We start from the raw sequence: 54,786 nt of genomic DNA on the forward strand, positions 1-54,786 counted from the left end.
TCGGCGATCCGCACGATGCTGATGGAGCGGGTCCACATCGCCGCCGAGCACGGCGGCCGGGGCTGCCTGGCGGTCAATGCCGCCTGCGAGCGCCTACCGGGGGACGCGTCGATCCGGCGCACCGTACGGGACATGCAGGATGTCAGCCGGGACGCGCTCGCCGAGGTGCTGCGGGTCGCGGCGGAACGGGGTGAGATCGCGGCGCGGCACGACCCGCAGAGCCTCGCCGCCTTCTTCGTCACCTTCCTCAACGGGCTGCTGGTCTCCTCGAAGATCACACCGGACCCCGAAGCCCTCGCACCCGTCGTGGAGGTCGCGCTGACCGCCCTCGACTGATTTTTTCATGTCCGCAATCTGTATCGCACGATCCAGATAAGGGCCGGGCCCCGCACCCGCGGAATCCGCCGCTCCATCCCTGCTCCATCGAAACGCTCCACCTCTGCTCCATCGAAACGCTCCATCGACACTTCGGAGGACCCGTGCCCATCGCACCCACCCCGAGTACGCCCGCCCTCGGCGGCAGCCGCTGGAACACCTTCCCCGCGGCCGGCACCGCCCTGACCGCCCGTGAGTTCTTCACGGCCACGGAGCCGCTGCTCCAGGGCGTCATCGATGACAACGCCCTCACCGCCGCCGACGGCGAGGTGCTGGAGGCCCAGATCCGCGCGACCCTCGCCCTCGGGAGCCGGGAGACCTCCCTGCCGCTGGCCGTCGGACCGGGCAGCGCCCCGGCCGCTCGCGAACTGGGCGCGCAGGCCGAGGAGATCGGCCATGAGCTCGCCTCCTGGGCCGCCGCGGCCCTGGAGCGCCTGCTCGCCGACCGGATCGCGCTGCCCGCCGGCCCGCTGGTCGTCCGCAGCCACTGCTACGGCCACCTGCTCACCCCTCCCGCGACCGACCTGCTCCTCGGCCGCCGTGGCGGACCCGTCACGATGCAGCTCTACAACGAGTGGCTGCACCAGGTCGTCCTGCTGCGCGATGCCCTGCTGCCCTTCACCAACTGGCAGGACGTCCCGCTGCTGATCACTCCGACCGGGCTGCGGCACATCGAACCGGCCCGGGACGCGTTCCTCACCGAACTCCTGGTCCGCCGGATCCGGCACGCCAGCATCGTGGCCTTCGCCCGCCACGCCGTCACCGGCACCTCCGGCAGCTCCGGCTCGTCCGGCACCCTCGGCGCCCCCAACCCCTCCGGCCCGGCCGGCTACGGCTTCGAGGCGAGCGGCGGCACCGTCCTGCCGGCCGTCCTCGACCAGCCGCCCCTGACCGCCCCCCGGTACCTGCTGACCTGGCGTCCCGACCCGGCCGCCGACGAAACCGTCACGCACGTCGCCGAGTTGCGGGACTACTACGCCGCGCCGCGCACCCTCGTCGAGCACCTGCCGCCCGCCACCGCCGCACCGGGTCCGCTCACCGGCCGCGTCGTCGCCGGGCCGGTCGCCGGCGGGGCCCGCACCGCCGCCATCGAGCTCACCCACGACGGCGCCACCGCCCGCGTCGACCTCGGCCAGGCCCTGCGTGGCCACCGCTTCGCCCACCGGCCGGACGGCGCCACGGGCGACGTGCCCGCCGACGCACCGGTCGCCGACCCGCCCGCCGCCGCGGACGTGTGGACGGCCCTGCGCGCATCGGGGCTGGTGTGGACGCAGGCGGGTGACGCCGTCCTGGACGCCACCGGCCAGGGCGACCTCGTCGTCCTGGCCCTGCTCGGCCGGCTCTACCCGGAGAACGTCACCCTGCACCCCGCCGACCGCCCCGTCACCCACCCCGCCGAGCGGGCAACCGCCTCCGGCAACGGCCCGAGCCGGCTGGTGGTCCGAATAGATCCGCCGCAGGCCGACTGACGCCCGCGCCACGAGAGGAAGCACCGCCCCTCGGTAACCGACGCCCGGCCACCGAGGGGCGGGTACGGGTCAGCCGGCCCGGTAGCGGGTGGCGAGTTCGGGGCTCTGCGCGCCGAACGCCGCCAGCTCGGCCCGGAAGACGGCATCGAGCAGGCTCGCGTCCTCGACACCGGGCGCGCAGACGACCTCGCCGAGTTGCAGGCCGCGCAGGGCCGCGGTGACGACGTCCTCGGCACTCATCCTGGGTACGGCGCTGAGATCGAGGCCCTGGCGCTCGTGGAACTCGGTGGCCACCACCCCCGGACAGACGACCTCGACCTGGACGCCGGTGCCTTCGAGCTCGGCGGACAGGGTCTGGCTCATCGCGACCAGGTGGGCCAGGGCACCGGCGTAGACGGCGCGGCGGGGCAGCTGGGACTGCGGGGCGGGTCCGCTGAAGGCGATCATGCCGGCCACGTTGATGATCGCGCCCCGGCCGCGTTCCTGCATGCCCGCGACGGCGGCACGGGTGAGCAGGGTGGGGGCGAGAACCTTGACGTCGACCAGTTCGCGGGCCAGATCCGCAGGCAGGTCGGCGAGCGGCATGTAGTGGGCGACTCCCGCGTTGTTGACCAGCAGTGTCAGCGGTTCGGCCGCGCAGATCCGCGCCACGGTGTCGATGCCCTCGCCGGTGGAGAGGTCGGCGGCCACGGATCGCACCTCGACCCCGGTGTGGGCGGCGGCGAACTCCTCCAGCCGCTCCCGGCGCCGGCCGACCAGCACCAGGTCGTAGCCGTCGCCGGCCAGCCGCTCGGCGAATGCCCTGCCGATTCCGGAGGTGGCGCCGGTGACGAGTGCGAGGTTGCTCATGGGCGTCGTTCCCTGTCGGTAGTCGGCCGAGGCGGCCGGAGTGCGGGTCTCGCGGCGTCACGAGGGTGCTGTCCGTGGCTGATCGATCGTCAGTGGGTCGGGGGCCCGTACCGGGTGGCTACTGCGGTGATCGCGATGAGGACGGTCGCCGTGACCGCGATCGTGGCCCAGGCGGGGAGCAGCGGTCCTGCGGGGAGGACTGCGGACACCAGGTCGAAGAAGAGCTCGAACCAGCTCGCCCGGTACCCGTGTCCGGCCGGGGCCGGCATCCCGGTGGAGTCGTTCACCGCTCCAGGGTGGTGATCGTGCCCCGGCCACGGGGTGCGGCACGCCGTGGCCGGGGCGAGACCCCACCGGTCAGCCGTGTGACCCCGCGGTCACCACGGTCACCACGGGATGGAGCCCTCCTCCTCGAAGAACCCTCCGGTGGGGCCGTCGGGGGCGATGGTGGCCATCCGGACGATGATCTTGGCGCACTGCTCGGCCGACACGGTGCCGCGGGGGTTGAAATCGGTGGCGGCGGCCCCCGGGTGGACGGCGTTGATCCGCATGTCCGGGAAGGCGTTGGCGTACTGGACGGTGATCATGTTGACCGCGCTCTTGGACGAGCAGTAGGCCACCATCGGGAAGGTCGCCTCAAGGCCGGCGGGGTCACTGCACCGGGTGAGGGAGCCGCCGCTGCTGCTGACGTTCACGATGACGGGCTGGTCGGCGGCCTCCAGCAGCGGCAGGAAGGCGTGGGTGACGCGGACGAGGCCGAAGACGTTGGTGGCGTAGACGGTCTCCATGTCGTCGGCGGTGATCTCGGCAGGCGGGTTCCACCTGCCCGGGACGCCGGCGTTGTTGACCAGGACGTCGAGCCGGCCGGCCTCCTCGCGGATCAGCCGCGCGGCGGCCTGGACGGACTCCTCGCTGGTGACGTCGAGCTGCACCGCGCGGGCGCCGATCCGCTCGGCGGTTTCCCGGCCCCGTTCCAGGTCGCGCGCACCGAGGTAGACGGTGTGTCCGGCCCCGGCCAGCTGGCGGGCGGCCTCCAGGCCGATCCCGCGGGCGGCTCCGGTGATGAGTGTGGTCGTCATGGCGTGCTGTGAAGGCGTCGGGCCCTCGTGATCCGGGGCTCCTCGCGCCTTCACCTCCTTTCCGGGTGGGTGGGACCGCACGGTCGCGCCGTGCGCGTTCCTACGGTGTGCTCAGGGCTGTGAGCCGTTGCCTGCTCTCCTCGTCGGCGGCGGGCATGACCGCGAGGAACTGGTCGCGTTCCTGGGCGACGGTGAGGACCTGCCAGTCCAGCCGGACCTCGCCGACGACCGGGTGCAGGATGCGCTTGCTCCCGAAGCTCCTGCCGGAGACCCGGTACGTGGTCCACCAGTGCTGGAAGTCGGAGTCCCCGGCGCTCAGCTCGGCGACCAGTTCGGCGAGCCTGGGGTCGCTGGGGTAGCGGCCGGCGTCCATCCGCAGGTAGGCGACGCACTCACCCGCCGACAGGTCCCAGTCCGGCACGCGCTCGCGCGTCCGCGGGTCGAGGAACGTCAGCCACAGGTAGTTGCGGTGCTCCTCGGGGACCGCGGCGAAGTCGAGCAGCAGCTCGGCCGCGAGGTCGTTCCAGGCCAGGATGTCCATGAACCGGCCCAGGACCACGGCGGGCGTGGTCCGCAGATCGGCCAGTACGGCCAGCACCGCGGCGGGCACGACCTGGTGCTGTGAACGCCGCTGTCTGCGGGCCGGGGCCAGGTCGGCCAGCTGGCGCAGGTAGTCACGCTGGTCGTCGTCCAGCAGCAGGGCGCGGGCCAGCGCGTCCAGGACACTGCCGGACGGTGCGGGCAGCCGGCCCTGTTCGAGGCGGGTGTAGTAGTCCACGCTGATCCCGGCCCGCCCGGCCACCTCCTCCCGGCGCAGCCCGGCCACCTTGCGCGACCGTTCGTACGCGGGAAGTCCGGCCTGTCGGGGGGAGACCTCCGCGCGCCGGGCACGCAGGAACGTGGCGAACTCCCGGCGCTTGTCGTTGTCCGTACTCACACCGGCCACTGTGCCAGGGCGCCGCGCGAGCTGGGAGGACATGTTTTTCCCTGGAAGAACGTGTCCTCCCGGCCCCGGCCCGCGGCAGCGACCATGGGTGGAACGGCCTGCGGCAGGACGGTTTCAGGCGCGACGGACGCCCCCACGCCTGCCGGGGTGGCCAGCGGGTCCACCAGCGGCCCGGAGTGCGGTCAGGGCATGGGAACGGCTTCCAGGCAGGGGTGGATGGTTCCGTACTCGGCCGGCGCGGCGAGGACTTCCGCGATGGTGCCCCGGATCTGGACGCGGAACAGGCCGGTGGCGTCCTCGTAGACGGGCTCGCGCGCGGGGCCCAGTTGGTCGGTGAGGTGCACGATGACGGTGTGCGCTGCGGCGTGGGCGCCGGGCGCGCCGGGCAGGGCGATGGCGTAGCGGCGGACGGGGTCCATGGTTCTCGGCTTGCGGTGGTGCGGGGTGGCCCGCGAGCGGTCAGGGGTCTGCGTTCTCGGTGTGCGGGGGGCCGGCGGGGCGTTCGGTGGCGGCGGGGGTGAAGAGGCCGGTCGTCTCGGTGATCGCGAGCAGGCGCTCGACCTGGGTGCTGGCCGCGGTGATCGCGAGGGTGCGGTCGGTACGGTGCGCGGTGCTGCGCAGGCCCAGCAGGAGGTTGAGGCCGGAGCTGTCGCAGAAGGGGACGCCGGACAGGTCGACGTCGAGCCCGGTGCCGCTGGCCTGCAACGCGCGTCCGAGGGTCTCGTCCAGGCCGCCGGCGACGTCGAGGTCGATCTCGCCGTGGACCGTCGCACGGACCCGGTCCCCTTCGACGGCGAGCCGGACCAGCAGGCCCTCGGCGACGTGCAGGTCTGTGGGCACGCTCCCATTGACCGGGGGCGGCGCGGGGGGTGGAGGAGTCGGGGTCGGGGCAGCGGAACGCGCCACGGGCGGCTTACCGCGCATGGTCTCTTCTCCTGCCTGTGAGCCGTGGGACGACATCTCCAGCGTCTGCCGAATCCCTTCTCACGTCAACCGATACGTGAACGGAAATTCGTCAATGGCAATGCGTGCAATCGGGTTCGGCCATGCGTGTCATCGGCGCGCCCTCGGCGTGCCCTCGGCGTGCCCTCGGCGTGCCCTCGGGTTCCTACGAGAGACCGAGCACGCCGTGCCGGCCGAGGGGCGGGTGGGCGGGCGGAGCGGTCAGCGCAGCAGGACGGCCAGCAGTTCCGCCAGCGTCGGGCCGCTGTCGGCGGGGTGGCGCAGCTGCTTGCCGTCGAGGACGCGGTAGACGTTGGAGCGTCCGACGCGGTGGTGGCTGAGATAGCCCGCCGCTTCGAGGTCGGCGATGATCCGCTGGACCGCTCGTTCGGTCAGCAGGCAGCTGGTCGCTATGTCGCGCACCCTGATGCCCGGGTCCCGGGCGATCTGCACCAGGACGCGCGCGTGATTGGTCAGGAACGTCCACTGGCGCCCGATTGCCGGCTGTTCTTCCACGCCCTCAGGATAGGACGGTCGCGTTGGCTGAGACATGAGAGGAATTCGCGTGCTCCTTCCCGCTTTTCGTGGTCGCGGCGTCGCACCGTCGTCAGCCCTCGATCGCGTTGGCGATGCGGTGGAGCACGCCGCCACTGGACGGGCGGCGCGGCGCGGTCTCGCGCATGGCCTGCATCCGCTCGCCGATCTCCTGGAGTTCCTTGCGGCCGAATGCGGCCCGGACCATCGGGAACCAGGAGCCTTCCTCCTGCTCGATGTGCCGGTCGACCGCGTCGATCAGGACGGCGGTCTTGGCGTCGTAGCCCTCGTCGCCGGGGCTCATCCGGCTCAGCTCCTCACAGAGCAGGTCGGCGACGTGGTGTTCCTGCCGGGCGCGGTCCATGTCCTCGGCGAGGCCGGGAACCTCCTGACGGATCCTGGGGTAGACCAGTTCGTCCTCCAGGTAGGTGTGGACGGTGAGCGCCTCCACGATCCGCTCGACCGTCTCGTGCCGCGCGTCGCCCCCACCGTCTCCGTCCCCGTCCCCGGCGGCGAGTTCCCGGTACTGGCGGAACAGGCGGCGGACTTCCTTGTGGTCCTCCCTCAACAGGACGATGGCATCGTTCGACATTGCTCGTCTCCTCACTCAGAGGCTTCCCCTCCCGACCCAGGCGTGTCCCCCGAGGCTCCTTCGTCAAACACCGCACTGAAACACCGCACTGAAACACCGCGCGCCTCTGCCCAGCACCGCTGACCTCCTGCTGCGGCACCGACGGCCGCTCGCGCGCGGTTTGCCGGGCCACCCACCGGGCAGCCGCCCCGCCGACACGAGCCGGGGGCCGCCGGCCCGGCCGCCCCGCGCCGTTCCCAGGACGGAGATCGCGACATGCCCATCAACCCCGAAACCCCCCAGCCCGAGCCGCCCGCCGACCCCGGACCCGGACCCGACGCCAAGAACGCCACGGACGCCACCGACGCCAAGGACGCCGCACTCGACGCCTTCCGCGCCCCCGACCCGGACGGCCCGCTCACCACCGACCAGGGTGTGCGCGTCGACGACACCGACAACTCGCTCCTCGTCGGCGACCGCGGCCCCACCCTGCTGGAGGACTTCCACCTCCGCGAGAAGCTCACCCACTTCGACCACGAGCGCATCCCCGAACGCGTGGTGCACGCCCGCGGCGCCGGCGCCTACGGCTTCTTCGAACCGTACGAGTCGCTCGCCGGGTTCACCTGCGCCGACTTCCTCCAGGAGGCCGGGCGCCGCACCCCGGTGTTCGTGCGCTTCTCGACCGTGCAGGGCCCGCGCGGCTCCGCCGACACCGTACGGGACGTCCGCGGCTTCGCCACCAAGTTCTACACCCGGCACGGGAATTACGACCTGGTGGGCAACAACATGCCGGTGTTCTTCATCCAGGACGCCGTCAAGTTCCCGGACTTCGTCCACGCGGTGAAGCCCGAACCGCAGAACGAGATCCCCACCGGCGCCTCCGCGCACGACACCTTCTGGGACTTCTGCTCGCTCCAGCCCGAGTCCACCCACATGCTGATGTGGGTGATGTCCGACCGGGCCATCCCGCGCAGCTACCGGATGATGCAGGGCTTCGGTGTGCACACCTTCCGCCTGGTGAACCGGGACGGGCGCGGCACGTTCGTCAAGTTCCACTGGCGGCCGCGGCTCGGCGTCTGCTCCCAGGTGTGGGACGAGGCCCAGATCACCGCCGGGCGGGATCCGGACTTCCACCGCCGGGACCTGTGGGAGGCGATCGCGGCGGGGGACTTCCCCGAATGGGAGCTCGGTGTCCAACTGGTCACGGCGAAGGACGAGTTCGCCTTCCCCTTCGACCTGCTGGATCCCACGAAGCTGATCCCGGAGGAACTGGTGCCGGTGCGCCCGGTGGGGCGGATGGTCCTCGACCGCAACCCGCAGAACTTCTTCGCCGAGACCGAGCAGGTGGCCTTCCACACCGCCAACGTCGTGCCCGGGATCGACTTCACCAACGACCCGCTGCTCCAGGGCCGCAACTTCTCCTACCTGGACACCCAGCTGATCCGCCTGGGCGGCCCCAACTTCGGCCAACTGCCCGTCAACCGCCCGCTGGCCGACGTGCGGACCAACCACCGCGACGGCTACGGCCAGCAGGTCGTCCACCCGGGGACGAGTTACGCACCGAACTCGGTGGGCGGCGGCTGCCCGTTCACCATGGGCGGCGGCCACCTTCCGGAAGGGGTGTTCCAGCACTACCAGGAACGGGTCAACGGCAGGGCGATCCGGCGGCGCAGCCCCAGCTTCGCCGACCACTACAGCCAGGCCGCGCTGTTCTGGCGCAGCATGGCGGGCTGGGAGCAGCGGCACATCACCGCCGCGTTCGCGTTCGAGCTCGGCAAGGTGGGCGACGAGGAGGTACGGCGCCGGATGGTCGGCAACCTGGTGCGCGTGGACCCCGACCTGGCGGCGGAGGTCGCCCGGCGCATCGGCGTGCCCGAGCCGCAGCCGGCGCCCGAGGACCGGGCGGCGGCGAAGGGCGGCGAGGCGGCGGGCTCCCGGGTCTCCCCGGCGCTCAGCCTGGAGAATCTGCGCGGCAGCGGCATCCGTACCCGCAAGGTCGCCGTGCTGACCGCGCCCGGGGTCGACGGAGGCCAGGTACGGGCCGCGCACGAGCGGCTGGGTGCGCAGGGCGCCGTCGTGGAGACGCTGGCCGCGCACGGCGGTCACGTGGCCGCCCGTGGCGGTGCCCCTCTGCCGGTGGACCGCCCGCTGCCCACCACCGCCTCGGTGCTGTACGACGCGGTGGTGGTTCCGGACGGCGCCGGGCCCGCGCTGGCCGCCGATCCGGACGCCGTCCGCTTCCTCGCCGAGGCGCTGCGCCACGGCAAGCCGGCGGCGCTGCTCGGCTCCGGCGTCGAACTGGCCCGGGCGGGCGGTTACGACGCGCCCGGGGGCCTGGCCGGCGTCACGCTCCACGACCCGCGGGAGCCGGCGGATCCGGCCCTGTGGGACGGCTTCGCCCGGCTGGTCGAGCAGCACCGCTTCCCGGAGCGCTGACGCCGCAGCGGCGCCACGGACGTGCGGCGGCCCAGGCCGTTCGGGCCGGGGCCGCCGCCAGGGGGTGACAGGGGGGCGTGGACGGGGGCGGGGCTCAGCCGGGGGTGATCCGGCCGCGCCAGGCTCCCCCCTCCCGGCCCTGGTCCTCGATGAAGTCCTTGAAGCGCCGGAGGTCCCCCTTGACCCTGCGGTCGACCATGCCCAGCATGTCGCCGGTCTTCTCGGCCATCCCTTCCGGCTGGAAGTCGATGGCCAGGTTGACCCGGGTGTGCCGGTCGTCCAGTTCCTGGAAGGTGACGACGCCCTTCTGCTTCACGTCGCCGTCCGTCGTGCGCCAGGCGATCCGCTCGTCGGGCAGCTGGTCGATGATCTCGGTGTCGAACTCGCGGGTGACACCGCCGATGCTGGTCCGCCAGTGGTTGTGGCGCTCGTCCAGCTGGGTCACCGCGTCGACGCCCTCCATGAAGCGCGGGAACTCCTCGAACTGGGTCCACTGGTTGTACGCGGCGTGCAGCGGCACGTCGACGTCGACCGTCTTCTTCACCATGCTCATCTGGGGCCTCCTCGCGTGTGCGGTGGCCGAGCCCTTCCCGGCCGCCCGCGCGCCTGCCCGCTGCGCCGCGCCCTAACCCACCCGCGTGCCGCAGCACCGGCCGCCCCGGCCTGGCGCCGGCGCTACGGCGTGCGGCGGGCCCGGACCACGGCGCGCCCGGCGAGCGCGCCGCCGTAGACGGTGTAGCCGACGCCGATCAGCCAGGACTGGACGATCAGCACCGTCCCGACCGTCCCGTAGGAGACCGCGTTGGACACCAGCAGCGGCGCGAAGACCAGCCGCGAGAAGAGCCGCAGGCCCGCCAGCGCCACCATGGTCGCGACGGCTCCGGGCAGCAGCTGCCTCGGCGGGACGCGTCCGGCGAGCAGCAGGTGCTGGAGCCACCAGAACAGCAGGAGGCCGCCGACGGTCGTGACGGCGATGCGGAAGGAGGGCTGGACGGCCGAGTGGCGCCAGGGCGCGCCGCTGGAGGCGGCCAGCACGATGTACCCGGTCAGCCCGGCCAGGCCGAGGGTCTGGCGCCAGACCGCGTGCCACGGGCCGCGGTCGAGCTCCCACACCCGCTCGTAGACGCCCTGGACGGACGCCATCAACGAGACCCCGAAGACCGCCAGCGCGGCCAGGCCGAAGCCCGTGGTCGTGCTGAGCACCTGGCCCCGGGAGGCGAAGAGCCGGTGGACGGCGTCGGCGCCCGGCCCGCTCAGGCCGAGGCCGTCGGTGATCCACTCGGAGATCCCGCTGCCGCGCGCGGGGAAGGCCGCCGCAATGACGATCAGCAGCGGCACGAGGGTCACGAAGAAGAGCGCCGCGAAGGCCATCGAGCGCTGGAGCAGTTCGATGGTGCGGCCGTGTTCCCACACGCCGACGACGGCCGCCCGCAGGACCTGCCACCAGCTGCGGGCGATCGCCGTCAACCGGCCGCGGCGGCGCACGCCGCTCAACCCAGGACGCCGCACAGCGACGGCGGCGACGGCGACGGCGACGGGGACGACGACGGCGGCGACGGGGACGACGACGGTCGGTTCACGGCCACTGGATCCTCGCTGTGTTCGACGCCCACGGACGGACCTGCCCCGTCAGGATGCCACCGCGCGGGGCGCGTCCGGCGCTCCGGCGTCGCGACCGGCGTCCGGCGCCGCCGGGTGGCCGCGCACGGACACCGCTCCTCCCGGACGCAGAACACCCGCCCGGCAGGCGCCGGGCGGGCCGTCAGCTCGCGGGCAGCCGTAGGTCACACCACACCGTCTTGCCCGGCCCCGACGGGTGCCAGCCCCAGCGCAGGGTGAGCCGGCTCAGCAGGAACAGGCCGAGGCCTCCCGGTTCGTCCGGGGGGTGCGGGGGCCGGGGCAGCGGCGGGCGCGGGCTGGCGTCGCTGACCTCGATCCGCAGCCGGCCGGTGGCGCGGATCAGGAGCAGCGTCCCGGGCTCGCCGCCGTGGCGCAGGGCGTTGCCGACGAGTTCGGAGACCAGCAGGACGGCGTCGGCGACCAGCAGCGGGTCGGCGACGTCGGCCAGGAACTCGGCGGTGAAGGCCCGGGCGTCGGCGGCCGCCCTGAGGTCGGCCTGGAGCGGCAGCCGCTGCGCCCACGGCCTCGTGGGGAACGGGCGTCCGAGGGAAGGCCGTGGTCCGGTCATGCGGTCGCGTCCTTCCCGGCCCGGTGAGGGGCCCGTGGTCGTCGGAGGATCGGCTCCGGGGGGCGTCGCGGCGCCTCAGTGGCCGAACAGGTGGCGGGTCCGGCCGCCGCGTGGGGGCTCGGCCGGTAGGCCGACGTCCCGGCCGCCCTGCTGGGCGGGGCGTTCCTCCGGCGGCGCGGGCTGCTCGCCCTCGTCGGGCGGGAGGGATCGTTCGGGCGGGTCCGGCCGCACCACCGGTTGGGACCGCTGGTGGGCCGCCCGGTGTGCGGACAGCCGGACGGGGCGTCGGGTCCGCCGGGCCCGCCGGGCCGTCAGGACCATCAGGGCCAGGCCCAGGCAGAAGAGCAGGGCGAGGGCCAGCCCGGCGAGGAAGATGCCCAGGCTGTCGAGCGCCGGCAGGCGGATGCCCAGCACCGTCGCCTGGTAGTCGGGCCCGCCGGAGAGGTTGTCCGCGATCAGCAGTCCGGCGAAGGCACCGGCCGCCGCCATCAGCAGGAGTCCTAGCAGCAACATGGGGAGTCCTCTCCGTCATTCGGTTCCGGTCGCCCCCGCAGGGCCGCGCCTACCCGGGCGGGCCCGGGCCTAACGCCGCGCTTCGCAGGCCCGCTCAGGACGAGGGGACCGGGGTTCACGCGGCAGAGGGCTACCGGCTCTGGACGGCGATCAGGCAGGTGTCGTCGTCGGTGTCGGCGGGGCTGAGCTCCAGCAGCCGGTCGAGGTAGCGCTCCAGGTCGGGGCCGGGGGCTCCGGCGACGCGGATCAGCTGGTCGACGGACTCCTCGACCGGGCGGTCCCGGCGTTCGACCAGGCCGTCGGTGTAGAGGACCAGGACGTCGCCCGGCGGCAGGTGAGCGGTGTGCTCCTCGTACCGGGCGTCGTCCAGGGCGCCGAGGAGCACGCCGTGCGGCAGCGGCAGCACGTGGGCGCCGTCCGCTCCGACCAGGATCGGGGGCAGGTGCCCGGCCCGCGCCCAGCGCAGTTCGCCGCCGGCCGGGTCGACGAGCACGCAGACGGCCGTCGCGGTGATCTGGCCGGGTTCGCGCAGGGCGACGATGTTGGCCCACTCCAGCATCCGGGCCGGGCCGGCCCCGGTGACGGCGAGAGCACGCAGCGCGTGCCGCAGGGCGACCATGCCGGTGGCCGCGCCGACGCCGTGCCCGGCGACGTCCCCGACGGTGAGCAGCACCCGCTTGTCGGGCAGCAGCAGCACGTCGTACCAGTCGCCGCCGACCCGGTCGTGCTGGGCGGCGGGGCGGTAGCGGACGGCGGCCCGCAGGCCGGCCGGGCCGAGCGGGGGCGGAGCGGCGGGCAGGATGGCCTGCTGGAGCCGCAGTGCCAGTCGCTCGCTGTCGGCGGTCTCCTGCTCGCTGTCGGCGAGGCGTGCCCGGGTGGCACCGAGTGCGACCTCCGTGCGGTGCTGGGCGGACACGTCGTGGAAGGCGCCGCGCACACCGGTGAGCCGCCCGTGGTCGTCGAGGACGGGCTCGGCGATCACCCGGGTGTACCCGTGGGTGCCGTCCTGGTGGACCAGGCGGACGACGGCGGAGGCCGTCCGGTGCCGGCGCTGGACGGTGTCCAGCAGGCGCCGGATCGCGGGCTCGTCGTCGGGGTGGGCGTGCCGGGCGAGCTGGGCCAGCGGCACCGGGTCGGTGTCGGGCGGCAGCCCGTAGATCTCGTGCAGGCCGTCGCTCCAGCGGATCCGGCCCTCGGCTGGGTGCTCCTCGAACCCGGCCACCCGGGCCAGCCGCTGGGCCTGGCGCAGCAGGGCACTCTGCTCGGCCTCACCGGCCCGCGCGGTCTCCGTCTGCCAGCCGACCAGCACGCGGCCGCCGACGGGGGCCGCCGCGAGCAGGACGGTGGTGGGAAGCGCGAGTCCGCCCTGCTGGAAGACCAGCCGGACCCGCTCGCCGGGCAACGGGACCCCGGTCTCGTGCACCCGGATCAGCCGTTCGAAGAGGCCGGTGGCGCACGCGGCCGGGTAGACCTCCAGGAGCGAGGTGCCCTCCAGCGTGTCCCGGGGGCGGCCCAGCGGATCGCGGAAGTGCGCGTTGGTCCGCAGGAGCGTGAAGTCGGCGATCTCTCCTCGGCGGACGACCGGCTCCAGCAGCAGGGCCGGGATGGGCAGGCCCTCCAGGAGCGCGGTGTCGTCGCCAGGCGGGACGGGGACGGGAGCGGGAGCGGGAGCGGGAGCGGGAGCGGGAGTGCGGACGTCGGCCAGGAGGGTCACGCAGAGGTCGGCGAGGGCGTGGAGCCGGCGGCGTTGGGGCGCGCCGAGCACGGGGGCGGGGCCGGGTGCGGGCCACAGGACCTCCAGCGCGCCCCGGCGGCGGCCCGCGTCGATCAGCGGGAGGACGGCCCGGGCCGAGCCGGCTCCCACCGACGGGCCTGCGGCCTCCGGATCGCCGGGCCACAGCTCCACGCCGCCGACCACGACGTACTGGGCCGGGGTGGGGACGCCGGGTGGCACCCGGCTCCAGGCGTCGGCCTCGGCGGCGGGCAGCCCGGCGTGCGCGGCGAGGGCGAGCACACCGCCCGGCAGCCGCAGCCACAGCGCGACGGCGTGCGCGCCGAGCGCGTCCGCCGTCTGCTCCAGGACGGCTTCGGCGGCGCCTTGCAGATCGGGGACGGCGGCCAGAGCGGGCGTCACGGGGTCGGGCGACGCAGGGTCGGCTGTGCCCGCGAGCGGTCCGGGTGCCTGGCCGGGTGCCTGGCCGGGTGCCTGCCCGGACACCCCGGCGATGTCGGCGGCCAGGGCCGCCACGGGCACGGCGGCCTCCCGGGCGAGCCCGGCGAGGCAGGCGGCGGCTTCGGCGGGAAGCAGGCCGAGGCGTTCGGCCAGGATCCCGGTGGCCAGGTCGACGACGGCGCGGGCGCGGGCGTCGGCTTGCACCCGGGCGGCGGCGCTCTGGAGCCGGCGCACGGTCTCGGCGAGGGCCCGGGCCGTGGTGTCCGAGGGCTCGTGCCCGGCGGTCATGGCGTGTCCAGCCAGTACTGCATCCGGCCGAGCAGGTGGCGGGTGTCGACGGGTTCGGTGACGTGGTCGTCGGCGCCGCCGGCGAGGCTCTTGTCCTGGTCCCCCGGCATGGCCTTGGCGGTGACGGCGATGACCGGCAGGCGGGCGAAGCGCTCCTCGGCGCGGCCGGCGGCGATCGCGGCGTAGCCGTCGAGGCCGGGCATCATCACGTCCATCAGCACGAGGTCGGTCTCGGGGTGGGTGCGCAGCAGGTCGAGTCCGGCGCGGCCGTCGGGGGCGTGCAGCACGGTCACTCCCTGCCCGGTCACTCCCTGCCCGGTGACGCCCTTGACGGTGATCTGGCCGCCCAGGTTGCCGGCGGTGCCGACCTCGCGGGCGCCCCTGGGCACCTCACCGGCGAACGCGGACAGCTGGTCGACCATGCTGTTGAAGACCGTCGCGATCTCCCCGAGCATGCCGGGCTGCTCGGGCGCGAGCCGGGTGGCGAAGTCCCCGTCGCGCACGGTGGTCAGCCCGGCGAGCAGGTGCCGCGGGGCCTGCTCGGCCGGGTCGGCGTCGGGGGCCGGCCGCTCGTCCATCCGTTCCACCGCCCGGGTCCGCCGCACGGCCGGGGTGCCCGACCGGACGCCCCGACCCCGGGGCGGCGGGCCGCCGCCCTGTTTCCACTGTGCCACCGGAGGGCGACAGGCAGGACAGGTGTCGGTCCGGCGGGGAGGGGCCCAGGGCCCGGGGCCCGCGCCCGCGCGGCCCGGGGCGGCAGGCCGCGCGTTCACTCCGGTGGCACGTCCCGCAGCGCGAAGACCTCGACGGCCCCGGTCAGTTCGAGCATCCGCAGGACCAGCGGGCGGGGGCGGGCCAGTTCGATCCGGCTGCCCTCGGCGGCCGCGCGGGCGTGGGCCCGGAGCATCGAGTTGAGCCCCGTGGAGTCGCAGAACTCCAGGTCGGCGCAGTCGAGCACGATGACGGTGAGGGGCGCGGCCAGGGCCGCGTCGAGGGCCGTGTGCAGGGCGCCGACCGAGTCGAGGTCGAGTTCGCCGTACAGCGCGAGGACGGTGCCGCCGGCCCACGGCCGGGCCCGTGCGGTGAACCCGCCCGGCCCCGGGGCACGGCCGGTCGGTGGTCGGCGGGTCATGGTGTCGGCTCCTTCCGTCACCGGCCGGCCGGTCGGTTCACGCCGTGCGCTACGCATCCGCTCGGGCGGGTGCGAGGCGCAGCCCGTGGCCGGGGGCGCCGTCCGCGCCGGGGGTGACGGTGCCGCCCGCCGGATCGCGGGTGCCGTCGAAGAGCGGCCGCTCGATCCGGACGTGGTCGGAAACCTTCGGGGACACGGTGTTCCTCCTTCGTCACGCTTCATCACGCTTCGTCCAGGACGCCCCCCCGCAGCGCGGCTATCCGCTGCGGGGGGCCGGAAACGCCCGGGAGGGAAAGAAATCAGCGTGGCGCCTCGGGTTCGGCGGCTCCCTGGTCGGTCATTCCGCCGTCGTCCGCTCTCCCGTCCTCCGCTCCCCCGTCCTCCGCTCCCCTGGGTTCGGCCGGACCTGCGGGTTCGTCCGCCCAGCCGGGGGCGTCGCGGTCCTCCAGCTGCTCGCGCAGGCTGGTGAGGGTGGCGGTGAGCAGGCGGGAGACGTGCATCTGGGAGACGCCGATGCGCTCGGCGATCTGGGACTGGGTCCAGCCGTCCCAGAAGCGCAGCTTGAGCACCGTCTGATCGCGGCACGACAGCCGGGCGAGCAGGGGGCGCACGGCGGTGCGGAAATCCGCGAGTTCGATGCCGGGGTCACAGGCCCCCATGCGGTCCAGCATGGCGCTGCCGCTCTCGTCGAGGTCCTGCTCGCGCGCAGCGTCCAGCGAGTCGGGCCGGTAGACGCGGCCTGCGACTAAGCCCTCGGCGGCCTGCTCGACGGTGATGTGGAGGTCCTCGGCGATCTCGTCGGGGTGCGGGAGGCGGCCGAGTTCCTGCTCCAGCCGGTCGGATCCGCGGGCGACGGTCAGGTACAGCTCCTGCATGCCGCGCGGGACCCGGACCGGCCAGGAGGTGTCACGGAAGAAGCGCTTGATCTCACCGGCGATGGTGGGGATGGCGTAGGTGACGAACTCGACGCCGCGGTGCGGGTCGTAGCCGTCGACCGCCTTGATCAGGCCGATCGTGCCGACCTGGAGGATATCGTCCATGTCCTCGGCGCGGTGGCGGAAGCGGGCGGCGATGAAGCGCACCAGCGGCATGTTGAGTTCGATGATCGTGCCGCGCACGTAGCTGTACGCATGCGTTTCGCGGGCGAGTGCGGCCAGGCGCTCGAACAGCGCGTCGCTGAGTTCGCGTGCCTCGTACTTGCCCATCGCGCGCAGTTGCGCGTCCGTCGGGCGGGGTGGCACGTCGGGCGGAAGGCCGGACGGCGGGGCGGCCGTCCGGTCGGTGGGGCGACCGGTTTCCAGCGTGGTGGACACGGTGGCTCTCTCCTGGGGCATCGGGGCGAACGCCCGGCGCCGCGAGCGGCTCGCGCCGAACGCGACGGGGCTGCTTTTCCGGAGGACCTGGGCCCGGTGTCGTCGGGCGACGGTCCCGGTGGCACCCGGTGAGGGTGCGGACGCGACTGGCTGCGATCCACGGCCGCGTCATGCGTTCTCTACCCGACACACGACTTCCGATTCATGTTTTGGGCGGTTTATTACCTTGCCTACGGGTACACGCGCTCGGGCAACGCCCTGCCGTCACGAAAAGGAGCGCCGCCATGCCCCGAGGATCCAGCCCCAAACGGGAGCGCCAGTACGAGCACATCAAGGAGAGCGCGCTCGACCGGGGCGAGACCGAGAAGCGGGCCGAGGAGATCGCCGCCCGCACGGTGAACAAGGAACGCGCCCGGCACGGCGAGTCGAAGACCGCGAGCCGCAGTTCGCTCCACGACATCTCCTCCGGCCGCCGCGGCGGGCAGCGCTCGCACACGGGGGCCCGGGGCCCGACCTACGACCAGCTCTACAACGAAGCCAGGCAGCGCGGCGTCAAGGGCCGTTCGAAGATGAACAAGCGCGAGCTGTCGCACGCGCTGGGCCGTTGAGGAGGGCGTCATGACGACCACGCCGGTCAGAACCACCATGCCGGTCAGAACCACCACGCCGGTCAGGATGACCATGCCGCTGATGACGACCACGCCGGTGATGATGACCGTCCCGGCTCCCCCCGGCCCGGACACCGAGCCGGTCCCCCACCCGAACCCCGCCCCGAAGCCGGGCGAGGACCCCGACCCGGCACCGCCGCCGATCCCGCCCTTCCCCACTCCCGACCCGTTCCCGGGCCCCGGTTCCGACCCCGATCCGGCACCGCCGCCCCAGCCGCACCCCGGTCAGGCCTGAGACCCCGCTCAGCCCTGGAGGGCACCAGGGTCCACCGGGGACGCGACCTCCAGCCAGACCAGCTTCCCCTCGCCCTCGGGCAGGCAGCCCCAGTCGCGCGCCAGCCGGTCCACCACCCGCAGGCCGTGGCCGCCGGGACGGCCCGGGTCCGCGAACGGGCGCAGCCGCGGCGCGGCCGGGCTGGCGTCCGAGACCTCCACCCGCAGCCGCTCGCCGTCCCAGCCCAGCCGCAGCTCCCGGGGGCCGCCGGGCGCGTGCAGGCACGCATTGGTGACCAGCTCCGACACCATCAGCAGGACGTCCTCGGCCGCCGCCAGCCGCCCGGCATCCGGCGCGGGCAGCCAGTGCCAGGCGAGCAGCGCCGCACGGCTGAAGTCCCGGGACCGCTGGACCGCGCTCTCACTGCCGACCAGCACGAGCCGCCTGGTCCGGTCGGAGCCACTCGGCCGCCGGCCGGAAGCCGTCGCCCTCCGGCCGGAGTCCTTCGGCAACGCTCCCTCCCCGGGGCTCTTCATGCCGGGTTCTCCTCACTCCACGTCGTCGCAGCCGCGCTGCGGCGGGTCCGCGGTCTTCAGAGCGGCGTCGAGGTCGGGGTGGATGCGCAGCGCCGTGTCGGCTTCCGTGATCGCGAACAGCCTCGCCACCACGGGCCCCGGACCGGCGAGTCCCAGCCGCAGGCCGGCCGCCTCGGCGTCCAGGCGTGAGCGCGGCAGCAGGTTCAGCCCGGTGGAGTCGCAGAACCGCAGGCCGGTGAGGTCGACGACGATCCGTTCCTCGCCCCCGGCCACCGGACGGGACAGCGCCGTCCACAGACCGTTCGCGCTGCCGTGGTCCAGTTCACCTCCGAGGGAGACCACCCGCGCGCGGCCCTCCCGGCGCACCGCGACGCGCAGGCCGCCGACTTGCTGCTCCCCCTCACCCCCGCCGGGCTGCTCGGCCGGCCGTGACACGGCGGGCTCCCGGTCCGTTCGCGGCGGAGTCCTGCCGTCCCGGCCGCCGTCCCGCGCGGCGGTTCGGGTCGCGCGGACGACCTGGGCCGGACGGACCGCCGCCCCGGGCAGGGCCGGGCTCACCACCCGCTCCTCATCCATGCCCCGCGTGTGCCCGCAGCCACGGTGGCTACACGTGTGCCGGCGTTCTCCACCGTCGGGCACGTCGGCCTGTTCCTGACCGCCGCGGCGGTGTACGTGGCGGGCCACGCAGCGCGCTGCTGGTCGCGCTCACGGCGCAGCTGTGGACGCGAGCGTTTCCGGCCCGCCGACCGCTTCTGGCCCGTCGATCGTTTCCGGACCCTCGATCGTTTCCGAACCCTCGGCCGTTTCCGGACCCTCGGCCGTTTCCGGACCCTCTCCCGTTTCCGGCCCGTCGGCCCGGGTAGCCGCGCGACGCCGGACGAAGCCGGCAGACGCCAGGGAGGCCGCCCGTGCGAGTGAACGGCGCGAGACCGGCCCGGCGGCGCCACCCGACCCGGGTGGTCCTGCCCCGGGCGCGCCCCGTCGTGTCCGACGGGTCCGGAGGCCGCGTGCCGGCCGGGCTGCGGACCGCCGCCGGGTACACCTGGCGGCTGCTCCTGCTCGGGGTGGCCGCCTACCTGGCCGTCTCCGTCCTCGGCCGGCTCCAGTTGCCGGTCATCGCCGTGTTCCTGGCGCTGGTCATCACCTCGGTCCTGCGGCCGCTCGTCGACCTGCTGGCACGGGCGCTGCCCCGCTCGATCGCCGTCCTGCTGGTCCTCGTGTGCGCCATCGTGGTCGTGGGCGGCGTTCTCGCCCTGGTGGGGACGACCGTCGTCGGCGAGTGGGGCCGGCTGGGCACCGAACTGCGCGGCGGCCTCGGGCGGATCGACCGCCTGCTCACCGGCGCCCCCTTCCACCTGCGGGCCGGCACCGTCACCGACCTGCGCGCGAAGCTCGGCGAGTTCGTCACCGCCCACCGCTCGGCGCTGCTCAGCACCGCGCTCAGCGGGGCGAGCCGGGTCGTCGAAATGCTCACCGGGCTGGCGCTCGCGGTGTTCTGCTCGGTGTTCTTCCTCCACTCCGGCGACCGGATGTGGTGCTGGGCGCAGCACCAGCTCCCGGCCCGGTCACGATCTGCCTGGGACCGCGCGGGGCACGCCGCGTGGCGCACCTTCGCCGGCTACACCCGGGGTGTGCTGATCGTGGCGGCGACCAACGCGGTGCTGGTCGGCGTCGCGCTGGCCGTCCTACGGGTGCCGCTAGTGCTGCCACTGATCATGCTGGAGTTCGTCGCGGCGCTCGTCCCGCTGATCGGCTCCCCCATCGCGCTGGCCGTCGCCGCGCTGGTCGCCCTGGCGGCCCGCGGCCCGGTGGTCGCGCTGCTGGTGCTCGGGCTGATCGTGGTCATCGGCCAGATCGAGGGCCATCTGCTGCACCCGCTGGTCATGGGCTGGTCCGTCCGGATCCACCCGGTGGCGGTCGCGCTGTCGGTGATCGGCGGCGCCGTGCTGGCCGGTGTCCTCGGCGCAGTGGTCGCGGTGCCGGTGGTGTCGGTCGCCTGGGCGGTGATCTGCGAACTCCGCGACCACGACCCACCACCCCGCCCGGGCCCACGAACCAGCCCCCCGACGGCACACCACGGGCAGCCGCACCGCCAACGCGACGAACGCCGACCCCCGCACCGACCCGCCCCCGGCCGCGGCACCCGGTGACCGGCCGGACCTCACGACACCTTCGCCACCTCGCCACCTCGGCGCCGCCTGCGTCTACGGGGCCGCCGTCAGCGCATCGGAATGGGCAGGGAACGCATCCGTCCGACCGTGTCGTTGGTCCACCCGGAGAGGAGCGCCCATGAAGACGCGCCAGAAGGACCGCGATGCCCCCGAACCGCAGGCGCCGTGGAACGAGGTCAGGCCGCAGCTATGGCTGGGCGGACACTTCTGGGCCGGCCCTGAAGGCGAGGCGCAGACCGCCGTTGTCGGTCGCGAATTCGACCTGGTCATCAGTCTGTTCACCCGAGCAGGCCACGGGCCGAGCCCCGGAGTCGACCATCTGATCAGTGAAATCCCCGACAGCCCACTGACTGCCGAGCAGCTCCACTCGGTCCGACAGCTGGCCGTCACTGCCGCTGCGGCCGTACGGAACGACCGAACCGTTCTCGTGCGTTGCCACTCCGGCTACAACCGCTCAGGCCTCGTCGTCGCTCAGACCCTGATCGAGCTGGGCCACGACGCCGTCACCGCCATCGCCCTCATCCGGCAGAAGCGATCGCCCTGGGCCCTGAACAACCGGACCTTCGAGCAGTACCTCAACACAGGACTGGACGTCGCCTACCTCCTGGCCGGACTCGAAGCCCGCACCTGACCAGCGCCGAAGGGTCGGATCTGCGCCGGAATTTCGCGCGGCCCGTTCCCTTCCGGGCCGGGCGTCGTTGAGCAGGTGATTGGTGTGATCCGGCCCGGACGGTCCGCGCATTGCCAGGTGACCCGCCCAGGGCTCGACCCATTGGCATGACGAGGGAGACTGACGATGAAGCTGAGTGTTCGACGCGGACTGCTGGCGGCGGCCGCCACGGTCGGTCTGATCCTGGCGGCGGCCGCGCCGCAGGCCACGGCGGCCGGCCCGCAGCACCCCGCCTCCACGACCCGTACCGAGCAGGCGGGCGGGCAGCGGGTGGCGCCGGGGGACCCGGTCCGCGACGGGAGCCCGGACTCCGCGGTCGACCGGGTCGCCGACTTCTACGGCGCCTACATCGACGCCGTCTCCGACGGCACCGACAACCTGTCGGACGGCCTGCGCGCCCACTACCTCACGGCGGACTTCCAGCAGCGACTGGCCGCCTGGGAGCAGGCCAACCACGCCGACGGCGTCCTCCGCGCCCAGGACGTGCCCACCCACTGGGAGGTGCGGTACCACGACTCCGGCGCCGGCCACCTGTTCACCACCGTCACGCTCACCTGGGGCACCGGCCCCAACGCCACGCACACCGAGCTGGCCGTGCAGAGCGACCTGAGCACCAAGCTCATCTCGGACATCGAGGACGCCCCGGCCGGATACTGACACGAGCCTGGAGCGGATGACGGAGCGGGCGGTGCAAGCGCGGGCGGCCGACGACGTCGCGTGAGACGAACCCGCCGATCCGCCTCCCGCCGACCGCCGTCCGTGGTGGGACCGGCCCCCGAGCCCGGTCCCACCACTGGCATCGCCGCATCGTCCGAGGCATACCCGCGCCGTTCTGCCGCCGGCGAAAAACCGGCCCGCCCGGGCTCGACGCTCACTACAGTCCGGTCCCATGACGACGGTTACCACGCACACGGTCGAGTACCCGGCCGACGGCCTCACGATGATCGGGCACCTCGCGCTCCCGGCCGGTACCGGCCGCCGACCCGCGGTCCTGGTCGGGCCCGAGGGGCCCGGGCTCAACGACTTCCAGCGCCGCCGGGCCGACGCCCTCGCCGAACTCGGCTACGTGGCAATGGCCTTCGACATCAACGGCGGGCGCTGGTTCACCGACCCGCAGGAGATGCTGGCGCACGTCACTCCCCTGCTCGCCGACCCCGACCGGATGCGGGGCATCGGCCACGCGGCGCTCGACGTACTGCGCGCCGAACCGCGGACCGACCCCGACCGGATCGCCGCCATCGGCTACGGCACCGGCGGCGCGATCGCACTGGAACTCGGGCGCGACGGCGTCGACCTGCGGGCGATCGGGACGGTCAACGCCCTGACCACGGGCCGACCCGGCGAGGCGGCGCGCATCCGCTGCCCGGTGTGGGCCGGGGTCGGATCGGAAGACCCGATCATGCCGCCCGCACAACGGGACGCGTTCGCCGCCGAGATGCAGGCCGCGGGCGTCGACTGGCGCCTCGTGGTCTACGGCGGCGCCTTGCACGCCTTCCACCACCCGACGGTCGGCCACACCGTGCTCCCCGGCGTCGGCCACCACCCCCGGCACGCTCAGCGCGCCTGGCGCGACATCGTCGGCCTGCTCACCGAGTGCCTGCCCGTAACGGAGTGACCCGGTCGTACCGGAGCGACCCGGTCGTACCGGAGCGACCCGGTCGGCGGACCCGACCTGCCCGGCGAGTCAAGCGTCGGGCTCTGCGATCTGACGCACCCTGTGATCGCCCTCGAACCAGCGGCTCAACAGCTGGTGAACCGGGTCCGGACTCCCCGCCCGGTCTCCACGGCCCCAGCCCCAGCCGGCTCCCCGGGCGGGCCGCGTGCCGCCGGTCATCGCCGCCAAACGGATCAGCGCCGTCTCGGCAGCGCTCGCGTCCTCCTTCCCGAGGGCCCACATGAACACCTGCGGATCCGCGGCGGCCGCCGGGACCGGGGAGAACCCGCAGCCGGCCGAGTACCACGACCCTCGGGCACGGGGGCACGGTGGAAGTGTGCTCGCCGGGCGCGCGCGGTGTCCGGCTGACACCGCTCCCGTCTCCGGCTCGGCGGCTCGGCGGTTCGGCGGTTCGGCGGTTCGGCGGTTCGAGTCAGCCGGCCCGGAGCAGGGTGCGCAGCTCGGCGGTGTCGATGATGTGGGCCCGCGAGGGGAGGACCTTCTGGAGCAGGACGTCATGGACTTCGGTGTCCGGGTCGGCGACGCCGTCGGACAGGACGTAGAGCCGGTAGTCGCGGTCGGCCGCGTCGAGGACGGTGGACAGGACGACACCGCTGGTACTGATGCCGGAGACGACCAGCGTGGTGATGCCGCGCTCGCGCAGCTGCCGGTCGAGGTCGGTGGTGGACATGCCGCCGTAGCGGGTCTTGCGCACGACGAGGTCGCCGTCCCGGGGGGCCAGGCGCTCGTGGACGGCCGTGGCAGGGTCCTCGTGGTGCATGACGCGGTGTCGGGCCAGCGGGGCGAAGGACTTGTTGGTGGCCGGGATCGCGTCCCAGTCGGCCTCGGTGAAGCCGACGCGCACGTAGGCGACGGTGGCGCCGCTGGTGCGGACGTCGGCGATCGCCGCTTCCACACGGTCGAGCAGGGCTTCCCGGCCCCCGCCCTCGGGCAGAACGGCCAGGATCGCGGGCTGGCAGTCCAGGACGAGCAGAGCGGTGTGCTCGGGGTCAAGCGCGGGGGCAGACGCAGGGGCAGTACTCACGCGAGTTCTCTCCTTACTTGGCGGCACCCGGTCGGCGCGGGGAGACGATTCGGCGGACCGACGGCCATCCCCCTCCGCACAACCGATCAGCGATCGGAAGCATCAAAGCGCGCCTCATCCTCAGGGATCAAACAACCACAGGACCGCCAAGCCACAACCACCAGTTGTACCTATAGAGTGCCGCCATGGACCTCGACACCGTTCGGACCTTTGTCGCCGCCGCCGACGCCGGGCAGTTCCAGGAGGCCGCCGCCGAGCTGGCCGTCACCCAGCAGGCCGTCTCCAAGCGCATCGCCGCGCTGGAACGCAACCTCGGCGTGCGGTTGTTCACCCGCACCGCACGCGGGGCCGAGCTCACCATCGACGGGCAGGCCTTCCTGCCCCACGCGCGCGAGCTGCTGCGCGCCGCCGAGCGCGCGGTCGAGTCCGTGCGCCCCGGCCGCCGTCCGCTGCGCGTCGACGTGATCAACCTTCGTGGCTCGGCGTCGGGCCTGATGCGCGGCTTCCACCGCGCGCACCCCGAGATCGATCTCGACGTGATGATGCTGTTCGAGATCGAGACGGCCGTCAACGCCATCCGCTCCGGTGCGATCGACGCGTCCTTCCGCGCCGTCGTCGCGCCCGGCCGACCCCTTCCCGAGGACATCGAGTCCGTCCGGGTGATCGACGAACCGCTCCAGCTCCTCACCGGTCCCGCCCACGCGCTGGCGGGCGCCCGGTCGGTGACCGTCGCCCAGCTCGCCGGGCACCGGATCTGGATGCCCGGCATCGTCCCCGGTACCGAGTGGGGCGCCTACTACGACGACCTCGTCGCCGAGTTCGGCCTCACCATCGAGGCGACCGGCCCCAACTTCGGCTCCGACGCGCTCCTCGACACCATCGCCGACACTCCGGCCCTGGCCACCTTCATGGGCGAGCACACCCGCCTCGTCTGGCCCGCCGACCACGGCCTGCGCCGCATCCCGGTGACCGACCCGACGCCCGTCTACCCGCACTCACTCCTCTGGCACCGCGACAACCCCCACCCAGCACTGGCCACCCTCCGCGCTCACCTCGCCGCCACCACGACCGGCCACGACGCCCCCGGCACCTGGACACCGGACTGGGTCCTTCCACGCTGAACGCCACCGCGCGCCCGCAATCAGCTTGGTCCTCGGCCTCCGGCCTGGGATTGACCTGGTCCCACGCGCGGACCTCGGCCCTGCCGTGGCCGGACGTGTCGCTCACCGAGGTCACAGCGCTCGACCACCTGCCTCAGCTGGACGCAGGCAGGGCAGGGCCCGGCGGAAGGGACAAGCGGTCAAACTCCAGCAGACCCGGACGACGGCCACAACCACGAACCCGGCACCTAAGTTGGTTCCCACGCGCGGCGTCGGGCGGTGCGGTGGCCGCTCGGAAGCGGGCACCGCACCGCCCGACGGCGGGGGCCGTAGGCCGTGGGTCAGCGCACGGTGACGGTGAACACGGGGGAGGCGACGTCTCCGCTGACGATGCGCAGCTCGTTCAGGCCCTTGATGCCGAGCTTCACGCCGAGCGAGTAGGAGCCGTTGTGGTTGGTGCGGACGGAGGCCGGCAGGGTGACCCACTTGCCGTGCTGCTTCTGCTGCAGGGTCACCTCGGTGCCCGCCTTGAGCCCGGTGGTGGTGCCGGTGACCCGGAACAGCTGCCAGGCCTGGACGGTCGTGACGGACGGCTTGGCGGTGATGCCGGCGTGCGCGGCGGCCTGCTGCGCCGCGGCCTGCTGCGTGGTGGACGTGGGGTAGGCGGCCGGGGCGGCCGCCATGGCGGCGGTGCCCGCCAGCCCGAGGGAGAGCACGGCGACGGTGGTCACGGCGGCCAGGCGCAGGGAGTTCCGCTTGGAGACGATCACGGGTGCACCCCTTTCAAGGGGAGGTGATTGCTCGGCCCGAAGAGCACGGTCGGCGCGATTCGGGCTCTGTCATCTGTAGGGACGCCGCGCTCCACGCTTCGGTTGTGAGCGGATCGTCACCGCCTTGTAACGGTCGGCGACGCCTCGGAGTTCCCAACACCCAAGCACACGAGCGGACTTGGCGCTTCCTGTTCTACGGACACGACAGTCGGCCCCGATGGTCCGCCGCGACGGCCCGCGAGGGCACGGCGCCTCCGGACCCGGTACGTTCGGGGGGCGCGGAAGACCGTCGAGCACCCGGACCGGTCGAACGTACGGGTCCGGAAGCGCAGGGCGGCCTGCCAGCGCGTCAGGTCGTCGGCGACGGTGACCTGGTAGTCCCGGCCGCCCTGGAGGATCAGCATCGGGCCGGCGAGTGCGGTCGCCGTGGCCACCGGGTCGTACGCGCGCAGGTCGAGCCAGTAGGCGGCGGAGAGTCCGAACGGCAGCAGCTCCGACGGTGTGTCGGGCATGAGTTCGGGGCCGGCCACCAGCGCGGCCTGCTGGGCCAGCGCCGCCACCGCATCCCCGAGGCCTCCAAGGCCACCGTCTACCGGCACATCGACCTACTCGTCGCCGGCGGAATCCTGGAGGTCGCCGAGGAACGGCGGGTGAGGGGCGCGGTAGAACGGCACTACCGGCTGCGCCAGGACCGAGCCGTGGTCGGCTCCGAGATGGTCCGCTCGCTCACCCCTGAAGATCACCGGCAGGCCTTCGCCACCGCGATGACCGCCCTGCTGGCCGAGTTCAACGCCTACCTCGACCGCGAGCAGGCCGACCCGATGGCCGACCAGGTGGGCTACCGGCAGCACGCACTCTGGCTCAGCCCGGAGGAACTGACCGAGCTGATCGGCGAGCTGCGCACGGCCATCGTGCCCAGACTGGCCAACCGGCCGAGCCCCGAGCGGGCGCAGCACCTGCTGAGTCCGATCCACTTCCCGGTGGAGGCCCCGCCGGGGTGAACCGAGCCGGGGTAGGTCGAGCCGGGGTCCGTGGCGAAAGTGCCGGCGCTGTCTGCTGTCCGGCCGCAATTCGGTAGCGGACCGAGTGGTGCTTCGGGCAGGCTCGCGTGCATGGTCTCGGTGTTGCAGAACGTGGCGATCGACTGTGCGGATGCCTACGGGCTGGCTCGGTTCTGGAGTGAGGTGCTCGGTCGTCCGCTGCACCCGGAGGACGGCCCGGGTGATCCGGAGACTGCGGTGATGCTGCCGGAGGGCCAGCTGCTGTACTTCCACCAGGTGCCGGAACCGAAGACGATCAAGAACAGGGTCCACCTGTGCCTGCGTCCGGAGACCACCCGCGAGGCGGAGGTCGAGCGGCTGCTGAACCTCGGGGCCACCCTCGTCGACGACCGCCGGGAACCCGATGGTGCCGGCTGGGCCGTCCTCGCGGACCCTGAGGGCAATGAATTCTGTGTTCTCCGCAGTGCGGCCGACCGCGCGGCGATGTCCTCCTGCGGCTCCCCCGCGCAACGGCCGGCTGCCCCGCAGTAGCTGGTCACAGCCGTTCGTTGATGGCCGGGACGATGCGCCGGTCTCCGGGCGGCGACGCGAAGTGCGGCTGCGCTCCGGCCTCGTTGAGCGGGAATACGGCGCTGAACAGACGAATTGCACGGGGTATGAAGGCCATTGGTGTCTACGACTTCGGCGGTCCGGACGTGCTGCGCGTCCTGCGGTTGCCCGAACCTCAGGCGGGCCCCGGCGAGGTCCGTATCCGGGTGCACGCGGCGGCCGTGAACCCGACCGACATCATGCTGCGGAGCGGCGGTCACGCCTCGCGCATGCCCGGGCGCCGGCCCCCGTTCGTGCCCGGCATGGACGCCGCAGGCGTGATCGACCAGCTCGGCCCCGGGGCCGACGAACGGCTTGCCGTGGGCCAACGGGTGGTCGCCATCGTGCTGTTCACCGGCGCGCACGGCGGAGCCTACGCCGAGCAGATTGTCGTACCCGCCGCCTCGGTGGTGCCGGCCCCCGAGGGGGTGGACCTCGCTGCCGCGTCCACCCTGCTCATGAACGCCATGACCGCGCGCCTCGCCCTGGACGCGCTGGCCGTACCGCCGGACGGAACCGTCGCCGTGACCGGCGCGGCCGGTGCCGTCGGCGGATACGCGGTCGAACTGGCCAAGGCCGACGGGCTGACCGTCATCGCGGACGCCGCCCCGCACGACACCGATCGGGTGCGCGGGTTCGGCGCCGACCACGTCGTCGAACGCGGACCCGAGGTCGCCGCCCGCATCCGCGCACTGGTACCCGAGGGAGTTCCCGGTCTGGTGGACGGCTCGATACAGACCACCGAGACGGTGCCCGCCATCGCCGACGGCGGAACGCTGGCCGAACGGCGGGGCTGGTCCGGCCCCGCCGAACGCGGCATCCGCGTACGCCCGGTGATGGTGACGGACGGCATCACCGACACCGAGCGGCTGAACACGCTGCGCCGCCAGGTCGAGGACGGCACCCTGACCCTGCACGTCGCCGACGTGCTGCCGGCCGAGAAGGCGGCCCAGGCCCACCGTCTGCTGGAGGCCGGCGGCCTGCGCGGCCGGCTGGTACTGGACTTCTCCTGACGGCATCGCGGGGATCGCACCCGCGGCGGCGATCACAGAACGGGCGTTGACGGGTGCGTTGACGGGTGCGTTGACGGGGGGTCCCGGCGGTTCTCACGTCCGGTTCAGCGCAGCGTGGCGGCGAGCGGTCCGACGGCTTCCAGCACGTGGCGGCGGAGCCACCGGGACGCGGGATCGTCGTCGAGTCGGCGGTGCCAGCGCAGTTCGATGTCAGCCGCCGGCATTTCCAGTGGCACCTTGTGCCACCGGAGGGGCACCTGTCGCTCGACGAGGTGCTCCACCACCACCCGGGGGCCGAGGCAGATGACGTCTCCCTCCAGCGCCATCAAGGCTGCCACGGCGAAGGAGGGCACCACCGCGACGACGCGGCGGGAGCGGCCCAGGCGGTGCAAGGCCTCGTCCAGCGGCCCGTGCGCGAGGCCCCGGCGGGAGGCGGAGATGTGCGGGTGGGCGCACAGGTCGTCCACCGTCAGCCGTGCGGCCTTTCCCAGATCGGAGTGTGCCGCCACCACGGCGACGAAGTGGTCGGAGAACAGCGTTCGCGCGCGCACGTCCGGAGGGGGCGGGTCGGCGACGCCGATGTCGAGGTCGAGCGAGCCGTCGCGTAGCCGATCGGGTTCCTTGGAGTCCTGGGCGACGAACCGCAGGCGGACCTCGGGTGCCTCGGCGGCGATCCGGTGGGTGAGGCGGGGCGCGAGGACGGGGCTGAGTCCGTCGTTGACCCGGATGGCGAAGGTACGCCGCCACGATCGCGGGTCGCTTCCCGCTGCGTCCACCCGGAGTTCGGCCGCGGCCTCCAGCAGCGCCTTGACCCTGGCGGCCGACCGCTGGGCGAACGGGGTGGGTACGAGGCCCCGGCCGGCGCGCACCAGGATCTGGTCGTTCATCGCCCGTCGCAGCCGGCCCAGGGCCCTGCTGGTGGCCGGAATGGACAGATGAAGACGCATCGCGGCCGCGGACACGCTGCCGGTGTCCATCAACGCGTCGAACACGCGCAAGAGGTTGAGGTCCAACTGGTCGGCCACGGACGCCCCCTTCGTTTGCGTCTGACGCAAACTCCCTGTGCAAAGCATGCATTAGACATCGCGTCAGGAGCGTTCGAGACTGACGTCGTGGCCACCACACCCTCCGTCCCACCCCTGAGGAGCTGCGGACATGCCGAACGACAGGCACCCTGAGAACCGGACGCCGTCCCCTACCGAAGTCACCGCATTCACCGAAGCCGACGAAGCCGCCGTATGCGCCGAAGCCGCCGAAATCGCCGTAGTCGGCTGCGGGCCGGTCGGCATGACGCTCGCGGCCCTGCTGGGCAAGGCCGGGCGCTCGGTCGTGGTGCTCGAACGCTACCCCGGCCTGTACGGCCTCCCGCGGGCCGCCAGCTTCGACGGCGAGATCATGCGCGCGCTCCAAGGGCTCGGACTCGTCGACGAACTGGCGCCCACCCTGCGCACACAGGACGCGTACGAGTGGCGCAACGGAGCGGGTGACCTCCTCATCCGACAGGTGTTCCGCAACGTCGGCGCCAGCGGTTGGGCCGACCTCTACCAGTTCCACCAGCCCGACCTGGAGACGGCGCTGCACTCGTTGTGCACCTCGCTGCCGAACGTCGACCTCCGTTTCGGCACGACGGTCACCGGCCTGTCCCAGGACCGTGACCAGGTCACCCTGAACACGTCGGACGGTGCGACCCTCGCGGCGCGCTACGTGATCGGCTGCGACGGCGGGAACAGCTTCGTGCGGAACGCCCTCGGCATCGAACAGGACGACCTCGGCTTCTCCGAACCCTGGCTGGTCTGCGACTTCGCCCTCCGGCGCCCCGCGGCCGACCTGGGGCTGCCGTCGATGCTGCAGATCGGCGATCCCGAGGGACCGACCACCGTCATCACCACCGGTGCCGAACGGCAGCGGTTCTGCTTCCTGCTCGACGATGACGACGACTTCGGGCGGGAACGTGCGGCGGACGGCGTGTGGTCCCGCGTGGGCCGCTACCTGTCCCGCGACGACGCCGACATCGCCCGTACTGCCACCTACACCTTCCAGTCGCTGGTCGCGAGGCGCTGGCGGGACGGCCGGGTCCTGCTCGCGGGAGACGCCGCACACCAGATGCCGCCCTTTCTGGGGCAAGGGCTCTGCTCGGGGATACGGGACGCACTCAACATCGCCTTCAAGATGGATCTCGTGCTGCGCGGCATCCGGGGCGCCGAGGTGCTCGACACCTACCAGAGCGAGCGGGAGCCGCATGTACGCGGCGTGACGGCCACGAGCATGGAACTCGGCCGCCAGCACACCCTGCGGGACCCGGTGCTCGCCCGCGAGCGCGACCGCACGCTGATGGCCCACCGACGCACGCTCCGGGAGCCGGACCGGATCCGGCTGCCGGACCTCGGCCCCGGCCTGTTCGCCTCCGGCGGAGGCCGACTGTCCGTCCAGGGCCGGGTGAGCGACGGCCGACGGACGGGCCTGCTCGACGACATCGTCGGCGGAGGCTTCCGGCTGCTGGTCGCCGAACAGGCCCTCCCCCGGCTGAACTGGGCCCGGCTCAGCGACCTGGGCGTCACTGTCGTCGGCTTCGGCCCCACCCCCACAGGCGCTGCCCCCGGAGCCGTCGTCGCCGACCCGGACGGCACCCACCGTCGCTGGCTGTCCGACCTCGGCGCCGCCGCTGCCGCCGTGCGCCCCGACAACTACGTCTACGCGGCCGGGCCGGACGCGGACGCGGTGGCGAACCAGCTACTGGCCCTCCTCACCCCCGGCGCCTGAGCCCGGAACCGGCTCAGCCGACCCCCAACGCCGTGCTCCGCGCCCAAGCCCACGAACCCGCGCCCACCAGCAGGGCCGCCCCAGCGCGTACACCGGCAGCCAACGCGTCGTCGTCACCGCCAGGGCTGCGCCCACTCACAGGCTCTCCTCGTCCGCCAACGGGGCACCAGCCTCCCGCCACCGCCTACCGCCACGGCTTGTCACCACACCGGTGGGCCCTCGGACGCCACCCGCCCAGCCCAGCCCGGGCCTACGGACGGGTCAGTGCCCTCACCGCTCCCAGTAGTCGACGTCTGGCAGCCGTATCCAGCTGTCGGCGGGGCCGGTGACGGCGCGGGCGTCGGCGGGGCGCAGGCCCGCGAAGGCGCAGGCCTGGGCGACGGCGTGGTGGTGGTAGAGGTAACCGGTCAGGACCTCGTCCGGGGTGTGGTTCGGGAGGGGGGCGCCACCGGGGTGGAGGTCCCAGGCTTCGACGGTGCCGTCGCGGACGATGCTGCCCTGGTTGCCGCTCTTGGGGTTGGCGTACAGGCCGTAGCCGACCGTGCCGGCGGTCAGCCGGGCCATCGCTCCCGGGGTGGACGGCGTGTAGCCCCAGGGCTGGGTGACGACGCATCCACCGGGCACGGTCGTGACACCGGCGATGAGCAGGCCCTCGTCCATGTCGTACTCGTTCGGGTCGTCGAGGAAGTCCTCCATGAACTCCTCGTCCAACGGAGTCGCGTCCAGCCGACGGACCGCTTCGGCGGCGTCGATGGCGGCGACGCAGGCGAGGCCGGTGCCCTCGAAGGGGAAACGGCCCAGGCCCTGGACGAGTTGCCGCCCGCGCTGGACGGTGGCCTGCTCGGTCGCTGTCAGGCCGGCTTGTCCGTCCGGCACGGGGAACAGATCGGGGACTGGCCCGGCCAGAGCTATGCGGCCGGGCGACCAGCCTCCGAGCTGGGGCCGCCACGGGTCGGCGCCTGCGGCCACGAGGGCCCGGGCGTTGTCCGGCCGGTTCTCCATGACGGCCTCCCACAGGGCCGTCGTCCCGTTCTCCAGCGCGTCCACGTCCGACACCCGGCGCGTCAGTTCGGCCACCACCTCGGACGAGCCGAACCCCGCGGCCTGGTGCAGGGGGCGGAGACCCCCGCCCCACACGTCCGGGTCGGCTCCTGCGTCGAGCCGCGCACGGATGTCGTCGTGGTCCCGCCAGCTGTTCCAGGTCACACCGTCCCAGCCCGTCATCGCGGCCCCCCGTTCGTTCGTCGTCAGCGCGGCCTGGCCCTCCGCGAGCGCCACCCGTCCACACACGATTGCATGCCGGTCTGACAGTCGCTGTCCGGTGCCTTCGGTAGCTGCTGGGGCCGTGCCCTCGATGACCGCCACTCGTCACCGGACAGCGCCGCGGGGCTCCCCCGGCTGCCCGACCGTCGTGCTCCGGAAACGCGGACCGCAGGACCGTGCCGGGAGCCCGGCGCCTTCCAGATGCCGGCTGACCGGTCGTCGACCGGGGTCAGCGGTACCAGGTGCGGACGGCGTCCGCCGTCTCGCGGACGTCCGCGTCCCCGGCGCGGATGCGGGCGGCCAGGTCGGCGGCCTGCTTGGGCTCCGCGGTGACGATGACCCCGGAGGCGCTGAGGTAGGAGGCGGCCACGACAGCGGCGAAGTGCTCGTTGGCGAACTCCAGGGCCGGGACGCGGATCAGCTGGTGCATGAGGGCCGCGGCCCGCTGGTGCACCTCGCCGTACACCGGCACGTCCATGACCTCGTCGAGGTGGCGGGCGACCGCGGCGGCCAGGGTGCCGTAGTCGGTGACGTCCGGATCGGCGGGCAGGAACTGGTGGGCGATGTCAAGCAGCCACGCCCGGTCTATCTGGAGGATCACGCGGCGTCCGCCGCGGCGCCACGGGTGCTCTGCGGGTAGGGCCCGAACTCGGCCTCGAACGTCGGCGCCCACGTCGGCGCGAAGTGCGCCGCGGCTGTCAGGAACCGTTCGCGCCGCTCGTCCGCCTCCTCGGCCAGCACCTTGCGCGCATAGTCCGTCAGGCTCAGCCCGGCGGCCTCCGCCCGCTGCTCCAGCGCCTCGTGCACGGCGTCGTCCAGTCGCACGTTCAGCTGCTTCATACCGGCGAATCGTAGTTCGGCGTACACCCCGCTACAAGTCTGAGGACGGCGTGTCGGGCAACACGGACCGCCCCGGCGGACTCCAAGCACGTCCTCAGCAACGAACTCGGCCGTCCGCCGACGGAACCGCGGGCCCGTTGCTTTCTCCACCAAGTCGGGAACTCGGTCGCTTGGGTCGCTTCAGTAGCTGCCCTGCCGGGTCACATCCTGGGGCTACGGGCCCTCCGCCGGCTCAGGCCCCCAGCGACCGAACCGGATCCGGTGCCACAAACAGGCCGTGCGTACCGGGACAGCAGGGCAACGGCACTGTCCTCGGAGGGCAGGGGCGACCCAAGCGACTCAGCGACTCGGTGCTGGAGGTGTTCAGGCACTGATCGCTCCTGCGGACATAGTCCCAGGTCACAGCATCGAAGCGACTCTCCCGGCCCTGCGGCGGAGCTACTGAAGCGACCCAAGCGACCCAAGTTGGGGACTTCCACGAGAACCTGGTCCGGCGACACGCCGGGGACCAGTGCCCGAGAGACTCAGTCGCTTTCAGTCGCTGGGGTTCAGTCGCTGGGAAAAACCCCAGGTCAGGGCAGGTTCACCCACCCCGTCAGCGACCGAAGCGACTCAAGGTCAGGTATATGAAGACATTCCCCTGTGCGTGTGCGCGTTATAGACCCGGGCTACAGTCGCTTCAGTCGCTGTTTGCTGTTAAAAGCGGCTTTGACCTGCGAAAATGCCGGGAGACCGAAACCAGCGACTGAACGGGGTCGGTCGCTGACCCGGGTTTCGGTAGCTGAGTTTCGCCGCAGACTCCGGCAGTTCGCGTCCCCACGTCCTCGCTCGGATAGTCTGTGTGAGCTATCTTCTGGACTTCGGTCGCTTCAGTCGCTGATCCGGCGCCCACCAGTGCCCTGACCTGGCTATTTGCCCTCAGCGACTGAACGAGCGACTCAAGTCCGAGCAGCTACCAACCATGGGGAGAGGGACCAGCGTGACGGCGCCTAAGGCCGTGGGGAGCGACCGAGCGTTTCGCCAGCCGGATGCGCTGGCCGTCGCGCGCTGGTGCGCCGTCCAGGGTTGGCCCGTCCACCCGCTCGCACCAGGTCGCAAGACCCCGCCTGCCAACTGCCAACCCTGCCAGGAGCCGGCTCACAGTCCCGCCGACTGCCCGTGCCCTGCGGCCGGTCGCTGGTGCCACGGCTTCCACGCGGCCACTCTCGACCAGGACGTCCTCACCGCTTGGTGGCGCGTCAACCCGGACTTCGGTACCGGGGTCGCCTGTGGCCCGGCGGGTCTCGTCGTCATCGACGTCGACAGCCACCCCAGCACCGTCCCCGCCCGGGACCGGATCCTGCCCGGGATTCCGATCCACGAGAACGTCAACCTCGACGGCCTCGAGAACGGCTACCACACCCTCGCTCTGCTCGCGGCCCTGCGCCAGGCTCCTGACCCTGCGACGGACACGGAGACCCTGCGCGTGCGCACCCCCTCCGGTGGGCTGCACATCTGGTACCAGGAGGACTCCCCCCGCAGGTTCGCCTGCTCCACCGGCTCCTCCAACGGCCGGGCCCTGGCCTGGCAGGTCGACGTGCGCGCCCACGGCGGATACATCGTCGCCCCCGGCACCGTGACCACCGCCGGTACCTACACCGCGCTCCCCGGGGCAAGGACCCCCGCGCCCCTGCCCCAGTGGCTCAGCGACGAACTCGTCCGCACCGGCCACCTCAAGGACCAGCCCAGTACCCCGCGCCCCTCCCAGCCGTCCGTCCCCGACCGCGGCCGCGCGGCCGTCGTCGCGGCAGGCGGCGGCAAGCGCGGGGCCGAGCGAGTCCTCGACACCGTCCTCCAGGACGTCACCGACTGCGCCACCACCCCCGAGGGGGCCGGTTTCACCGGCAAACTCAACCGCGCCGCCTACACGATGGGAGGCCTGGTCTCCGCCGGTCACCTGACCCACACCGCCGCCGAGCGGCTCCTGCTGGACGCGGCCCGCACCGCCCGCCCCAGCCAGGACAGGCAAAGCTCCGCCGTCATCCGCTCCGGCCTCGCCGCCGGCGCCCGACAGCCCCTGCACGTCGGGAAGGCACGCGGATGAACGACAGCACCCGCAAGAGGACGGTCTTCGATCCCGTGGCCACGGCCCAGCAGATCCTGGAGTACCCGCCGGTCCCCGGCCCAGCCTCCCCGCCCCCCTGGCACGGCACCCCCGTCCAGGAGAGCCTTCTCGACACCCCGTCCGCCGAACCTGCGCCGGCCCCCGAGCCTGTTCAGGAGAGCAAGCAGGCCCCGGCGGGGCCGGAGGCGAGCGCGCACGGTCTCCTGCCCGACTCGCTGTCCGACCGGGGCAACGCCAAGCTCTTCGTCCACCTCTACGGAGGCGACTACCGCCACGTCCCCGGCCTCGGCTGGTATCGCTGGGCGGCGCACCGCTGGCAGCTCGACGAGGACGACACCGTCCTGTGGGCCGCCGGCGAGATGGCCGAGAGCATCGCCACCCACGACTCCCGCGGCGTCTACACCAACACCGATCTGCGTCGGCACCGCCGCCGGGCCCTCTCCACCTCGGGCATGAACGCCATGCTCGCCCAGGCGAAGTCCGCTCCGGGCATGGTCCTCAACGCCGCTCTCCTGGACGCCGACGCCTACGCCCTGTGCACCCCCGGCGGCGTGGTCGACCTGCGCACCGGCGCCATCGTCCCGCCCGACCCGAAGGTCCACCACCACTCCCGCTCCACCACCCTGGCCCCCGCCCGGATGCGGACCCCGCGCTGGGACCGCTTCCTCACCGACACCTTCGGCGACGACAAGGAAGGCCGGCAGACCCGCGACTTCCTCCACCTGCTGCTCGGCTACTCGATCAGCGGCGATGTCGGCGCCCAGGTCATGCCGTTCCTCTACGGCCAGGGCAAGAACGGCAAGAGCGTCCTGCTGGACGTCATGATCCAGCTCCTCGGCGACTACGCGGACGCCGCCCCGCCCGGCTTCCTGATGGCCAAGACCTTCGATGGGCACCCCACCGACCTCGCCGAACTCCACGGCCGACGCATCATCGTCTGCTCCGAGCTCAAGCCCGGCGACCGCTTCGACGAGGCCCGGGTGAAGCTCCTCACCGGCGGCGACAAGATCAAGGCCCGCCGGATGCGCCAGGACTTCTTCTCCTTCGAACCGACCCACAAGCTCTGGCTGCTCGGCAACCACCGCCCCGAGGTCGGCACCGGCGGCTTCGCCTTCTGGCGCCGCATGCGCCTGATCCCGTTCGAACGGGTCGTCCCCGAGGAACGTAAGATCGACAACCTGGCCCACGTCCTCGTCGCCGAGGAGGGCCCCGGCATCCTCGCCTGGCTCATCGACGGCGCCCGCCGCTACTTCGCCGGCGAGAAGGACCTCGCCGGCCCCCAGCGCGTCCAGGTCGCCACCACCGCCTACGCCGAGACCGAGGATCACGTGGGCCGCTTCCTCAAGGAGGCCTGCATCACAGGCGAGGGCATGCGCGCCGAACAGTCCCAGCTCTTCGGCGCGTACACCCGCTGGTGCGGATTCGAAGGCGCCAATCCCGTATCCGGTCGTGCGTTCGCTGCACGAGTTCGCGAGACACTGGGTATGACCTCCCCCAAGGAGATGGTCCTGTCCAACAGTCGCAAGTACTACCCGGGCATCGGCCTGATCACCGACGACACAGAGGAGCAGAACGCGTGAGCGCGCTGATCGACCCGGCCGAGCTCGCCCACGAAACCGATCTCGTCTGGCTTGAGGACACCACCGACCTCGACTACGTGCGCCAGTCCCTGGACCGCCTCACCACCCGCCGCGGCCGCCCCGCCTACCACCGCGACGGCCGCATGGTCGGCTATGCCATCCTCGGTCCCGACGCCAGGTCCTCCCGGGCCTCCGGCACCTTCCGCCGCCGCGTCTTCTGGCTCCTGCCGCACGACCGCGACCAGGACCCCGAGGGCCTCTACTCCACCGGCGCCCCCTCCGAGGCCGTCGACCCGCGCACCGTCGCCCCCGGCGTCAAGGGGTACAAGACCGAGCGCTCCGAGGGCGGCCCGGCCTCGCCGGCGATGCTCGAACTGGGGATAACGCTTCCGAAGGCGTGACCGTATCGGCGTGGGTGCACTCGCACCCACGCCGTTCTGCTCAGACGGCTGCTTTTCGTCCGGCGGTTACGGCTCGGCGTCCGGGCGGCGCTTCTCCTCGAAGAGGGCCGACTGCCCCGCCAGGAGGCTGTCCAGGAACCGGCCGTGCTGCGGGGGCGTGCGGTCCGGGTGTTCCAGGGCTGGGGTGAGGGCCTGCGGAACCTCGGTCTGCGGGTCTTCGGCCCGGGGCTTTTCGGCTTGCAGCGTTTGGATCCGTAGGGTTTCGCTCTGGAGGACTCGGGCCCGGAGGACTTGGGTCTGCGGGACTTCGACCTGGCGGACCCGTCCGGCGCCCAGGACACCGAGTGCCTCGGCGAGGCAGGTCATCGCCTGACCGGGCTCGGCCTCCCTCTCCCCCGGCCTCTCCCCCGTGCCGGTCTCGTCCTCCCCCTGGGCGCGGCCGCGCGGCGACGTACGCGCCTTCGCGGCTCTCGCTGCCTTCGCACCGCCCCGGCCGGCCATCGCCGCCCCCGTGCGCGACGCGGCGGACTCCTTCCGAAGCCGGTCGACCTCCGTCTCCAGTGCCGCCAGGCGCATCCGCAGGTCGTCGAGCTCGCTCATGCTCCCCCTCGTTCAGGACCGTCCCCGGCCTCCCACGGCCGTTGACGTGCCGCTTCAGCCTAACCGGGCGCTCCCGGGCCGTCGCCTCCGGCTACGGACTTGGCCACGGGCACGCCAGTTCGTTCGACGACCACACGTTCGTCAAGGCGGCGGCACGTAGTTCGGACGCTGCCGCGATGCTGTTGCTCCGTCTCCTGGGCATCGGGAGCGGCCGCTGAAACCTCGCGGCCGTCGGGGCCTCACCGGGTTGCGGCTCCGGGCAGTCCGCAGAGGTCGAGCAACTCGTGGAGGCGGTCAGCTGCCAGGTTCGGGTTGGCTGCGGCTCCTTCCGCGTGCTCCGGATCGTTCAGCAGAGCCGAGAGCAGGTCGAGAGGAAGGCGCGGATTGGCTGCCGCGGCTTGACGGACGCGGGGTTCGGGGTCGGCGAGCAGATGGACGGGCAGCTGGTCCAGGCCGGCGTCGGAGGCGGCCAGGGCGCGGACGTCCGGGTCGTCGTGGTCGAGCAGGTGGTCCAGGCCGGTGCGGGGCAGGCGGGGCAGCGTGAGCAGATAGGGCCGCTGGCGCGGTGCGGCGATGAAGGCGTCGAGAACGAGTGCGGGCGGTGCCAGCGGGTGGTTGAAGGACAGCAGGTGGCGCACGTCCGCGTCGGGGTCCTCGGCCAGACGGTGCACCAGCTCCGCCGACAGCAGGGGGCAGGTCGCGGCGACTCGGCGCAGCCGAGGATCCGCAGACGCGGCGCACGCCTCGTACCAGCTCGTCCCCGGCTCGACGAACATCTCGCCGACAGCGCCGATGTCCTCGACGGCGTGCCCGAAGACCCGGTCGATGGCGGCGCGCTGCGGCCAGGTCCGCGGCAACGGGTGCAGCAGGGCCCGGGCCCGTACGGCGCTGTCCGGGTCCTGGGCCAGTTCCGTCAGGAGCGGCGGGTCCAGGTCGGCTCTGGCGGCCACCTGCTTGCGCACGTCCGGATCGGGGTCGTGGGCGAGGCGGGCGACGATGTCGCCGGGCGTATGGGGGTTGCGGGCAAGCGACCACAGGTCGCGCCGTTCGGCGAGGCACTGCTCGGCCACGGCGTGGGAGACGGCGTAGCTGATGAGTAGAAGATTCCGGGAGTGACAGGCGCGTTCCGGCAGCTCCGCTTCCATCGCCGCCGGGTCCAGGATCCGGCGGCGGTCACGGGCGGTCTCCGAGACGGTGGGATCCGGGTCGGCCAGGAGCGCGTCGCGCTGGCCGGGAGTCAGCCACAGCCACAGGCTGGCGGCCTGGGCCCGAAGCACGGGGTTCGGGTGGTCGAGCATCCTACGGCGGAACGATGCACGGATCTGCCCGGAGAACGCCAGCTCCTGCCGGATCTCGTCCGCGCTGAGCAACTGCTCCCGGCGGTGTTCGTCGCGGGTGGTCAGCAGGATTTCCAGGACGTCGTCGGGCAGCGGCTCGGCCCTGTTCAGACGTGGGCGCGGACCTGCGGCAAGGCTTGCGCGGACGAAGGCATCAGGGTCGTCGACCAGTCGGCCGCGCTGTTCGGGAACGGCGTGCCGGCTGCGGGCGAAGGCGCGGCGGACCGTCTGCTCAGGGTGTGCGAGCACCGCCTCGACGACCTCGGGGGGAAGAGCGCGTTCCTGGCAGAGGGCCGTCCAGGCAACGCGCCCCTGCGGGGCCAGTAGACGCAGCAGAACCTCGGACGGCGCAGCCCGGTTGGCCGCGACGCCTCGCAGCCACGGTTCCGCGAGAAGAGAGGAGGACATCGGGACATCGTGGCAGTGGATACGACGCCGCGTCGACAGGGTTCGCCGAACCTGACGGCCCACCGAACCGAAGCTGCCGACTTTGATCGACCATTTGCTGCCTCCTGAATTTTCTGCGGAAAATTCAGGAGGCAGTGAGCGAGTGGGGCCGACGCGTCATCTGGATCGGGCTGCCGCTCCCCCGCTGGCTCAGCTATCCCTCTGAATTTTCCGCAGAAAATTCTGCGCCTTCGGACTGGGCGCTGCGGAAGCGGCGGCCCGCTGGCGGACCTTCGGTCGTGCTTGGGCCGCAGTGGATCAGGTCGACTGACACGGCCTGGGGCGGTCGTTCTCGACGTCGCGGGCGAGGCGGGGGCTCGCGGTGAGCCGGGTTCTCCGCGACTCCCCCGCGATCCTCCCCCGGTTCGGGCCGCGCTGTGCCGCGCTTGCTACCGGCGCAGGCGGTATGTCAGCTGAGCAACCGGCGGGCCGTCCCGGTGTGCTTTCTGAGGGCCATCGAATTTTCTGCGGAAAATTTCGCGGCGTGGTTCAGCACTCCGGCTGTCTGGTCCATGGCGGTCTGAAGGGATCGTCACTCAGCCGACTGGCGAACGATCCTGCGGGCGAGCTCGGGCAGAACGCGTCGGTCCATTCCGGCTGAGGGCTCCAGCATCGGCTTGCGGTTGTGGTGGGGCTCAGCGGTGGGTGGGGGAGCTGTCGAAGCTGTCGGTTTGGCGGGGGGAGGAAGCGGGATTCTGTCCCGACCTGGACGGGCGTGGTTGAGGATGGATGGTCGTCATCCTGGCAGCGCCCGCCGTCGTCGCCTACCAGAACCAGTGCGGTGGGCGCTCCTGTGTTCGGCACGGGCACAATGGTGTCCCGGCCAAGGGACCGCGGCTGAGCGATTTTCCGCAGAAAATTCTCCACGCGCAGGACAGCTATGGGGCAGCAGCTTCTGCCACTTCTTGCCTCGCCGGGGGATGGTCGGCAGTGCAGCTGTGTGCGCTGGCTGGCATCGGGCTCATGGATTCGCGCGATCTGCCGCTGGCACAGCATGGCGAACGCACGCCGTTGGAGTGGGTCCGGACGGCATGTGACGTCATCTAGGGGAGCCGATCAATCCCCCGAGCCGTCCCGGTGTTCCCTTGAGGCCCCCGAATTTTCTGCGGAAAATTTCGCGCCTCGGTTCAGCAGCCTGGTTTCCTGGTCCACCGAGATCCGAAGAGAGCGGCACTCGGCCGGCTGGCGAACGACCCTGTGGGCGAGCCCAGCAGTCCCCCGGGCCGCCCCAGTACCCCTCCCGAGGTCCGCCGAATTTTCTGCGGAAAATTTCTCAGCGTGGTCCACCGCAGTCCGAAGGGAGTGGCACTCGGCCGGCTGACGAACGACCCTGTGGGCTTGCCCGGCCGGACCGTGGGGGGCGGGCCAGCGGAGCCGCATCATTGGCCTGCGGTTGTGACGGGAGCTCAGTTTTATGTGGGGGAGCCGTTGAGGTGGCTGATCCAGCATGGAGGAAACGGCGCGTCTACCTCGGACTGGATGGGTGTGGCCCACGATGAATGTTCGTCATCGTGGCAGTGTCCATCGGCGTCGCCTACCAGAACCGGTGCGGTGGGCGCTCCTGCGACCGGCATAAGCAGATGGGTAGTTGTCGCGCGGTGAGCTCCGGACAGCACGACTGCGTCCGGGGCCAGGGGGCGCGGCCCGGCGATTTTCCGCAGAAAATTCGTCGGCGGTCGGGCAGGGGCAAAGCCGCTGTTGGTCTTCGCCTCGGTGACGGATGACCGCGTACGCGTCCTGTCACGGCCCGCGTCGACAGGCTCTGTGGCTCCCGGGCGAACCGCGCCTACCTGTGTAGGCGCGGCATCCGTCGCACCATCCTGGAGGAGACCTACTGGATCTGTAGCCGAACGAAGCTCGGCGCCGGCGACGGACGTCGCTCAGGTCCGACGAAGATGATTACCGCGCTCAAGCAACACCGCGTGCGGCGGCGACGGGGTACGACGAGTCGGTTGTCCGCTACGAGGCAACCGTGGTGATCGCCGCCTCATACGAGTAGCTGCGAAACGCCACCCGCTGCGATCATGTGGCGGTGAACGATGGACTGCCGGACGGCTGGACGATCGAGCGAGTGTGTTCCGCATCAGGGGATCCTGAAGCCGCCCTGCTCACCCTCGAACGACTGGTCGTGGTGGAGGAGCACGGCCGCGCGGACTACGTCTCACTCCGGCCCGACGTCATCCTGGCCTTCCACGGCCTGTGTCTCGTACGAGCGGACGACGACTGGTACATGGGCGAGCTCGACTTCGACGGCTCGGTCATCTGTTGGGCCGCCTACGGTTCCGACTTGGGCGAAGCCATCCAGGGGTTGTGACGTATCAGGCGATCGGCTTGATCACTTTCACAGCGTGCCTCAGTGGGGGAGAGGATCCCCACTTGTCGTGATAGGCGCTCCCCCGTAGGAGGCCGCAGGGGAGTCGAAGCCGTCGGCAATTCCTGTGTCGCGAGGGTGGGCCGATTGCTGGGAACCGGGACACAGCGATCGCGGAGCCCGATCTGTCTACCGCTCAGTCGAGGAATTTTCCGCAGAAAATGCGAGGGCTTCGATGGGGGAGGAGCATCAGCATCCGGACCAGCCGACTGGCAAGCGCACGCTCACGCGCTGCACAGCCACGGCTCGGACTCGGGTTCCGGCTCATTCAAGGGGCTTCCGTACCACTGACCCATGCCGTCCGGGTTGGCTCTCTCCGAGCTTCTCCGCGGAGGCCGGTCAGAGTTCTCGACGGACATCCATCGTGCCCACGGCAACGGCAATGGACGATGCCAGCAACGGACGATGCAGGGGACGGCCGATCCGTGGGCTTCGTCGAGGGACTCTGAATTTTCCGCGGAAAATCCGATGCGCCATCGGCCAAAGCGATGCTCTGGACATCCACAGCGGCGTCGAGTTCGCCATCACTACGTCCGCCGCTTGACCTGCTTTACGGCGCCTCTGCCTTCACGATCGAACCAGCAGCTCGTATCCGACCGGACCGATGGCCCCCCGAAAGTGCTCACCGGGGCAGGACCGCCACCTCCCGATCTCGACCGTACGGCTCATACCTCGGAGAGGACCCGGCCAGTGGGGCGGCATGCCACAGCTGATGTCGGTCCTCCAACGCATCGGGGTCAAGGGCTCCGGTGTGGTCGTTCGCGCACACCTCGGACTGCCTTGGCGGCGCCAAGGGCGTACGGCTTCCGCCGCAACTGTCGTTACCTGCGAAGGCGCCAGATTCAAGCACACCGTCCCGGAGGAGAAGGATCAGCGGGCCAACCGTCGGCGACGAGTCAGCCGAGGAGGCCGGCCTGCGGGCTCCGACATGAAGATGTACAAGCGTCGGAACGAGGTCGAGCGCGCGGTCAAATCGGCTCGGCGTCCTCGATCCGACTGCGGCCCAGGTCGTGGGTCGGTTCGATTCCCGGGCGCCGCCTCGTCCGGTCAGGTTCGTCTCGACGTCGTCCCAATCCGGGCCGTGCAGCCACAGGTTCTGTACCGCCTTCCCGCATCAGTGCCGGCTCGCCCGGTCGTGGCAGAGGCACGAGCCGGTACGCCAGGCTCCGTATCTGCATCGGCAGGCAGCCCCGTCAGCTGGCCGCGGGCACAGCGCCCTCAGCATGGCGAGGATCGCATCCGCATCGGCGAAGGTCAGCTCCTCGACGAAGTAGTGCTCGTCATCGTCGTAGTCGCTGAAGCGATGTCTCGTGACGGGCTTTCCGACGGCGGCCGCAGCCGCGGTCAGTCTGGCGGTGGCGCCGACGGTCGGTACCTCGGCGCTGCCACGAACCCGGGCCGACCATGAGGCAGAGGACCGGAGGGGAAGGGGAGCGGCGGGTGAAGGTCCAACTTGCCAAGCGGCCGCAGCGAGCTGCGGTACGCCTGAGGTCGAGCTGGCCGGCCAGGAGGTGGCGGAGCCGGGGACGAGCTTCCGGCGGAAGGAGAAGCGGGTGCGATGTTCGGCACCCGTCCGGCGTGGGTGTGAGCGCGAGTGGCTTCTTCGAGGCCTCGGGAGCCGACTCCTCAGCGGTCAGAGGCGATTTGCACGTCGCAGGCCACTTCACGTTCAAGGGACTGAACACAAAAGACATCGGAAGACCAGTAATAAACAAATCTCGGTACGGCGCTGTTTTCGGATGACGTGGTGCTGGGCACGTCCCCCCGTAGCCTTCCCGCAGCGGCCGGGCCCTTCGGTATTTAGTTCGTATGAATAAGAGATGAGGCGGTTCGGATTCGGTGGCCGAGGTGAGCCACGTCGACGGTCGAGCCTTCGCGACGTGTCGGGTGATCGACCCGAAGTTCCGGATGTGGGGGAGAGGGCGGGACGTGGCCTGGGGGCGTAGCGGAGCGTCGTCCACCAGAGCTGGGCGCCTCGCGGGGAGGGGAGCCCGGTGCGCGGGGATGACTCCCGCCCGCCGTGGTGGCATGAGACTCTGGGATTCGGTGACCGAGCCCTGGAACCTCATTGACGTCTGGCCGGCGAAGAACGCATCGGCCAGCCTGGCCGAGCGTCACCCGCCCGCATCGCCCGAAGCCGTCGGGCGCACCGAGGAGCGGCTCGGGTTCGAGATCCCCGCTGATCTGTGCGAGTCGCTGCTGTGCCATGGCGGAGACGACGCCTACCTCGCTGTCCTTCCGCGCGGCCCCCTGTACTCCACGGAAAGGATCGTCGAGATCCGCACCATGCGGATGAGGATCTGGGACGCCGATGATCCGGACCAGCGGGACGCCCCGTGGTGGGGAGCGCGGTGGGCCCCGTTCGCCGGCCGTTACGGCGACGAGCACTTCATCGACGCCGGGCCCGGCCTGTGGCACAACCACCTCGGGAGGGCTGCCCATGACGGCTCGGCCTACTCCGCCGGCTGGCCGAGCCTGGCCACCCTGGCTCCATGCCGTCGCCCAGGCGATGCTGCACCACGGTGGCCGCGACCACGTCGAGCCGGCTAAGTCGCCAATTCGCTTTTGTGTCAAGGTAGTTGAATGATAGATCTCACCGAAAGAGCGGAACTCGGTTGAGTGGCAAGCCCTTTGCGGGAGTCCTGTTCGGGCATCGGGGACGCAACACCTGAACTGGGCAGGCTGGTCTTCGGTGTTGCCCATGATCTGGTTGAAGAGCCCCGATGCGGTGTGTCATCACATCTCGCACGAGGCCCGCCGTGACGGCCAGTTGCGGGTGTCTGGGCATCGGGCGCGACACGACAGTGGCGTCAGGGGCGGAAGGGGAAGCCGTAGAGGTGCACGGACACGTGCTCGCGGCCCTCGGTGTCGCCGTCTGCCTTGGCGGCCTTGCCGCGCTTCCGCCAGCGTCGTCCCAGCGCCTCGAGTTCGCCGTTCAGCTCGGCGAGTTCGGCCGGGGTCAGGTCGATCATCCCACTCGGAGCTGAACGTGGAGTCCGTCCACACCTTGCCCCAGGCCGGCGCCCTGGTCCAGGTACGCGCGGTACGGGGAGGTCCGGGTCTCGACGATGCCGCGGGTGACCGCGCCGACTGCGGCGGCCCCCTCGGGCGTGCCCGCGAAGTCCGAGTCCCCAAAGCCCCAGCCCTCCTCGGAAGCCATCTGCCACCACGGCTCGCGGCCGTCCGCACTGCGGCCGCTCGCCTCGGACACGAAGCCGTGCTCGGCCAGCTTGCGCAGGTGGTAGCTGACCAACGACGGGGCCGCGTCGACCTGTTCGGCGAGCTGGAGGCGGTCGCGGCGCCCGCGGCGTACAGCAGCCGGTAGAGCATGCGGCGATGTCGTAGTGGAAGCGCCGCGCGGCCTGGACTCGGACGCTCTCGATCCGGCCGACGCGGACGGGGGCGGGGGTTGGTGCCGGGCACCGGCTTGGTTCAGATCGCGCCGCTGTCATCGACGGTGTCCGCTATCGGCTGCCAGCGGACGTCCGGGTGTTACGGGCCGTCGGCTGCGGCACGGGCCCGGGTACGGGCACGGGTACCGGTGCGGTTGGGGGAGGGGCCGGGGACGGCTCGGTCAGGCCAGCCAGCGCAGCACGGTCCAGGGGCCGGCGGGCAACGGTGAGAAGACGAGCGTGGGCACCAGGAGCAGTCCGGCACTCACCCACCAGTAACGGCGGCCCCGTAGGCCGGCCAGCCTGCGGAGCCCGAGGTTGACCAGCCACCACAGCAGGCCGAAGACCGTCCAGACGACGACGCCGGCCACCACCCACACCATCGGGCCGTCGTTCTCGGTGGGTTCGCGCTGCCCGAGCCCGAGCCAGACCAGCGGGTAGTTGAGGAAGAACACCAGCGTGAACATCAGCGGGACCATGGCGGCGAACCCCAGCGCGACGTTGACCAGCACCGGGGCCGCCCACGCCGCCCACACCGCCTGCCTCGTCCGGGCCTCAGGCGTTGCGCAGGGGTGCATGGTGCTTCTCCAATGCCCGGTAGAGCTCGGTCAGTTCGACGTCGTGCTTGCCTGCGGTCCGGTCCGTGACCGGGCCGTCGTAGCGTCGGGATGTCGATGGCGGGGTGGCTGTTGCATTCGTCCTGCGCGCTCGTCAGTCGCGGGTGAGGTCCTCGGGCACTGCCCGGGCGAGGGTGTCGGCCACCGTTGTGCAGGCGAGCCGGGCCACGGAGCGCAGCTCGGCGTCGGGGGCGCCGGCCCGGCTCAGTACGGCCAGCGACTGGTTGACGGCGACGACGAATACGGCGAGCTCGTCGAGCGTCCGGGTGTCGGCCGAGGAGTCCGCCAAGGCTGTGCGTACCCGTTGACGCTGTACGTCGAGCAGGCCGCGCACCTGTGCGCTGTTCTCCTCCTTGAGCGTCGGCGACTGCGCGGCGGACTGGGCGATGAGGCACCCGGAGGGGACCGACGGGTCGGCGATGCGGCCCAGGACGACGCCGAAGAACGCCTCGACCGCGCGCACCGGATCACCGGGGTGCGCCGCGAGCGCCTGCTCGTACTGCGTGCCGTAGATCGACGCGTAGCGGTCGAGGCACTGGCCGAACAGGGCGTCCTTGTTGCCGAAGGCGCCGTAGAGGGAGCCGCGGCCCAGGCCGGTGGCCGAACCGAGGGCATCGAGTGAGGCGTCGGCGTACCCGCGCTGCCAGAACACCTGCATGGCCTGGTCCAGTGCCGCGCTGATGTCGAACTGCTTCCGGCCGGACACGGTGTGCACCTCTCCTGCTTCTCCGCTGTCCCACGTCGTCGCGACGAGCCTACCCGCATCTTGGACCGATCGGTCAGTTCATCTTTGACTGATCAGTCCAAGATGGCTAGCGTGCAGGCAGGCGGTTCCCGGATCCGAAGACTTGCCGAGGCCAGCCGCTGGCCACCGGCCGTCAGCCGCCGGCCGGACCGGGCGGTTCCCGCCGTCTCGGCGAACCCGTCAACCCCGTGCCTCCGAAGGATGATCATGAGTCTGTCGCCGACCCGCCCGCCCACGCCCGAAGGCCGCGGTTCCGCCTCCCAGGTGCCGAACCTCCCGGCCGGCTTCGCCGACACCTTCACCAGCCGCTACGTCGACACCGGCGAACTGCGCCTGCACGCCGTCACCGGCGGCGAAGGGCCTGCGCTGCTGCTGGTCGCCGGCTGGCCCCAGACGTGGTACGCCTGGCGTCTCCTGATGCCCGCGCTGGCGCAGGACTTCCGGGTCATCGCGGTCGACCCGCGCGGCGTCGGACTGTCCGACAAACCCCCGGGCGGGTACGACACCGGCACGCTCGCCCGCGACCTGGTGGCGCTGATGGACGCGCTCGGGCACCGGCGGTTCGCCCTGGTCGGCCACGACGTCGGGATGTGGACCGGTTACGCCCTGGCTGCGGACCATCCTGACCGGCTCGACCGCCTGGCCGTCGCCGAGGCCGCGATCCCGGGGTTGTCGCCCTCGCCGCCTCTCCTCGGCAGCCGGGAGGCCAACGACCGCCTCTGGCACTTCGCCTTCAACCGCCTCACCGACGTCAACGAACAGTTGGTCAGCGGACGCGAACACCTCTACTTCGGCCACCAGTTCGCCACGAAGTCCGCGAAGGCACTGCCCGACTACGCCGTCCAGCACTACGTCGACACCCTCGCCGCCGAGCCGGAAGCCCTGCGAGCCGGCTTCGAGTTCTACCGCGCACTCGACACGACCATCGCCCAGAACCAGGAGCGCAGGACTCGACGGCTGACCCTGCCCGTCCTGGCGATCGGAGGAGCGGAGAACCTGGGCGCCTCCGTCAGCGAGACGATGGAGCTCGCCGCCGACGACGTGCAGGGCCTCGTCCTCCCCGACTGCGGCCACTACCCGGCCGAGGAGGCCCCGCAGGCGATGCTGACCGCCCTGACCGCGTTCCTGGCCCCGTACCGGGACGGGGCGGGCGCCCAGGGCGCCCCCACGGCACGCGTCGGCCCCACCACCCCCACCGGTGAGGTCGACGCCGCGTACACGGCCATGACGATCGATGCCCGGCCCGTCTCGAACGCCCGTCGGCAGGCGTCGGATGCTGACCGCTGTGACCACTGACCGCTCTCTTCCGACTGACCCCGTGCTTGTGGGGGAGGAGCTTCTTTCCGGCCCGCGGCGGAGCGGTGATGCCCTTTGCCGTTTCTTGACCAGGGCCCGCGGTGCCGGATAGTGAACTGCGGTGATCTGTTGAACTGTCAGGAAACGGCGGCGCGGTGTTCCAATGCGCCAGGGCTGCGCGTGGGCGCACGGCTGTTCGGGGCGGCCGGTGAAGGCGAATGCGTCCCCGGCAGCGGCGCAGTCCCGATGCCGCTGTCCGTGCGTCACGCTCTCTTGCGATGGCGGGATTCGGGGCCGGGTCGCCGGGGATATCCGGGAGGTCCTCGGAAATCAGGGGCTCAGCGAAACGGACATTGTGCTTCATGACACGCGGGTCGTGTCGGCATCAGGCCAGATCATCTGGAATGCTGTTCCAGTCCGCCGTCACCGGCTTTGATCGGCGGGCATCCGCAGTACCGGGCAAGCGGCCCGGGAAGCCCACGGAGAGAACGGAACATCATGAAGCCATCTGTACTTGTCGTGTCCACTGACCCTCAGGGATCGGCCGTCGTCTGGGCGGAGCGGGTGGGGGACAACCTGCCCTTCGATTTCATGGCGGCGCACGACCAGGCCGATCAGCTGCTCCACCTCAAGAAGACCGGTGCCAAGGTCCACGTCATCGCCAACCAGAAGGGCGGCGTCGGCAAGACCACGACCACGGTGAACCTCGCGGCGTGCACCTTCGACGTCCTCGGCGAGAAGGACGAGTACGAGCACATCTTCATCGACACGCCGGGCACCCTGGCCGACGAGGAGATCCTGCGCAGTGCTCTGGAGATAGCGGATGACGTCCTGGTCCCGATGATCACCGAGCCGTTGTGCTTCGACCCGACGGCGCGGACGATCCAGAAGGTCATCGAGCCGATGGACATCCCCTTCCGGGTCGTCATCAACAACTGGGACCCCCGCGACGGCCGCGCCGACCTGGAGGACACCGAGGCGTACATCGCCGCGAAGGGGTGGCCGCGGGCCAAGACGGTCCTGAGGCGTTACAAGATCCACTCCCGGGCGGTGGCCGAGGGAACGGTCGTCACCCAGTACAAGGAGAGCGGCACCGCCTACCGGGCCCGCGAGGACTTCTTCCGGCTGTCCCTCGAACTCGGGTACGGGGGTCGCTGATGGCCGGCCGTCGTGTTTCCTTCGCCTCGATGGCGGCCGACCCGGTCGTCGACGCCCCCGGGGTGGTCAGCAACCAGGAGAGTCCGGCCCCGTGGGTCCCCACGGGGCCGGACTCTCCGGCCCGGTGGGTCCCCACCGCCAACTGCCTCCCCAACCCGCGCAACCCGCGCGACGACCTGGGCGACCTGTCGGACCTGGCGAGCATCAAGGACCGCCAGCTGCAGAGCTGCCTCGCCGTCACCCCGGACGCGTACCTCCGGCTCTGGCCGGAGGACGAGGGCCTGCTCGGTGCGGGCCCTCAGGACGTGGTGATCGTCAACGGCAACCGGCGCCGGGCCGCTGCCGCGCTGTACGGGCGCGAGCAACTGCTCGTCGTCGTCGACGACTCGGTGGCGGACTCCAAGGCGACCCTGCTGCGCGCGGCGCTCGACGAGAACATGGCGCGCAAGGACTTCGACCCGATCGAGGAGGCCAACGCGGTCCTGCTCATCGTGGCGCAGTACGCCACCGCCAAGGAGGCCGCCGAGTCGGAGGGCTGGTCCCAGAGCTGGATCTCGCACCGCAAGAACCTGCTGAAGCTCCACCCCGAGCTACAGCGGCAGGTGCGGGCCAAGGCGCGGGGCGAGGAGGGCATCTCCATCAACGTCGCCCGCCGTCTGGGATCGGTCAAGGGCATCGAGGCGATGGCCCTGGCCGAGCAGACGGAGCAGCTGGAGCAGCTGCTCCAGGCCGACGCCGACGCCGTCGCGGCCAAGCGGGCGGCGAAGCTGGGGGCCCGAGCGGCGGCGGTTCAGGCCTCCGCTGACGGGGTGACTCCTCAGGCCGCGCCGCAGCGACCCGTCGCATCCGCGAGTGGGCCTGCGGAGAGCGCGACCGCGTCCGCGTCCGCGTCCACGGCTGCGTCCACGGCCACCGTCACGCCGTCGCCGGTGGAACCGTCGCCGGTGGAACCGTCGGCCTCGGCTACCCGGTCGAAGCCCGCCAGTGCCGGCGCGGGGGAGAGCACCGAGCCCGCTCCGAGCACGGAGTCCGCTCCGAGTGCGGAGTCCGCTCCGAGTGCGGAGTCCGCTCCGAGCGCCGAGCGATTTTCCGCGGAAAATTCCGAGCCTCTTCCGATGCCGGAACAGCGAGCCGAGGCCTCCCCGGCCGAGCAGCCGTCGGCCACGCCGTCCGCGGAGCTCGGCGATGTCGACTGGCATGACGTCGAGGAACTCGCCGACGCCATCTGCCGCACCCTTTCGGCCGACGAGGCCTACCGCCTCGCCGACGCCCTGGCCAACCGTCTGCTGACGACCAACAGCTGACGCGACCTCCGGTGCCCGCCCCGTCGTTCGCACGGGGCGGGCACCGGATCGGCATCCCTCGCCGGTGCGTGCGGGAGGGAGACGTGGACCTCCCCGGCCGTCCGAACGGCGTCGCTCATAGTCCGGCTTCGTACGTCCCGGGCGGCACGGGCGTCCCGTCGTACGGGAGATAGCACCTCATGCGGTACGACAGCAGGTGCTGTACGAGGTCGCTCGCCAGGAACGGCTTCGCCCACTCCCACTGGGTGCCACCGCGGCAGGCGGTGCAGGCGGCGTCCCGGTGGCTGCGGCACACCGTGCCGCGGGCAACGTGCTGGGTGCGCATCTTGAGTCGACCGGACAGCCAGATCTCCGTATGGGCCCTCGCCTTCTGCGGCTTGCAGCGCATCAGAACGCAAACCTCTTCGACGCTGAGCACCCGCAGGGCGACGCCCAGGCGGGCGTGCCGGCTGACCTGTGAGGTCGCCAGGCCGGGCAGGAGTTGCTCGGTCAGGCTCGGCTCGAGCCGCTTGATGAGTTGGTAGCTCGCTCTCTTGCTGTCATCTCCCTGGGGGAGATCGTGGATGAGCCAGATGAGCGGGCTGTACACCACGCTGGTCGCTTTCCGGTTCGCCCGCAGGAGGCGCGCGGCGTCCTTGAAGTCCTGGCAGGACTTCTCGTCCTCAAGGTGCTCCAGGAGGTTGCGACGTGCCTCGGCGTACGTTCCGAACGGACGGTATCCGTAGTCGACGACCTTGATCTTCGTCTCGGGAGTCGTCACCAGCTTCGCTGCTATCCAGGCCCACTCCGTCAGCATGGGACCGACCATAACCCACGACGGTGCTCCCGGAGGAGGCCTCGTCGCGGACTCGGGTGGTGACGAAGAATGGTTTCGGCCGCTCGAAAGTTCGCATGGGGAAGGCGATTTGACGATGTGTCGGCTGATGCGTTCCGCCGTGGCGTGCGGTCAGGTCTGTTCGTTCCCGGTCCACGCGCGGAGTTTCCGGGTCGCGGACGGCCCAGATGCGGCTGACGCGGCCGCCGCTGGTCTCGAACACGGCCACGGTCACGGTGACGTCCACCGAGCTTCGAGGGCCCCGAGCCGTACCGTCAGCGATCCGTCCGCGGGCTCGGGCCAGGGCACCGCAGTGTCGGTGGTGTCTGATACGAAGGCCCTGTGACGGAGGACGAGATCATCAAGCGGCTCATCGAGCAGAATGCCGGAGGGCGTCCTTCGCCTGCGCTTCCGGAGGCTGTGTCCGGGCTCGAAGCAGTTGTGGGGCACCCCATGCCGCCTTTGCTCAGACGGATCTATCTCGAGGTCGCCGATGGCGGGTTCGGCCGCTGGGGCGGTGCCCTGCCCTCACCGAGTACCGTGACGAACCGCCCGTGCTGGAGGCGTACCTCGGGTGGCGCGAAGGCTATGGCGCGGACTGTCCGACACCGGTGGTACAGCTACTGCCCTGGGGCTGCGCTAACTGGTCGCTCCCGGCATGGCTGTATGGCTATTGCCTGAGGTGAATGATTGCTCGGGAGCAATGGTTCACCCTGAAATCGGCAGATCGGGTGGCGGCTCGTCACACACGGTTTCTTGGGGGATTCTTGACCAGGAAATCGAAGCAGGCGGCTGCCGATTTGGACAATCCGGAAAAATCATCAAATTTTCACATTTAGCGCACTCGATGCTTGTGCATTGCGGAGGTGAGGATGACGATGGAGCGAGGGGGACTTCGAAAGAAGGTTGCTCATGTCATTCCTCGGACAGTTCCAGTCCTTCGGTCGGTTCCGTGACGACTGGGGCGGCGGTGGTCGCGGTGGCGACTACGGCGACTTCGGTGACGACCGTGGCGGCTACGGCGGCTACGACGACTTCCGTGACGACTTCGGCGGCGACCGTGGCGGCTACGGCGGCTACGGAGGCGACCGCGGCGGCTACGGAGGCGGCTACGGAGGCCGGTGGTAAGGATCGCTTCCCTGTGAGAGCGGGCCGGGCACGTGTGCCCGGCTTTGCCGTGTCGGCCGGGAGCGACCCCACGCGGACCCGCGCCGGCCGTGCGTGTGGAGACCTTCCATTCCCGGAGCAGGGCCTCTTTGATCGGGAGTTCCTCTCAATCCGGAAGTGATCTGGGCTCGGGGACGAGCGAGAAGACCGTGAGATGACGAGGAAACACAGCCTTCGGTCGGCTCTGCGACGCTTGCTCACGGTCGCGGAGACCTCCGATGTGGTCGCCGCGGCACCGCCGGTCCCGCTCATGGCGATCTTCCGGCGCTTCTGGCCCTACACCAAGGGTGGCCGCCGGTGGCTGGTGGTGCTGCTGGCCCTGGTCGCGGTGGGCCCGGCGATCGAGGCGATGGAGATCTGGCTGTTCAAGATCGTCATCGACGACATGCTCATTCCGCACCGGCTGAACCTGTTCCTGCCGATCGCCCTCGCCTATGCGGGGCTGACCCTGCTCTCCGGAGTACTGGGCTTCGCCCGGCGGGTGATCTCCACCTGGGTCAGCGAACGTTTCCTGCTCATCCTGCGGTCGGACGTGTTCCGGCACATCCAGGGCCTGTCGCTGGGCTTCTTCGAGCGCCGGCGGCTCGGCGACGTGCTGTCCCGGGTGACCGGCGACGTGGACGCGGTCGAGACCTTCCTGCTCTCCGGCATCGTCAACGCGCTCGGCCAGGTGGCGCGGCTCGGCATCTACGTCGGCCTGCTGCTGGTGCTGCGCTGGGACCTGACCCTGGTCGCGCTGGTCGCCGCGCCACTGTTCTTCCTCACCGCCCGCCGCTTCGCCAAGCTGATCCGGGCGGCCTCGCGCGAACGCCGTCGGCGCAGCGGCTCGATCAGCGCGGTCGCCGAGGAGTCGCTCGGCAACATCGCGCTCGTCCAGGCGTACAACCGCCAGGACTGGGAGCACGCCCGATTCCAGCGCGAGAGCATCGGCCGGTACCACGCGGCGATGGCCTCGACCAGGATCGGAGCGCTCTACGGGCCGACGGTCGACTTCGTCGAACTGCTCGGCGGCCTGGTGGTGATGGGCCTCGGGGCCTGGGAACTCGTGCACGGCCGGCTCACCTTCGGTGGCCTCATCGTCTTCCTCACCCTGCTGAGCAGGCTCTACGGCCCGATCCAGAGCATGTCCGGGCTCGGCAACACCTTCTACGCGGCCTCCGCCGCCGCCGAGCGGATCATCGAACTGCTCGACCAGCGTCCACAGGTGACCGATCCCGCCACCCCCCGGCCGCTCGGCCGCGCCCGGGGCGGGATCGAGTTCGACGACGTCACCTTCCGTTACCCGGACGTGGAGGCGCCCGCACTGTCGGAGGTGTCCTTCGAGGTGGCGCCGGGGGAGACGCTGGCCCTGGTCGGCGCCAGCGGCGCGGGCAAGTCCACCGTCGCCAAGCTGCTGTTGCGCTTCTACGACCCGGACGACGGCGCGGTGCGGCTCGACGGCCTCGACCTGCGCGACCTCGCCCTCACCGACCTGCGCGAGAACGTCGCGGTGGTGCTCCAGGAGACCCTGGTCTTCCACGGCACCGTCCGGGAGAACATCGCCTACGGGCGCCCCGAGGCGAGTGAGGCCGAGATCCTGGCGGCGGCCCGGGCGGCGGACGCCCACGAGTTCATCACCCGGCTCCCGGACGGCTACGACACCCTGGTCGGCCAGCGCGGCCGGCTGCTCTCCGGCGGCCAGCGTCAGCGCCTCGCGATCGCCCGCGCGATGGTCCGGGACGCCCCCGTCCTCATCCTCGACGAGCCCACCACGGCCCTGGACGCGGAGTCGAGCCAACGGATCATGGGCCCGTTGCGCCTGCTCATGGCCGATCGCACGACGATCATCATTTCGCACAATCTGCTGACCGTCCGCGACGCCGACCAGATCGTCCTGCTCGACCAGGGCCGGATCGTCGCCCACGGCACCCACACCGAGCTCCTCCTCCGCAGCTCCGCCTACGCCGGCCTGCACCGGTTGCACCACCCGCCGGGCGAGTCCGTGGAGGCCGTCCCCTGAGGCGTGCCCGGGCGTACCGATCTCGGCCACGGCCCTGCGGGCCTGTTGGTAGATTCCTCGCGTGAGCGAGCAACTGCCCGGCGGTGGGATCGAGCTGTCAGCCGACGAGGTCGCGGCCCTCGACGACAGGTGGTCGTCGTGCTGGAGGCCGGACGAGGTCGCGCGGCGGTTGGCGGGGGTCGGCACGCCGTGGTGTGTGGCCGCGGGATGGGCGCTGGACCTCTTCCGGGGCGGGCAGGCGCGTGCGCACGGGGACATCGAGATCGCGATTCCGGCCGCGAGCCTTCCCGAGGTCCGCAGTCGCTTCCCCGGGTACGTCTTCGACGCGGCGGGCAGCGGCCGGATCTGGGAGG

The 54,786-nt window shown here is 71.8% G+C and carries 55 protein-coding genes and 4 pseudogenes (2 of these 59 cut by a window edge); 27 read left to right on the forward strand and 32 right to left on the reverse strand.

Translation table 11 applies throughout. The features are described 5' to 3' along the window. Both AB0P03_RS03215 and AB0P03_RS03220 read left to right on the forward strand, forming a co-directional pair. A protein-coding gene (locus AB0P03_RS03215; protein WP_363627673.1) for a TetR family transcriptional regulator crosses the window boundary here: on the forward strand, positions 1-336 show its 3' portion. It extends 243 nt beyond the left edge of the window; only the last 336 of its 579 coding nucleotides appear in the window; the start codon falls outside the window, past its left edge; the stop codon is at positions 334-336. Between the two features lie 143 nt (positions 337-479). Further along, positions 480-1,844, forward strand: a complete 1,365-nt coding sequence (locus tag AB0P03_RS03220; RefSeq protein ID WP_363627674.1) for a hypothetical protein — start codon at positions 480-482, stop codon at positions 1,842-1,844. A 69-nt stretch (positions 1,845-1,913) separates the two neighbouring features. Here the strand turns inward: AB0P03_RS03220 and AB0P03_RS03225 are convergent, their stop codons facing one another. The 8 genes from AB0P03_RS03225 to AB0P03_RS03260 form a co-directional block, all read right to left on the reverse strand. After that, the gene (locus tag AB0P03_RS03225) at positions 1,914-2,693 is read right to left on the reverse strand and encodes an SDR family NAD(P)-dependent oxidoreductase (protein WP_363586935.1); all 780 of its coding nucleotides are present in this window, start codon (positions 2,691-2,693) and stop codon (positions 1,914-1,916) included. Positions 2,694-2,782: 89 nt separating this feature from the next. Then, a complete protein-coding gene (locus tag AB0P03_RS03230) occupies positions 2,783-2,980 on the reverse strand; it encodes a hypothetical protein (RefSeq protein WP_363586936.1) in 198 nt (65 codons plus the stop codon). 99 nt (positions 2,981-3,079) lie between these two features. After that, a complete protein-coding gene (locus tag AB0P03_RS03235) occupies positions 3,080-3,772 on the reverse strand; it encodes an SDR family NAD(P)-dependent oxidoreductase (protein ID WP_363627675.1) in 693 nt (230 codons plus the stop codon). Positions 3,773-3,872: 100 nt separating this feature from the next. After that, entirely contained in the window at positions 3,873-4,709 is an 837-nt protein-coding gene (locus AB0P03_RS03240) for a helix-turn-helix transcriptional regulator (RefSeq protein WP_363627676.1), read from the reverse strand. A 191-nt stretch (positions 4,710-4,900) separates the two neighbouring features. Then, on the reverse strand, positions 4,901-5,137 hold the full coding sequence (locus AB0P03_RS03245; protein WP_363586939.1) for a DUF6296 family protein: 237 nt from the start codon (positions 5,135-5,137) through the stop codon (positions 4,901-4,903). Positions 5,138-5,177: 40 nt separating this feature from the next. Then, the gene (locus AB0P03_RS03250; protein ID WP_363625632.1) at positions 5,178-5,558 is read right to left on the reverse strand and encodes an STAS domain-containing protein; all 381 of its coding nucleotides are present in this window, start codon (positions 5,556-5,558) and stop codon (positions 5,178-5,180) included. Positions 5,559-5,882: 324 nt separating this feature from the next. Further along, on the reverse strand, positions 5,883-6,212 hold the full coding sequence (locus tag AB0P03_RS03255; RefSeq protein ID WP_363586941.1) for a helix-turn-helix domain-containing protein: 330 nt from the start codon (positions 6,210-6,212) through the stop codon (positions 5,883-5,885). A gap of 55 nt (positions 6,213-6,267) precedes the next feature. Beyond that, positions 6,268-6,786, reverse strand: coding sequence for a hemerythrin domain-containing protein (locus AB0P03_RS03260; protein WP_363586942.1), 519 nt, complete (start codon positions 6,784-6,786; stop codon positions 6,268-6,270). A gap of 255 nt (positions 6,787-7,041) precedes the next feature. Between AB0P03_RS03260 and AB0P03_RS03265 the strand changes: the two genes are divergently transcribed. Continuing rightward, a complete protein-coding gene (locus AB0P03_RS03265; RefSeq protein WP_363627677.1) occupies positions 7,042-9,201 on the forward strand; it encodes a catalase in 2,160 nt (719 codons plus the stop codon). A 94-nt stretch (positions 9,202-9,295) separates the two neighbouring features. Here AB0P03_RS03265 and AB0P03_RS03270 read toward each other — a convergent pair whose 3' ends face one another. The 9 genes and pseudogenes from AB0P03_RS03270 to AB0P03_RS03310 form a co-directional block, all read right to left on the reverse strand. Beyond that, positions 9,296-9,754, reverse strand: coding sequence for an SRPBCC family protein (locus tag AB0P03_RS03270; protein WP_363625638.1), 459 nt, complete (start codon positions 9,752-9,754; stop codon positions 9,296-9,298). Positions 9,755-9,876: 122 nt separating this feature from the next. Then, entirely contained in the window at positions 9,877-10,686 is an 810-nt protein-coding gene (locus AB0P03_RS03275; protein ID WP_363584447.1) for a ribonuclease BN, read from the reverse strand. Between the two features lie 277 nt (positions 10,687-10,963). Then, a complete protein-coding gene (locus AB0P03_RS03280) occupies positions 10,964-11,389 on the reverse strand; it encodes an ATP-binding protein (RefSeq protein WP_363584214.1) in 426 nt (141 codons plus the stop codon). Positions 11,390-11,464: 75 nt separating this feature from the next. Continuing rightward, positions 11,465-11,902, reverse strand: a complete 438-nt coding sequence (locus tag AB0P03_RS03285; RefSeq protein WP_363627678.1) for a hypothetical protein — start codon at positions 11,900-11,902, stop codon at positions 11,465-11,467. Positions 11,903-12,032: 130 nt separating this feature from the next. Beyond that, positions 12,033-14,363 carry a SpoIIE family protein phosphatase gene (locus AB0P03_RS03290; protein WP_363627679.1) on the reverse strand — a complete coding sequence of 777 codons (2,331 nt, stop codon included), beginning with the start codon at positions 14,361-14,363 and terminating at the stop codon, positions 12,033-12,035. Further along, positions 14,360-14,941, reverse strand: a complete 582-nt coding sequence (locus tag AB0P03_RS03295; protein ID WP_363584220.1) for a response regulator — start codon at positions 14,939-14,941, stop codon at positions 14,360-14,362. Before AB0P03_RS03295 ends, AB0P03_RS03290 begins: the two co-directional genes overlap by 4 nt. 191 nt (positions 14,942-15,132) lie before the next feature. Next, the gene (locus AB0P03_RS03300; protein WP_363584222.1) at positions 15,133-15,495 is read right to left on the reverse strand and encodes an STAS domain-containing protein; all 363 of its coding nucleotides are present in this window, start codon (positions 15,493-15,495) and stop codon (positions 15,133-15,135) included. Between the two features lie 49 nt (positions 15,496-15,544). After that, positions 15,545-15,673 (reverse strand): annotated as a pseudogene (locus AB0P03_RS03305) (mandelate racemase); the annotation flags it as partial. A gap of 121 nt (positions 15,674-15,794) precedes the next feature. Next, a complete protein-coding gene (locus tag AB0P03_RS03310) occupies positions 15,795-16,808 on the reverse strand; it encodes a SigB/SigF/SigG family RNA polymerase sigma factor (protein ID WP_363584224.1) in 1,014 nt (337 codons plus the stop codon). Between the two features lie 284 nt (positions 16,809-17,092). Between AB0P03_RS03310 and AB0P03_RS03315 the strand changes: the two genes are divergently transcribed. Further along, a complete protein-coding gene (locus AB0P03_RS03315) occupies positions 17,093-17,416 on the forward strand; it encodes a plasmid stabilization protein (RefSeq protein ID WP_363584226.1) in 324 nt (107 codons plus the stop codon). A 10-nt stretch (positions 17,417-17,426) separates the two neighbouring features. Beyond that, positions 17,427-17,711, forward strand: coding sequence for a hypothetical protein (locus tag AB0P03_RS03320; RefSeq protein ID WP_363627680.1), 285 nt, complete (start codon positions 17,427-17,429; stop codon positions 17,709-17,711). Between the two features lie 8 nt (positions 17,712-17,719). Here AB0P03_RS03320 and AB0P03_RS03325 read toward each other — a convergent pair whose 3' ends face one another. Together AB0P03_RS03325 and AB0P03_RS03330 are read right to left on the reverse strand one after the other, a co-directional pair. Next, positions 17,720-18,226 carry an ATP-binding protein gene (locus AB0P03_RS03325; protein WP_363584230.1) on the reverse strand — a complete coding sequence of 169 codons (507 nt, stop codon included), beginning with the start codon at positions 18,224-18,226 and terminating at the stop codon, positions 17,720-17,722. A 12-nt stretch (positions 18,227-18,238) separates the two neighbouring features. After that, the gene (locus AB0P03_RS03330) at positions 18,239-18,802 is read right to left on the reverse strand and encodes an STAS domain-containing protein (protein ID WP_363627681.1); all 564 of its coding nucleotides are present in this window, start codon (positions 18,800-18,802) and stop codon (positions 18,239-18,241) included. A 431-nt stretch (positions 18,803-19,233) separates the two neighbouring features. On the opposite strand from AB0P03_RS03330, the gene AB0P03_RS03335 reads away from it, so the two are divergent. The 4 genes from AB0P03_RS03335 (at position 19,234) to AB0P03_RS03350 (ending at position 22,682) form a co-directional block, all read left to right on the forward strand. Next, positions 19,234-20,376: an AI-2E family transporter gene (locus AB0P03_RS03335; protein ID WP_363627682.1), complete on the forward strand. Its 1,143-nt coding sequence runs from the start codon at positions 19,234-19,236 to the stop codon at positions 20,374-20,376. A gap of 139 nt (positions 20,377-20,515) precedes the next feature. Then, positions 20,516-21,028: a protein phosphatase gene (locus AB0P03_RS03340; RefSeq protein ID WP_363625665.1), complete on the forward strand. Its 513-nt coding sequence runs from the start codon at positions 20,516-20,518 to the stop codon at positions 21,026-21,028. Between the two features lie 165 nt (positions 21,029-21,193). Further along, the gene (locus AB0P03_RS03345; RefSeq protein WP_363627683.1) at positions 21,194-21,724 is read left to right on the forward strand and encodes a hypothetical protein; all 531 of its coding nucleotides are present in this window, start codon (positions 21,194-21,196) and stop codon (positions 21,722-21,724) included. Between the two features lie 232 nt (positions 21,725-21,956). Next, on the forward strand, positions 21,957-22,682 hold the full coding sequence (locus AB0P03_RS03350) for a dienelactone hydrolase family protein (RefSeq protein ID WP_363584238.1): 726 nt from the start codon (positions 21,957-21,959) through the stop codon (positions 22,680-22,682). Between the two features lie 472 nt (positions 22,683-23,154). Here the strand turns inward: AB0P03_RS03350 and AB0P03_RS03355 are convergent, their stop codons facing one another. After that, positions 23,155-23,766 carry a cysteine hydrolase gene (locus AB0P03_RS03355; protein WP_363627684.1) on the reverse strand — a complete coding sequence of 204 codons (612 nt, stop codon included), beginning with the start codon at positions 23,764-23,766 and terminating at the stop codon, positions 23,155-23,157. A 185-nt stretch (positions 23,767-23,951) separates the two neighbouring features. On the opposite strand from AB0P03_RS03355, the gene AB0P03_RS03360 reads away from it, so the two are divergent. Continuing rightward, positions 23,952-24,887 (forward strand): LysR family transcriptional regulator, encoded by a 936-nt coding sequence (locus AB0P03_RS03360; protein ID WP_363627685.1) that lies wholly within the window; start codon positions 23,952-23,954, stop codon positions 24,885-24,887. Between the two features lie 320 nt (positions 24,888-25,207). Here the strand turns inward: AB0P03_RS03360 and AB0P03_RS03365 are convergent, their stop codons facing one another. Both AB0P03_RS03365 and AB0P03_RS03370 read right to left on the reverse strand, forming a co-directional pair. Beyond that, on the reverse strand, positions 25,208-25,636 hold the full coding sequence (locus AB0P03_RS03365) for a hypothetical protein (protein ID WP_363584244.1): 429 nt from the start codon (positions 25,634-25,636) through the stop codon (positions 25,208-25,210). Between the two features lie 116 nt (positions 25,637-25,752). Continuing rightward, positions 25,753-26,235, reverse strand: a complete 483-nt coding sequence (locus AB0P03_RS03370; RefSeq protein ID WP_363627686.1) for a hypothetical protein — start codon at positions 26,233-26,235, stop codon at positions 25,753-25,755. Positions 26,236-26,286: 51 nt separating this feature from the next. Between AB0P03_RS03370 and AB0P03_RS03375 the strand changes: the two genes are divergently transcribed. The 3 genes from AB0P03_RS03375 to AB0P03_RS03385 all read left to right on the forward strand — a co-directional run bounded on the left by AB0P03_RS03375 (position 26,287) and on the right by AB0P03_RS03385 (position 28,238). Continuing rightward, on the forward strand, positions 26,287-26,637 hold the full coding sequence (locus AB0P03_RS03375) for a hypothetical protein (RefSeq protein ID WP_363584247.1): 351 nt from the start codon (positions 26,287-26,289) through the stop codon (positions 26,635-26,637). Between the two features lie 111 nt (positions 26,638-26,748). Continuing rightward, positions 26,749-27,168 (forward strand): VOC family protein, encoded by a 420-nt coding sequence (locus AB0P03_RS03380; RefSeq protein WP_363584449.1) that lies wholly within the window; start codon positions 26,749-26,751, stop codon positions 27,166-27,168. A 125-nt stretch (positions 27,169-27,293) separates the two neighbouring features. After that, entirely contained in the window at positions 27,294-28,238 is a 945-nt protein-coding gene (locus AB0P03_RS03385) for an NADP-dependent oxidoreductase (RefSeq protein ID WP_363627687.1), read from the forward strand. A 104-nt stretch (positions 28,239-28,342) separates the two neighbouring features. On the opposite strand, the gene AB0P03_RS03390 is transcribed toward AB0P03_RS03385, so the two are convergent. Beyond that, the gene (locus tag AB0P03_RS03390) at positions 28,343-29,263 is read right to left on the reverse strand and encodes a LysR family transcriptional regulator (protein ID WP_363584251.1); all 921 of its coding nucleotides are present in this window, start codon (positions 29,261-29,263) and stop codon (positions 28,343-28,345) included. Positions 29,264-29,393: 130 nt separating this feature from the next. On the opposite strand from AB0P03_RS03390, the gene AB0P03_RS03395 reads away from it, so the two are divergent. After that, a complete protein-coding gene (locus AB0P03_RS03395) occupies positions 29,394-30,998 on the forward strand; it encodes a bifunctional 3-(3-hydroxy-phenyl)propionate/3-hydroxycinnamic acid hydroxylase (RefSeq protein ID WP_363627688.1) in 1,605 nt (534 codons plus the stop codon). Positions 30,999-31,268: 270 nt separating this feature from the next. Here the strand turns inward: AB0P03_RS03395 and AB0P03_RS03400 are convergent, their stop codons facing one another. The 3 genes from AB0P03_RS03400 to AB0P03_RS03410 all read right to left on the reverse strand — a co-directional run bounded on the left by AB0P03_RS03400 (position 31,269) and on the right by AB0P03_RS03410 (position 33,101). Continuing rightward, complete coding sequence (locus tag AB0P03_RS03400) at positions 31,269-32,276, reverse strand: ankyrin repeat domain-containing protein (RefSeq protein WP_363584255.1); 1,008 nt, start codon at positions 32,274-32,276, stop codon at positions 31,269-31,271. A gap of 214 nt (positions 32,277-32,490) precedes the next feature. Beyond that, entirely contained in the window at positions 32,491-32,862 is a 372-nt protein-coding gene (locus AB0P03_RS03405; protein WP_363627689.1) for a fic family toxin-antitoxin system, toxin component, read from the reverse strand. Next, a complete protein-coding gene (locus AB0P03_RS03410) occupies positions 32,859-33,101 on the reverse strand; it encodes a toxin-antitoxin system HicB family antitoxin (protein WP_363584259.1) in 243 nt (80 codons plus the stop codon). Before AB0P03_RS03410 ends, AB0P03_RS03405 begins: the two co-directional genes overlap by 4 nt. 997 nt (positions 33,102-34,098) lie before the next feature. On the opposite strand from AB0P03_RS03410, the gene AB0P03_RS03415 reads away from it, so the two are divergent. From AB0P03_RS03415 to AB0P03_RS03425, 3 genes are read left to right on the forward strand one after another with little or no spacing between them, the layout of a single operon-like run. Then, entirely contained in the window at positions 34,099-35,184 is a 1,086-nt protein-coding gene (locus tag AB0P03_RS03415) for a bifunctional DNA primase/polymerase (RefSeq protein ID WP_363584261.1), read from the forward strand. Continuing rightward, positions 35,181-36,785 (forward strand): phage/plasmid primase, P4 family, encoded by a 1,605-nt coding sequence (locus AB0P03_RS03420; RefSeq protein ID WP_363584263.1) that lies wholly within the window; start codon positions 35,181-35,183, stop codon positions 36,783-36,785. The genes AB0P03_RS03415 and AB0P03_RS03420 overlap by 4 nt, the downstream gene beginning before the upstream one ends. Further along, entirely contained in the window at positions 36,782-37,186 is a 405-nt protein-coding gene (locus AB0P03_RS03425; protein WP_063352543.1) for a DUF6009 family protein, read from the forward strand. The genes AB0P03_RS03420 and AB0P03_RS03425 overlap by 4 nt, the downstream gene beginning before the upstream one ends. Positions 37,187-37,252: 66 nt before the next feature. On the opposite strand, the gene AB0P03_RS03430 is transcribed toward AB0P03_RS03425, so the two are convergent. Together AB0P03_RS03430 and AB0P03_RS03435 are read right to left on the reverse strand one after the other, a co-directional pair. Continuing rightward, the gene (locus AB0P03_RS03430) at positions 37,253-37,786 is read right to left on the reverse strand and encodes a hypothetical protein (protein WP_363584265.1); all 534 of its coding nucleotides are present in this window, start codon (positions 37,784-37,786) and stop codon (positions 37,253-37,255) included. A gap of 239 nt (positions 37,787-38,025) precedes the next feature. Then, positions 38,026-39,531: a hypothetical protein gene (locus AB0P03_RS03435; protein WP_363627690.1), complete on the reverse strand. Its 1,506-nt coding sequence runs from the start codon at positions 39,529-39,531 to the stop codon at positions 38,026-38,028. 768 nt (positions 39,532-40,299) lie between these two features. Between AB0P03_RS03435 and AB0P03_RS03440 the strand changes: the two genes are divergently transcribed. The 4 genes and pseudogenes from AB0P03_RS03440 to AB0P03_RS03455 all read left to right on the forward strand — a co-directional run bounded on the left by AB0P03_RS03440 (position 40,300) and on the right by AB0P03_RS03455 (position 44,491). Next, on the forward strand, positions 40,300-40,617 hold the full coding sequence (locus tag AB0P03_RS03440) for a hypothetical protein (protein ID WP_363627691.1): 318 nt from the start codon (positions 40,300-40,302) through the stop codon (positions 40,615-40,617). 985 nt (positions 40,618-41,602) lie between these two features. Then, positions 41,603-41,884, forward strand: coding sequence for a hypothetical protein (locus tag AB0P03_RS03445; protein ID WP_363584271.1), 282 nt, complete (start codon positions 41,603-41,605; stop codon positions 41,882-41,884). A gap of 739 nt (positions 41,885-42,623) precedes the next feature. Then, a pseudogene (locus AB0P03_RS03450) lies at positions 42,624-42,911 on the forward strand (IS5/IS1182 family transposase); the annotation flags it as partial. A gap of 1,076 nt (positions 42,912-43,987) precedes the next feature. Next, positions 43,988-44,491, forward strand: coding sequence for an SMI1/KNR4 family protein (locus tag AB0P03_RS03455; RefSeq protein ID WP_363584273.1), 504 nt, complete (start codon positions 43,988-43,990; stop codon positions 44,489-44,491). 260 nt (positions 44,492-44,751) lie between these two features. On the opposite strand, the pseudogene AB0P03_RS03460 reads toward AB0P03_RS03455, so the two are convergent. The 3 genes and pseudogenes from AB0P03_RS03460 to AB0P03_RS03470 form a co-directional block, all read right to left on the reverse strand. Beyond that, positions 44,752-45,271 (reverse strand): annotated as a pseudogene (locus AB0P03_RS03460) (helix-turn-helix domain-containing protein). 244 nt (positions 45,272-45,515) lie between these two features. Further along, positions 45,516-45,911, reverse strand: a complete 396-nt coding sequence (locus AB0P03_RS03465) for a hypothetical protein (RefSeq protein WP_363627692.1) — start codon at positions 45,909-45,911, stop codon at positions 45,516-45,518. A 133-nt stretch (positions 45,912-46,044) separates the two neighbouring features. Then, a complete protein-coding gene (locus AB0P03_RS03470) occupies positions 46,045-46,656 on the reverse strand; it encodes a TetR/AcrR family transcriptional regulator (protein ID WP_363627789.1) in 612 nt (203 codons plus the stop codon). Between the two features lie 246 nt (positions 46,657-46,902). Between AB0P03_RS03470 and AB0P03_RS03475 the strand changes: the two genes are divergently transcribed. From AB0P03_RS03475 to AB0P03_RS03485, 3 genes and pseudogenes are all read left to right on the forward strand, one after another. After that, positions 46,903-47,991: an alpha/beta hydrolase gene (locus AB0P03_RS03475; protein ID WP_363627693.1), complete on the forward strand. Its 1,089-nt coding sequence runs from the start codon at positions 46,903-46,905 to the stop codon at positions 47,989-47,991. 645 nt (positions 47,992-48,636) lie between these two features. Further along, a pseudogene (locus AB0P03_RS03480) lies at positions 48,637-49,149 on the forward strand (ParA family protein); the annotation flags it as partial. Beyond that, positions 49,149-50,453, forward strand: coding sequence for a ParB N-terminal domain-containing protein (locus AB0P03_RS03485; protein WP_363627694.1), 1,305 nt, complete (start codon positions 49,149-49,151; stop codon positions 50,451-50,453). The pseudogene AB0P03_RS03480 and the gene AB0P03_RS03485, both read left to right, overlap by 1 nt. Before the next feature lie 115 nt (positions 50,454-50,568). Here the strand turns inward: AB0P03_RS03485 and AB0P03_RS03490 are convergent, their stop codons facing one another. Continuing rightward, the gene (locus AB0P03_RS03490) at positions 50,569-51,249 is read right to left on the reverse strand and encodes a hypothetical protein (protein WP_363584281.1); all 681 of its coding nucleotides are present in this window, start codon (positions 51,247-51,249) and stop codon (positions 50,569-50,571) included. 930 nt (positions 51,250-52,179) lie between these two features. On the opposite strand from AB0P03_RS03490, the gene AB0P03_RS03495 reads away from it, so the two are divergent. The 3 genes from AB0P03_RS03495 to AB0P03_RS03505 all read left to right on the forward strand — a co-directional run. Further along, positions 52,180-52,395 (forward strand): hypothetical protein, encoded by a 216-nt coding sequence (locus AB0P03_RS03495; protein ID WP_363627695.1) that lies wholly within the window; start codon positions 52,180-52,182, stop codon positions 52,393-52,395. Between the two features lie 289 nt (positions 52,396-52,684). After that, positions 52,685-54,433 carry an ABC transporter ATP-binding protein gene (locus AB0P03_RS03500; RefSeq protein WP_363584286.1) on the forward strand — a complete coding sequence of 583 codons (1,749 nt, stop codon included), beginning with the start codon at positions 52,685-52,687 and terminating at the stop codon, positions 54,431-54,433. Between the two features lie 61 nt (positions 54,434-54,494). Continuing rightward, positions 54,495-54,786 carry the 5' end (the start) of a hypothetical protein gene (locus AB0P03_RS03505; RefSeq protein WP_363627696.1) on the forward strand. The gene runs 350 nt beyond the window's last position, so 292 of the gene's 642 nt are visible here — the first part of the coding sequence; it begins with the start codon at positions 54,495-54,497; its stop codon lies off the right edge, out of view.

It is taken from the genome of Kitasatospora sp. NPDC088779, assembly GCF_040685395.1.
Taxonomy (GTDB): Bacteria; Actinomycetota; Actinomycetes; order Streptomycetales; family Streptomycetaceae; genus Kitasatospora.

What these genes read in the sequence shown, in the direction of transcription:
- AB0P03_RS03265 (WP_363627677.1), top strand. Translation starts at nt 7,042, where the DNA reads ATGCCCATCAACCCCGAAACCCCCCAGCCCGAGCCGCCCGCCGACCCC.
- AB0P03_RS03280 (WP_363584214.1), bottom strand. Translation starts at nt 11,389, where the DNA reads ATGACCGGACCACGGCCTTCCCTCGGACGCCCGTTCCCCACGAGGCCG.
- AB0P03_RS03430 (WP_363584265.1), bottom strand. Translation starts at nt 37,786, where the DNA reads ATGAGCGAGCTCGACGACCTGCGGATGCGCCTGGCGGCACTGGAGACG.
- AB0P03_RS03350 (WP_363584238.1), top strand. Translation starts at nt 21,957, where the DNA reads ATGACGACGGTTACCACGCACACGGTCGAGTACCCGGCCGACGGCCTC.
- AB0P03_RS03285 (WP_363627678.1), bottom strand. Translation starts at nt 11,902, where the DNA reads ATGTTGCTGCTAGGACTCCTGCTGATGGCGGCGGCCGGTGCCTTCGCC.
- AB0P03_RS03485 (WP_363627694.1), top strand. Translation starts at nt 49,149, where the DNA reads ATGGCCGGCCGTCGTGTTTCCTTCGCCTCGATGGCGGCCGACCCGGTC.
- AB0P03_RS03295 (WP_363584220.1), bottom strand. Translation starts at nt 14,941, where the DNA reads ATGGACGAGCGGCCGGCCCCCGACGCCGACCCGGCCGAGCAGGCCCCG.
- AB0P03_RS03465 (WP_363627692.1), bottom strand. Translation starts at nt 45,911, where the DNA reads ATGCACCCCTGCGCAACGCCTGAGGCCCGGACGAGGCAGGCGGTGTGG.
- AB0P03_RS03235 (WP_363627675.1), bottom strand. Translation starts at nt 3,772, where the DNA reads ATGACGACCACACTCATCACCGGAGCCGCCCGCGGGATCGGCCTGGAG.
- AB0P03_RS03410 (WP_363584259.1), bottom strand. Translation starts at nt 33,101, where the DNA reads ATGAAGCAGCTGAACGTGCGACTGGACGACGCCGTGCACGAGGCGCTG.
- AB0P03_RS03315 (WP_363584226.1), top strand. Translation starts at nt 17,093, where the DNA reads ATGCCCCGAGGATCCAGCCCCAAACGGGAGCGCCAGTACGAGCACATC.
- AB0P03_RS03435 (WP_363627690.1), bottom strand. Translation starts at nt 39,531, where the DNA reads ATGTCCTCCTCTCTTCTCGCGGAACCGTGGCTGCGAGGCGTCGCGGCC.
- AB0P03_RS03330 (WP_363627681.1), bottom strand. Translation starts at nt 18,802, where the DNA reads ATGGATGAGGAGCGGGTGGTGAGCCCGGCCCTGCCCGGGGCGGCGGTC.
- AB0P03_RS03225 (WP_363586935.1), bottom strand. Translation starts at nt 2,693, where the DNA reads ATGAGCAACCTCGCACTCGTCACCGGCGCCACCTCCGGAATCGGCAGG.
- AB0P03_RS03395 (WP_363627688.1), top strand. Translation starts at nt 29,394, where the DNA reads ATGCCGAACGACAGGCACCCTGAGAACCGGACGCCGTCCCCTACCGAA.
- AB0P03_RS03270 (WP_363625638.1), bottom strand. Translation starts at nt 9,754, where the DNA reads ATGAGCATGGTGAAGAAGACGGTCGACGTCGACGTGCCGCTGCACGCC.
- AB0P03_RS03500 (WP_363584286.1), top strand. Translation starts at nt 52,685, where the DNA reads ATGGCGATCTTCCGGCGCTTCTGGCCCTACACCAAGGGTGGCCGCCGG.
- AB0P03_RS03475 (WP_363627693.1), top strand. Translation starts at nt 46,903, where the DNA reads ATGAGTCTGTCGCCGACCCGCCCGCCCACGCCCGAAGGCCGCGGTTCC.
- AB0P03_RS03440 (WP_363627691.1), top strand. Translation starts at nt 40,300, where the DNA reads ATGGTCGTCATCCTGGCAGCGCCCGCCGTCGTCGCCTACCAGAACCAG.
- AB0P03_RS03420 (WP_363584263.1), top strand. Translation starts at nt 35,181, where the DNA reads ATGAACGACAGCACCCGCAAGAGGACGGTCTTCGATCCCGTGGCCACG.
- AB0P03_RS03345 (WP_363627683.1), top strand. Translation starts at nt 21,194, where the DNA reads ATGAAGCTGAGTGTTCGACGCGGACTGCTGGCGGCGGCCGCCACGGTC.
- AB0P03_RS03380 (WP_363584449.1), top strand. Translation starts at nt 26,749, where the DNA reads ATGGTCTCGGTGTTGCAGAACGTGGCGATCGACTGTGCGGATGCCTAC.
- AB0P03_RS03385 (WP_363627687.1), top strand. Translation starts at nt 27,294, where the DNA reads ATGAAGGCCATTGGTGTCTACGACTTCGGCGGTCCGGACGTGCTGCGC.
- AB0P03_RS03320 (WP_363627680.1), top strand. Translation starts at nt 17,427, where the DNA reads ATGACGACCACGCCGGTCAGAACCACCATGCCGGTCAGAACCACCACG.
- AB0P03_RS03300 (WP_363584222.1), bottom strand. Translation starts at nt 15,495, where the DNA reads ATGACCCGCCGACCACCGACCGGCCGTGCCCCGGGGCCGGGCGGGTTC.
- AB0P03_RS03245 (WP_363586939.1), bottom strand. Translation starts at nt 5,137, where the DNA reads ATGGACCCCGTCCGCCGCTACGCCATCGCCCTGCCCGGCGCGCCCGGC.
- AB0P03_RS03255 (WP_363586941.1), bottom strand. Translation starts at nt 6,212, where the DNA reads ATGTCTCAGCCAACGCGACCGTCCTATCCTGAGGGCGTGGAAGAACAG.
- AB0P03_RS03360 (WP_363627685.1), top strand. Translation starts at nt 23,952, where the DNA reads ATGGACCTCGACACCGTTCGGACCTTTGTCGCCGCCGCCGACGCCGGG.
- AB0P03_RS03260 (WP_363586942.1), bottom strand. Translation starts at nt 6,786, where the DNA reads ATGTCGAACGATGCCATCGTCCTGTTGAGGGAGGACCACAAGGAAGTC.
- AB0P03_RS03490 (WP_363584281.1), bottom strand. Translation starts at nt 51,249, where the DNA reads ATGCTGACGGAGTGGGCCTGGATAGCAGCGAAGCTGGTGACGACTCCC.
- AB0P03_RS03290 (WP_363627679.1), bottom strand. Translation starts at nt 14,363, where the DNA reads ATGACCGCCGGGCACGAGCCCTCGGACACCACGGCCCGGGCCCTCGCC.
- AB0P03_RS03340 (WP_363625665.1), top strand. Translation starts at nt 20,516, where the DNA reads ATGAAGACGCGCCAGAAGGACCGCGATGCCCCCGAACCGCAGGCGCCG.
- AB0P03_RS03325 (WP_363584230.1), bottom strand. Translation starts at nt 18,226, where the DNA reads ATGAAGAGCCCCGGGGAGGGAGCGTTGCCGAAGGACTCCGGCCGGAGG.
- AB0P03_RS03495 (WP_363627695.1), top strand. Translation starts at nt 52,180, where the DNA reads ATGTCATTCCTCGGACAGTTCCAGTCCTTCGGTCGGTTCCGTGACGAC.